Source organism: Streptomyces sp. NPDC017520 (assembly GCF_044329855.1).
Classification (GTDB): domain Bacteria; phylum Actinomycetota; class Actinomycetes; order Streptomycetales; family Streptomycetaceae; genus Streptomyces.
Genome location: NZ_JBIRKB010000003.1, coordinates 433394 through 488673, shown reverse-complemented (window position 1 = coordinate 488673; position 55280 = coordinate 433394). Strand labels below are relative to the sequence as shown.

Genomic DNA, 55280 nt, shown 5'->3' with positions numbered 1-55280 from the left:
GTGAAGGAGCTCCAGAGCAAGGGCAAAGTCGACAAGGACGTCAGTCCGGCGGCGATGGCGGGCTCCCTGGTGGCGATGCTGGCCGCGGTCGCCTCGCACCAGAAGGGCTTCACCACCTGGGGTGTGAAGCAGGCTGAACTGCGGCCCAATCTGGCCCTGTTGGTGCACCTCGGCATCACGGGCAAGAAGCCGACGAAGTAAGCGGTCCGGGGCGTGGGAGGCCCACCGGCCCCGGACGCCCCTCACGACCGGGCGGGCACCCGCTCGCCCGGACGCCCCACGTCCTGTCTCACCGACGGCGGACCACCCACGCGCCCCTGCGGGTGGTCCGCCGTCGGCGTTCCCGGAGGAGAGGCCGCGCCGGGGGCCGCCCCGCCCCGTTCCCGGAGGAAGGGCCGCGCCGGAGACCGCCCCGACCCGTTCCCCCAGGCCTGCCGGAGACCGCCCCGCCCGCCGCTACCGCCCCGCCCGCCTCTACCGCCCGCCCGCCTCTACCGCCGCTCCAGCCGGAAGAGCCGGATCTGCCGCTCCAGCCGCCGCTGGTACGCCGCGTACGGCGGCCAGAACGCGAGTGCGGCCTCCCACACCCGCTCCCGCTCCTCGCCCTCCAGCAGGCTCGCGCGCACCGGGATGTCCCGGCCGCGCCAGTTGACGACGGCCTCGCCGCCGCGGGCCAGCAGATTCGCGGTCCAGGCCGGGTGACCCGTACGGCCGAAGTTGCTGCCGACCAGGATCCAGCTGCCCTCCACCTCGCCCTCCGGCATGCAGGCCAGCGGCGTGGTCCTCGGCCGCCCCGTGCGCGCCCCCGGCACCGTGAGGACGAGCCCCGGCAGCATCCGGGCGCTGAGCAGCACCTTTCCCCGGGTGAGCCGGTGCACGGCCCGGTCCAGGGCGGGGACGACGTACGGGGCGATCCGCCCGAAGGCGCGGGTCGAGGAGACCTTCTGGACCAGACGCACACCGCGGGGGGCGGTCATCGGACGCCCGCCCCGGGTGCCGCGGCGAGCGGCACCCGATCGGGCCCGAAGAGTCCGGCCCGCCGCGCCGCGTGGTCGCGCAGCCGGTGGACCGGGCCGAAGAGCAGTTCGTCGCCCGCCGCCCGCTTCAGATACCGGTGCGCCGCGTGCTCCCAGGTGAAGCCGATGCCGCCGTGCAGCTGGACGGCCTCACCGGTGGTGATCCGGGCCGTCTCCAGGGCCTGGGCGAGCGCGAGGGGTCCGGCCTCCGGGTCCCGGGCGGCGTGGTACGCGGCGGAGCGGGCCGCCTCGACGCGTACGTACAGGTCGGCGAGGCGGTGTTTGACGGCCTGGAACGAACCGACGGCCCTGCCGAACTGTTCGCGCGCCTTCACGTACTCCACGGTGCGCTCCAGGGCGCTCGCCGCCGTCCCGACCGCCTCGGCCGCGAGGATCGCGGCGGCCGTGCGTCCGGCGGCGGCGAGCGCGGCGGCCGCGTCGGCGGTGTCGTCCGCGCCGAGGAGCTCGGCCGGGGTGTCGCGCAGCTCGACGCGGGCCAGGGGGCGGGTCTCGTCGAGCGCGGTGAGCCGGGTGCGTGCCAGCCCCGCCGCTCCGGAGTCCACCAGGAACAGGAGCGTACGGCTGCGCGGGTAGCCCCCGGCGTGGGCGGCGACCAGGAGCACCCCCGCACTGTGCCCGTCCAGGACCCGGTCGGCCTCCCCGTAGAGCCGCCGGCCGCCACCCTGCCCGGGCCCGCGGGCCTGGATGCCGCCCGCCCGGCCGCCGCCCGCCCAGGCCCCGTCGGCGTTGTCGCCGGTGAGACCGAGGGCGGTGGCGAGCGAACCGCCGGGGACGGCGAGGGCGGCGGTCAGGGTGCCGCCGGCGATCCGGGGCAGCAGGGCGGCCAGCTGGCCCGGGGTGCCGAGGGCGGCGATCAGGGGTGCGGCGAGGGCGGCGGTGGCGATCAGCGGTGTGGGCAGCAGTGCGCGCCCGGTCTCCTCGCAGGCGAGGGCCAGCTCGGTGGCCGTGCACCCGGCCCCGCCGTACTCCTCCGCGACGGCGAGCCCCGGCAGCCCGAGGTCCCCGGCGAGCCTGCGCCACAGGACCGGGTCGTAGCCCTCGGCGGTGCGCACGGCGGCGGGGATGGCTTCGGGGCCGGCGCTCCGGGCGAGCAGTTCGCGCAGGGTGCGGCGGATCTCGTGCTGTTCCGCGGTGAGGGCGGCGTCCATCTGCGGGCTCCTTCCACCCAGGGGCCGACAACCAGCCCCGAAGCTGACGAGGCGTCATATTAGGTGTGGGGCCCGGGAATTCCCAGGGTCTCGCACGCACCCGGGCGCCGGAAGCCGTCGCGCGCGAACGGTTGCGGCGAAGGTGCGGCGAAGGTGTGGCGAGGTTGCGGCAACCACCGCCATCTGATGTACCGTCAGATTCATGGCCACTGTTTCCTCGCCTCCCGCTCGCCCGCGCAAGGTCGCCGTCGTCGGCGTGGCGCTCGCGGACTGCGGCCGGGTCGACGACGCCACTCCGTACGCCTTGCACGCCCAGGCCGCCCGCCGCGCGCTCGCCGACTCCGGCCTGGACCGCTCGGTCGTCGACGGCTTCGCCTCGGCCGGGCTCGGGACGCTCGCCCCGGTGGAGGTCGCCGAGTACCTGGGGCTGCGGCCCACCTGGGTCGACTCCACGGCGGTGGGCGGCGCCACCTGGGAGGTGATGGCCGCCCACGCGGCAGACGCCATCGCCGCGGGCCGGGCCCGTGCCGTGCTCCTGGTGTACGGGTCGACGGCCCGCGCCGACATCAAGGCGGGCCGCCGCACGTCGAACCTGTCGTTCGGTGCGCGGGGGCCGGCGCAGTTCGAAGTGCCGTACGGGCACTCGCTGATCGCCAAGTACGCGATGGCCGCCCGCCGCCATATGCACGAGTACGGCACGACGCTGGAACAGCTCGCCGAGGTGGCGGTGACGGCACGGGCGAACGCGGCGGCGAACCCGGAGGCGATGTTCCGGGACCCGATCACGGTCGACGACGTCCTCTCCGGCCCGATGATCGCGGACCCGTTCACCAAACTGCACTGCTGCATCCGCAGCGACGGGGGCTGCGCGGTGCTGCTGGCCGCCGAGGAGTACGTACCCGACACGGCGAAAAGGCCCGTCTGGATCCTGGGGGCCGGGGAGCACGTCTCGCACTCCTCGATGTCCGAGTGGGAGGACTTCACGGTCTCGCCCGCCGCAGTCTCCGGCCGCCTGGCCTTCGAACGGGCCGGGGTGCGGCCCGCCGACGTCGACCTGGCCGAGATCTACGACGCGTTCACGTACATGACGCTGGTGACCCTGGAGGACCTGGGCTTCTGCGCGAAGGGCGAGGGCGGCGCGTTCGTCGGGAAGGGCCGCACCGGACTGCGCGGCGAGCTACCGGTGAACACGGACGGCGGCGGCCTGTCCGCCTGCCACCCCGGGATGCGGGGGCTGTTCCTGCTGGTGGAGGCGGTACGGCAACTGCGCGGCGAGGCCGGCGAACGCCAGGTGCGCAAGGGCGGGGGCCGCCTCCCGGAGCTGGCGGTGGCCTCGGGGACGGGCGGCTGGTTCTGCTCGTCGGGGACGGTGGTGCTGGGGCGGGGGTGAGCGGGCGGGCCCGGCCACCCCGCCCGCTTCACAGCCCGACGACAGTGAGCGCGCTCTCCAGCCCTTTGAAGTCATCGGCGTTCCGCGTGTATAGCGGCAGATCCCGGACCGACGCGATGGACGCGATCATCAGGTCGAGGCGTCGCGGCCGAGGATCGCGACCGGCCGCGAGAACGAGCGCGACCAGGGTCCCGTAGCGCGCGGCGGCGTCCGCGTCGAAAGGGAGCGGCTCGAAGTCGGCCACCGCCGCCCCCAACTTCTCCATCCGGGCGGCCCGGACCAACGGCTCCTTGGCCACGGCCACTCCCTGTTGGAGTTCGGCCAGCGAGACTGCGGTGAGGACGGGCAGTACGGGCAGCCGCTCCGGCTCCAGCACGTCGAGATCGATGTACGTACAGGTGTCGAGCACTCCTGTGCGGTGCCGCTCAGCCACCGTTGCGCTCCCGAAGATCATCGTCGCCCACCCGGTCCTCGGCGCCGAAGAACTCGTCCGCCTCGTGACGCAGCAGCGCGCCGTCCACCCGGGGCAGGCGCCGGTGCCGGGCCGTGAGCTCCTCGGCACTGAGCTGCCTCTTGCGGCTGAGGGGGCGCAGTTCGGCGACCTCTATGCCGTTCCGGGTGATGTGGAACGTCTCGCCACCCTCGACCGCGTCCATGACCTCGGCGGACTTGTTACGGAACTCCCGCTGCGTGATGGTCTTCATTCCCCCAATGTAGCCTCACGTGTCTCTTGGTGCTACAGCATGGACGGGTCCGTAGGGTCCAATAGCCCCATGACCGACGACACCACCGCCCTGCACTTCTCCCCCGGCCCCCTCGCCTTCCGCGACCTCCTGCACGCCCAGCGTGTCTGGGACACCGAGCTGCCGTCCTTCGACCCCGAGTCAGCCCCGTCCGCCCCGGCCCCTCTCTTCCACGCCTGGTTCGCCGAGGCCTTCGCGGCGGGGCAGCCGGAGCCGCACGCGATGTCGCTGGCCACCGCCGACGCCGAGGGCCTCCCCGACGTACGCACGCTGCTCCTCCACGACGCCGACGAGCGCGGCTTCCACTTCGCCACCCACGCGACCAGCGCCAAGGGCCACCAGCTCGCCGCCCGCCCGCACGCCGCCCTCGGCTTCTACTGGCCCGCGCAAGGTCGGCAGGTACGGGTCCGGGGCCCGGTGGTCCGCTGCACGCCCGCCGAGAGCCACGCCGACCTGCACGCGCGGTCCACGGGGGCGCTCGCCGCCGCGCTGACCGGGTCGCAGAGCGAGGTCGTGGGCTCCGTGGCGGAGCTGCACCGGGCGGCGGACGCGGCCTGGGACCGGGCGCGGGCGGAACCGGAGACGGAGGCTCCGACCTGGACCCGGTACGTGGTCGAGCCGGCCGAGGTCGAGTTCTTCCAGGGCGACGCCCGGCGCCGTCACATCCGGCTGCGCTACCGGCGCCCGGAGGCCGGCGGCTGGACGCGCGAGCTGCTCTGGCCCTGACCGGTGCGGATCCGGCCCCGACCGGTACGGACAGCGACCGGTACGGACAGCGACCGGCGCGGGCAGCAGCGACCGGTGCGGGCAGCGATCTACGCGGGCAGCGATCTGCGCGGGCACCGCTTTACCCGGTTCTGACCCTAAAGGGGCACTATGGGAGTCAGGTGAGAGGTGAGCCGTTGGGAGGCACCGATGCCACGAGCCCGTTCGCGCTACGCCCCCGACCGGGGCCTGACCGGTCGCATGGTCACCACCATGTTCCTGATCGGTCTGCTCTACGTCGTCTTCGTGGGCGTGCTCCTCGCGGCCCTCCAGGGCTCCTGGCCGATCATCCTGATCATCACGGGCGGCCTGTTCATCGCCCAGTTCTGGTTCAGCGACCGCATCGCCGCGTACGGCATGGGGGCCCGCGAGGTCACCCCCGAGCAGGCCCCCGAACTGCACGGCACCATCGACCGGATCTGCGCGCTGGCGGACATGCCGAAGCCCAAGGTGGCCATCGCCGAGAGCGACGTACCGAACGCGTTCGCCACGGGCCGGAGCGAGCAGACGGCCCTGGTCTGCGCGACGACGGGCCTGCTGCGCAGACTGGAGCCCGAGGAACTGGAGGGCGTCCTCGCCCACGAGATGTCGCACGTCGCGCACCGGGACGTGGCCGTCATGACGATCGCCTCGTTCCTCGGGGTACTGGCGGGCATCATCACCCGTATCGCCCTGTGGGGCGGCTTCGCCCGCAGCAGGCCCGGCAACGACCCGGCGGGCATCCTGCTCCTGCTGATCCCGCTGATCAGCGCCGTCGTCTACGCGATCAGCTTCCTGCTGACCCGGCTGCTCTCCCGCTACCGCGAGCTGTCCGCCGACCGGGCCGCCGCCCTGCTCACCGGCCGGCCCTCCGCGCTCGCCTCCGCCCTGACGAAGGTCAGCGGGCAGATGGCCCGCATCCCGACGGAGGACCTGCGGAAGGCAGAGCCGTACAACGCGTTCTACTTCGTGCCGGCGTTCTCCGCGAAGGAGAGCCTGGGCCGGCTGTTCTCGTCCCACCCGACGCTGGAGCAGCGCCTGGACCAGCTGTCCCGCATCTCCGCCGACCTGTCCCGCTGAACCGTCCAGCGTTGAAGGAGTTACGCCCGTGGGCCTGCTCGACGCGATCCTCGGCCGGAGCAAACCGGTCCGCCCCGACCTCGACCAGCTCTTCGCCGTCCCCTCCGCCGCCCTCACCCTCCAGGCCGCCGTCGGCTTCGCACCGACCGGCCTGGGCTCGGTGTGCTTCGCGGGCGTGGAGGGCGGTGGCTTCGCCCGGCTCCAGGAGGACGTACGCGAACTTCTGGACGCGGACACGGAGCGCGGCGGCATCCCGGTGGAGTTCAGCCGGGACGCGTACGGCTACACCTGGCTGCTCGCCCGCCACCCGGCCGACGACTCGGCCGCTCTGGTCAACGACCTGCACGCGGTGAACACCCTGCTCCAGGACGGCGGATTCGGCCCGCATCTGCTCTGCTCGCTGATCGGTTTCCGGGACGCGGAGGGCGCGGAGAGCGCGGAGAGCCGGTCGCTGGCGCTGGTCTACCTCTACAAACGCGGCACGTTCTACCCGTTCGCCCCGCTCCCCGGCGGTGCCGAGAAGCGGGACAACCAGCTGGAACTCCAGGTGCGGGGCGTCCTCGGGGACGACCTCCGGGTGGAGAAGGACCTGTCCCGGTGGTTCCCGGTGTGGGGCGCACCGGGGCTGTGAGAGCCCGCGTCGGCACTCCGGCGCACCACCCTCACCACCGGACCGGCACCTTCCGTTCTCCGCGCACGAGCAGCCCCGAGATCCGGCCACCGTCGGCCCCGTCCGGGGCGAGCGTCGGGCAGCGGTCGAGCAGGGTGCGGAAGACGATGCGTCCTTCGAGGCGGGCCAGTGGTGCGCCCAGGCAGTGGTGGACGCCGTGGCCGAACGCCAGATGCCCCCGGTCCCCGGTGGCGGTGCGGCGGATGTCGAAGCTGTCCGGGGCGGTGGTCCGGGCGGGGTCCCGGCCGGCGTCGGCCAGGGCGATCAGGACCACGGCACCCGCCGGGACGAGCCGGCCGCCGATCTCCACCGGCTCGACGGCCACCCGGGGCGGCGCGGTCTCCACCGGGGCGTCATAGCGCAGCATCTCTTCCACCGCCCCCTCCACGAGGCCGTCCAGGTCGTCTCGGAGCAGGGCGAACTGCTCGGGGTGAGCAAAGAGGGCGCGGACGCCTTTGCAGAGGAAGTTCACCGTGGACTCGTGCCCTGCCAGGAGCAGCAGGAGAGCCATCGAGAGCAGTTCGTCCTCGCTCATCCGGTCCCCGCCCTCGTCGACCGTATGGATCAGGTCGCTGAGCAGGTCGTCCCCGGGTGCCTCGCGCTTGGCGGCGATCAGCCCGCCGAGATACGGCACCGCCTCCGTCTGCGCGGCCCGCGCCGCCTCCGCACCGGTGGGCGCGGTGATCTCGTCGGACCACCGTCTGAAGGCGTCCCGGTCCAGCTCCGGAATGCCGAGCAGCTCGCAGATGACGGTGATCCGCAGCGGGTAGGCGAGCGCGTCCACCAGGTCGGCCCGACGGTTCTCGGCGGCGAGCATGCCGTCCACCAGCCCGTCGGTGACTTCCTGGATGCGCGGGGCGAGAGCGGCGACGCGGCGCGGGGTGAACGCGCGGGCGGCCAGCCGCCGCAGCCGGGTGTGGTCCGGCGGGTCGCTCAGCAGCATGTGGGCGTTGCCGGGGCCGTCCGTGGCGGGCGGTGCGTCGAGACCGGTGGCCAGATGGCCGTTGCGCCGCCAGTCCCGGCTGAGCCGGGGGTCGATGAGCGCTTCCCGGCAGGCGTCATGGCCGACGACGAGCCAGAACCGCTCATCGCCGCCCCCGCGGATCTCGTGGACGGGCCCTCTGGCCCGCAGCACGGCGTAGGCGGGGTAAGGATCGGTTGCGAAGGCGGGATCGAGGTCGAGCAGATCGACCGCGGACTGGTCCGTCACAGCAGCTCCCCCGATGAGGCGTGGCAGCGAACCGCGGGTCGCCGGGTCGATGGGTTCGTGGGTCCGCGGGTCCCGGCGGTTCGTCCGGTCACCCTAGCCCGCCAAGCTTCCTGCCGTAACGGCGAGTTGCCGGAGTTTCTCCCGTAACTCTGTTTATACGTAACCGCTTTGGGCTAGATCTCTACCGCTGACGACGGTGGCCACACCGTCGATGTTCCCCATGTATGAGGAGGTGTCTGATGGCTAAGCGCATTCTGTACAAGGCTGCGAGCAAGTTCGGCTTCACGACCAAGGGAGCCGCCGGGGCCTACCCCTGGATCCCGTAGCACGTCAGGCCCGATGACGGCCCGGCCCCGCCTGTCGGGGCCGGGCCGTCCTCCGATCCAGGGGTGTCACCGTTGACCGAACAGACCACGCCCCGGCCGCCTGTCCGTACGGGCGCGACGCAGGCCGGGCTGATGGAGCGTTACGAGAAGGACCGCCTCGGCCATCTCCTGGCCTCGGTCGAGCGGCACGGGCCGGTGGTGGAGCTGACCGGGGGCACGGTCCTGGTGAACGACCCGGCCGCCGTCCACGACGTACTCCGCCGCACCAACACCGACTTCCTCGTCACGGGCAACATCCGGCGCGACGAGGTCAGCGGCGAACGCGGCGATCCGGCCACCGACGCGTGGATGCGGGGCCGGCGTGCCACCCAGAAGGGCATGTCACCGCCGGCGCTGGAGGCGCACCGGGCCTGGCTGGAGGAAGAGACCGGCCGGCTGTGCGACCGCTGGGGGACCCGTTCCTCGGTCGTCGATCCCGTCGCCGAGCTGGAGCAGCTGTCCGCCCGCTCGTTCGCCCGGTTCTGCTTCGGCACCCGCGACGCCGGGGCCGCCGCCCGGCGTACCGGCGACCTGCTGAACTCGCTCACCCCGCTGATCAGCAGCCCCTTCCACTTCCCACCTGCCGTGCGCCGCTTCCTGCCCCGCTACCGCCGGTCGGTCAGCGCGCAGAAGAAGCTTGAGGAGGAGCTGCGCCGGGTGCTCGACGGGCCGGGCGAGGGTGGGCTCGTCGCGGCACTGGCCGCCGCCGGGCTGGACGGCGAGGCGACGGTCCGCATGCTCGTCTCCAACGGCCTCGCCTCCTACCGGGTCCCGGCCGCCGCCGTCACCTGGGCGCTGGTGGCGCTGGCCCGTGAGCCGGACGTGGCCGAGGAGTGCGCAGCCGCCGTGGACCCGGGCGGCGGCGACACCACGCCGGACATCCTGCGCTGGACGATCGCCGAGTCACTGCGCCTGTGGCCGCCCAACTGGCTGATCCTGCGCACGGCCAACGGTGAGCAGACCTGCGGCGGCTGGCGCCTCCCGGCGGGCGCGGCGGTCATGATCTCGCCGTACGTCATGCACCGCACCGCGCCCGTCTTCACCGACCCGTCGGCGTTCCGCCCGCACCGCTGGGAGTCGCTCCAGCCGGCCGCCGGGGAGTACCTCCCGTACGGGATCGGCAGCCGCTGGTGCGTCGGCAAGGCGCTGGCGGATCTGGAGCTGGCGACCGTCCTGTCCACGCTCGTGGCCCGGTTCCGCTTCACCGTGAAGCACATGGACCCGCTCCCGGACGTACGGACGACGCTGCTCCCGGCCCGCCTCACCCTGGGGCTGCGGCCCCGCTGAGGCGCGGCGCAAACCGGCCTCAGCCGTCGAGCCTCAGCCGTTGACGGTGGTGGCGTGGTCCAGGAACGTGCTCCAGGCGGCCGGGGCGACGGCGAAGGTGGGCCCGTCGGTGACCTTGGAGTCGCGGACGTGGACGGTGTGGGGGCAGGTGGCGACCTCCACGCAGGCAGCGCCCTCGTTGTTGCTGTAGCTGGACTTGTGCCAGTCGTAGGCGACTTCGATGCACTCGCCGCCTTCGTTGTTGCTGTAACTGGACTTGAACCAGAACAGTTCGGGTCCGGTCATCACAGTTCCGCCACCTTCTTCTCCATGAGCTCCGCAGACTCCCAGGGGTTGAGCGCCTGCGCCCGCAGGGTGCCGAAGAGGTCGAAGAGGTCGCTGACCCGCTCGGGCTTGGAGATCAACATAGTGCCCCCTTGCCCCTCCTGATAGACGAGGTGGCGCCCTTCCTCCGTGGCCATCAACTTCATGGGCCCATTCAGACCGGCATGGGTGTGGCGGCGCGTCGGCATCACCTGAACCGTCAGGTGGTTCATCGTTCGCATGCACTCCAGCAGGTGCCGGAGCTGCTCCTTGAGCACCCCCTCGCCGCCGAGGGGACGTTCCAGGATCGCTTCCTCGATGACGTACCCCACGCGTGGCGGCGTCTTCCGGCTCAACACCGCACCGCGCTCCATCCGGGCTTCGACGTGCCGCACGATCTCCTGCTCCGTGTACGCCGGTACTCGCGCCTCGTACAGTGCCCGGGCGTATGCCTCGGTCTGAAGCAAGCCCGGGATCACCATCGTCTCGTAGGCACTGATGACCCTCGCAAGCCTCTCCAGCCGTACCCAGTCCAGGATCTTCGCGGGGTACTTCTCCTCGTCCACCAGCTCCCCGCACGCCTCCAGCGCCCCGCCCGCCGCGAACGCCCGCTCGGCGTCCGACAGCAGGTCACGCGACGGGATGCGCTCCGCCCGCTCGACCGCGCCCATCAGGGATTCCGAGATCAGCAGCTGGTCCGCCGCCGCCTTCTGCGTGAGCCCGGCCCGTACCCGGTGGATACGGATCAGCTCTCCCACGAGCCGCCGTCCGTGTGTCAGCTCGCCACTCGTCCCCACAGCCATCACCACCCTCCCCACATCACATCGATGTGGACCGTGTCCTGCTGGTCACGCTACGCAGTCGGCGAGATGCTCGGGGCCATGACGAGCAAGAAACACCCCGAATGGGTACCCACCGCCGGGCACCAACTGCACCTCTCCGGTATCTACTTCGACGCCATCCGGCTCCGGGGCGTCCGGGGCGAGGCCGTGCTCCAGCACCTGGTCACGCTGACGGAGGGCGAGCCGGGTCCTGTCGTGCGGGAGCTTGCGGGGGCGCGGTGGACGTACTTCCTGATCCCGCCGGGCGCCAGCGAGGGGTACGACTGGCCGCCCGGCGCGAAGTGCTTCGGACCGGCCGCGCGCGACCAGTGGGTGGGCATTCCCGCCCCGGACGGCAACACGTATCCGCTGAGCTGGCGGTGCGGGGCGCCGGAGGAGGACGAGTTCGTGGACGCGGAGCTGCTGCACGGGTTGGTGCTGGCGCAGTTGGCCCCGGCGGCGGCGGAGCACGGGTGAGCGAGGAGGGCGGGTGAGCACCGTGCATGCGGCTCGGGCCGTGGCCCGGGGGCGCCCAGCCCCGGCGTAGGTGATCCAGCAGGTAGCGCGGGCAGCATCGACGGGATACCAGATACGCCCGCTGCCGGTCACTTCGATCTGCCACTGCTCACAGGTCTGCTCCCTGTGCGTCCCGTGTGCCAACCACCCTGCAATCCAGCCGCACTTCGTGATCAGGTGACGAGCCTGCGCTCGCAGTGGCTGTGGAAAGCCCGTCCCTGGTGCGTCCGGCGCCCTATCGACCAGTGGAGGATCTGGGCGAGTGAGCGTGGCTGGTCAGGGATCAGCGCGTTCATCAGGTGGCGGATCTCGTTGGCGGTCAGGCCGATCGGTACGCGGCCGGGTTCTGCGGGAGCCGTCGTGGCTTCGGCCATCAGAAAGGCCAGGACGCCCAGGGCAGCCATGGCCAGGGCGATGTGGCGGTGCCAGCAAGTGGGAGTGCCGGACCTGGTAGTGGTTGAGTCCTACCTGTCCCTTGGCGGCTTGGAAGCACTCCTCGATTGACCAGCGCACCCCGGCGACGAGCACGAGGGTCAACAGCGGCGTCGGTTGCGGGGTGAAGCACAGACAGAACGCGCGCTCGCCGGTGGCGGTGTCATGGCGGACCAGCAGTTGGCGGCGGGTGCCGTCGCCGTCCAGGGCGTCCGGCCGACTAGGAGACGGCGGGCGCTTCCAGGCACAGGCTGGCCATGGGCGAGCGGGCAGTCCAACCGAGGGTGGAGTAGAGGGCGCGGCCCTCGGAGCTGGCGACGAGGACGCCTGTGGTGGCGCCGGCGGCGTGGGCGGCGTTCTGAAGGGTGCGCATGATCAGGCCGCCAAGGCCGCGGCGGCGGTGGCCGGGGTCGGTCTCGATCTGGTCGGGGACGGCGATGGTCCTGGTGACGGCGATCTGGCCGCGGGCGGCGAAGTGCCCGTCGCGGGTGCGCACCAGGACGCGGGTGACGCCGGCGCGCGTCCAGGAGGTGAGGGTGTATCCAGCGGTGGGGAGAGGATCTTCCGCGGTGAGGGGCGCGGTCATCAGGTGGGACGGGGCGTCGAGCCGCCATTGGGAGTCCAGCCAGGGCCGCACCGTGGCGTCGTCGGCGAACAGCTTCAGCCAGGTGCCGGGCGCGCTGGTGGCATCGGCGATCTTGCGGACGTCGACCTCGGCGGGCACGGGCAGGACGTGCCGGGCCACGTGGCCCACCATGCCGACATCGATGCTCCAGCCCCAGTGCTCGGCGACCGGGTCGGCCGTGCCTCGGGAGAGCGTCCAGCCGTCGAGCCACATCCGGACGAGTTCGTCGATCGCGGCGTCCAACACCGCTCACCCCCGCACGTAATGATCCATGGCGATGATGGAACCTTACATTGGGTGCGCATACACGGCCAGACCAGCCGTATAGTTCTCGCCTGACGTCGGTTCAGGCGCAGGCCTGCACCAAGAGCGAGCCCGCCACAGCCACAGCCACAGCCAGTTCCCGGCGCTCATGACTTTGAAACTGCTTCGAAAGTCCCTTTGTCTCCATTCACCATTCAAGGGACCCGATGCGCGCTCGGAGGTCAGCCCCGGGGCCGGAAAATCACCACCCGGGGCCGGAACACCGCCACAGCCTCCCCGGCCTCTCCTGTTCCCACCTCCGCGCCCCGGAACGTGACCGTCAGCCCCATCCCGATCCGGAGGCCGTCGTGCGCGCACTCCACGATCTCCGTCATCATCCGGGGGCCCTCGGCGAGGTCGACGACGGCCGCGACGTACGGGACGCGGGAGCCGAAGGGCGGCAGGTCGTTGCGGTGGACGACGGACCAGGTGTAGAGGGTGGCCTCCCCGCTCGCGCGCTCCCACCTGACGTCCCCGCTCCAGCAGTACGGGCAGAACTCGCGCGGGTAGTGGTGGGCCCGGCCGCATCCGCCGCAGCGGCGCAGGAGCAGGTGCCCTTCCGCCGCCGCGTCCCAGTAGGGGCGGGTGAAGGCGTCCGGCTCCGGGAGGTCGAAGCGCGGGGCGGCCGACGCACGGCCGTGCGGCGTTCCGTTCTGGCTCACAGGAACAGCCCGAACGCCGCGTCCAGGGACCAGGTCTGCCAGGCCATGGCGAACAGGGCCACCAGGGAGATCAGCGCCATCATCGCGTTCTGTCCCTGCTCGGCCCAGTCGTGGATCATCAGGACCAGGTAGAGCAGGTTGAGGAGAAGACCGGCGACCAGGGCGACCGGGGTCAGGAAGCCCGCCACCAGGCCGAGACCGAGGGCCAGTTCCGCGTGGACGACGATGTACGCCATCGCCTTCGGGCGCGGTTCGACGATCCGTTGGAAGCCCGTGCGCACCACGCCCCAGCGGTGCTTGCCCGCGACGTCCGCCGCCCAGGCGATGCCCGTGCCGCGCTCGAACCAGCCCTTCTTGTCCTTGTGCCGCCAGCTCTCCAGCCACCACAGGCCGAGGCCTATGCGCAGGACGGCGAGCCATTCGGCGCCGCTGAGCCAGATCGTCTGCATCAGGCCTCCGGAGGGTGGTTTCTGACGGTACGTCAGTTCAGCGGATTCGGCGGCCCGGCGCAAGAGGGAGGTGGGGTGTCACGTGCCGGGAGCATGTGGGGGCGCTGCTCGGCGTCGGCTGCGGCCTGCCGCGCGGGAGGCCCGCCGCCGGGATTCCGAGACGTAGTACGGCGTAAATCCGGCCACCGGACCCCCTCGGCGTTTCGCCGCCCGACCGGTTGGAAACTGACCAACCAGCCTGCCGAGGAGGCCCCTTGCTGGTTCTGCTGGATCATCCAGTGCCGACCTCCGTCGAGCCGCTGCTGCGCGGCGACCACGTACTGCACCGCCCCACGCTGGGGGCTCGGCCGGGTGCCCTCCGCGGGCGGGCGCTGGCCCGGGACCGGCCGGACGTCCTGCTCACCCGGTCCATACCCGCGGCCGCCGAGACGGCCGCCTGGGGTGCGGCGGCCGGCGAGCGCCCTCTCCTCGTCGTCCTCCTGGACCGGGCGGCCGGACCGGGCGGGGCACGCAGGAGCGCCGCGCGCGTCCACCGCCCGTCCGCCCGCCGATTACCGGGGCCCGGACCGGTCGGATCCCGGTTGCGCGTGACCGCGTGCCCGTCGGCCGGGGCGGCCGAGCCCCCGGCGGACCTCTACGCACGGGCGCTCGCCACGGCCGAACGCCGCTTTCTGGCCGAGCGGGTCGGCCCGGTGCTCGCCGGGCACCTCGGCGCCGTCCGGCCGGAAGCGGCCTCGGTCGTCCTGGTGGGCGCCGGCGTGGTGAACCTGCTGACCGGACTGCGGCTGCTCCGGGCCGGTCACCGCGTGAGCTTCTACGACAGCGGCCCCGACCCCCGGTCCGACGCGCCGTGGACGTCCTTCGGATGCAGCCGGGGCGGCGGCGACGCCCGGATGTTCACGCTCACCGAGGCCGACGGTTACTTCGCGAGCCCCGGAGGCGGGCCCCCGCCCTTCATCCGGCCGGTGAAGGACCAGGGCTGGGGCCTGGCCGACCTGGCCCGCCTCGGACCGGCGGAGAGGGCCTGGACCGAGGACAACGCCCGGGTGCCCGGCTGGCTGGCCCGGTCCTTCACCGAGGACGTCCTGGGCTACAACCTCGCGTCCGACCGGCTGTGGCGGGAGCTCCGGCACGACTCCCCGGAGCTGTTCCAGGGAGTCGGCCTGCGGGAGGGCATCCTGCGGATCTACAGCGATCAGAACGTGCTGGAAGCCCATGTGGCGCGTCAACGCTCCCTCGCCGACCGGGACTTCGAGGTCCTGTCCGCCGACCGGATCAGCGCCCGCCACCCGGCGCTGGCCGCGGCGCACCGGGCGGGGGCCTTCGTCGGCGGCATCGAGGTGAACGGGTTCACCGTGCAGGTGCACCGGTTCCTCGGCGCCTTGGCCGACGCGGCCGAGCGGGCGGGCGCGGTCTTCCACTGGGGGCGGCCTGTGGACGCCCTCGTCCCGGGCGAGGGCGGCGCGCCGGACGGGATCAGCTGCCGCGACGGCGAGACGGTCCGCGCCGACCACTACGTCGTCTCCCCCGGCGCCTACGGGGAGGCGCTGCTGCGCGGCACCGCCTCCGCCGGGCTGATCCACGGAATGGTCGGCGCCTGGCTCACCCTCCCCGATCCCGGCCGGGGGCTGAGGAACTCCCTGAAGATCACGAGGAGCGGGCACACGGCGGCCGACGCCAACGTCACCGTCACCCAGGGGCCGGACGGCCGCTCCTTCCTCACCGTCGGATCGGGCTACGGCTGGACCGGCGCCGACCCGGACAACCTCGATCCGACGCAACTCGACGCGCTCTACGCGGCGGTCGACGACACGGCCTCCTCCTTCTTCCCCGACGCGTTCGACGCGGCCCGGCGATCCGGCCTGCTGGAGCGGAGCAGAAGGTACTGCGTGCGGCCCTGGACCGCTTCGAGCCTTCCGGTCTTCGAGACCGTGAGGACCGCCGGAGGCGGGCTTCTCCTCATCACCGGCGGTCACAACACGGGCGGATTCGCCCAGGCCCCCGTGACCGCCGAGGCGGTGGCGGCGGCACTGCGCGGGGAAAGCCACCCGATGCACTTCGACTATCACCCGAATCGACTCCGTATGTTCTACGGACAAAAGGATGCGAGGCTCCCGGAATGACGGACGCTCCCCGAATGACGGACGAAGAAACCGTGGACGGCACGTCGGCATGGCAGCAGCGAGGCAGTTCCTTCGGTGACGGGGTCGACGCCTACGAAACCACCCGGCCGGGATATCCCGTCGAGAGCGTCCGGTGGATCCTGGGGACCGAACCGCGGGACGTGCTGGACCTCGGCGCGGGCACCGGACTGCTCACCCGGGTCCTGGCAGCCGAGGGCCACCGGACCCGGGCGGTCGAGCCGGACGAGGCGATGCGCGCCCGCATCACCGCCACCGCCCCGGGGGCCGAGGCCCTGGCCGGCAGCGCCGAGAGCATCCCGCTGCCCGACGCCAGCCTGGACGCGGTGCTGGTCAGCCACGCCTACCACTGGTTCGACCCCGCCCCCGCCCACGCCGAGATGGCGCGCGTACTGCGCCCCGGCGGAGTCCTGGCGACCCTCTGGAACCTCCGCGACGAAGAGGTCCCCTGGTCGGCGGCGCTGTCCGGGATCCTCGCCGACGAGGACACCGGGACCGACCCGCGCACCCCCGCGGCGATCATGCTGCACGGCGCGCTGAAGGCGCTGCGCACCCAGGACACCGAGTGGCTCACCGGCTGGCTGCGCGATCCCACGTTCGGGCCGGAGTTCGGGGCCGTCGAACAGGGCTTCTTCCCGCACTCCGAGCCGAAGACGATCGATTCCCTCGTCACGCTCATAAAATCACGGTCGTACTACCTGACGTCCTCTCCGGAACGCCGCCGGGAAATCGAGGAACGCATACGTGAACTCGCCGCCGTGCACCCGGAACTGAAAAGCGGCAACACCTTCGAGCTACCCTACGTAACGGTGGTATTCACCACGGTCCGCAACTGACGGACCGCTCCGAAAACCGGGAAAACCGGGAATCCGGAACCCTCGAACGTCCCGGAACGCAAAGGAAACCGGAACGCAAAGGAAACCGGGAAACCGGAGCACGGGACAACCGGAAACGTCATCGCCGAAAGGGAACACGGTGCTCTCACCCGTCGCCGCGTCCGTCTGCTCCGCACGAGACGGCGGAAAGGCACGCTGGGAAGGCTTCTTCACCGGACACCGGGTCTGGGACGGGACACGCGTCGCGGAGAGCGCCAAACGGCTTCTCGGCATGGACACCGCGGCCGTGGCGAGGGCCGCCGGCGAGGTGGTGCGCCCCTACCGGGCCCAGCCGGGCAGCACCGCCCCCTCGCTCCTGCTGCACACGACCACCCCCCTGCTCAAGGCGTTCGACGGGGACCTGGCCGCTCTGCTGAGCGGCCAGGAACCCCACGACGTGACCACGTACGTCGAAGCCAGGTCGGTGTATCTGGGGACCCCCGACGACCTCACTCTGGGCCGTACCGCGCCCTGGGCCGAGGCCGCGGCGCTCCGGGGCGTCCCCGCCGTCGACATCGGCGACCTGGACCACTACTACCTGACCCACGCCCTGCTGCTGATGGCGGAGGCCCACGAGGAGGGGGCCGACACCCCCCTGCGCCACGTCATCGACTGGCTGCGCGACCGGCCCGACGCGGTGGTCCGGCTGTACGCGCTGGACGTGGAGACCCAGATCTTCCTGCTCTGGCTGCTCCGCAGGACCGGGCTGGCCGAGCTGGCCACGGACGCCAACAGCCCGGCGGTCGCCACCGAATGGAACCGGAAGAACCACATCCACCCCACAGTGGCCGCCGCCCGCGCGATGCCCGCGGCCGCGCTGGAACTGCCCCCCGAGGAGCTGCTCGCCGCCGAGCAGCGGCTCGGCCGGGCCCACCAGCGGCTGGGGCTGGCCGTCCCGGTACTCCCGGGCTACACGATCGCCCGGACCGGCGTCGACCGGGACGCCTTCGTGGCCGGCGTGCTCGACGCGGCCTCGCTGCTCCGCACCCGTTACGGCCTGGACCGGGCCGCGCTCAAGCCCGCCGACGCGGGCGACGGGGCGCGCATCGTGGGCAACCTGGACCTCGCCGACACCGACCGGCTGGCCGCGGAGGCCCGGACCGCGCACGCGGTCGGCGACGATCACCTCCTGGAGGCCTGGGTCACCTTCCTCACCGTCTCCCTGGGCGACGGGGAGGCCGAGCCAGGCTCCTCGCGGACCGGCTCCCCCGAGCCCGGCTCCCCGGCAACGGGCTCCCCGCACCCCGGCTCACCGGCGGCCCGCCGCGTCCCGGTCGTGCCGTCCGGGCACATCCGCCACGGGCAGGTCGCCGAAGGGCTGACCCTCCAGATGCTGGACGGCTACTCCTGGCGGGGCAACGACTACGTCGACGAGGCCGGCTGGACCGCTCTCGGGCTGCCCCGGGACGCGTACCGGACCATCCGCGCCGCACTGGAGGCCGTCCGCGCGGCCTTCCAGGGCCCGGAGAGCGTCGCGGACGGGAGCCACGGCGGGCTGGTCACCGGCGGCATCGACTTCGCCGTGGGCCGACTCGGCGGCGCGTTCGGCGACCGACTCCTCGTCGGAGCGATCGACTTCAACCTCTCCGCACACGGCGCCGAGAGCCTGCGCACCTTCCGGGACCGCGCCCGGGAGCAGGGGATCGACGAGCCGTACGCGGCGACCCGTGTCTTCCTGCCGCCGGCGGACCGGACGCTCCATCAGATGACCGCGACCGCCAGGTCCAGGGCGGTGCCCGGCGCGCTGCTGGAGGCGGTGGCCTGCGTACCGCGACGGTGGGCCATGGTCGCCGCGACCGGCACCGGACCGGCCGTCGCCGCCGCCCGGGCCGAGGCGCTGGCAGCGGCTCTGACCGCCCCCGGCCCCCGGCCGTGACCGACCGGCCCCCGCCCGTGATCGATTCGCAATCGATTTCGCTCATGACCGAGACCCATCAACGGAACGGACGATTACGCTCCGAACCATGCCCAACAGCCCGTCCCCCACAGGCAGTGACGCCGCCGCCCTCACCGACCGTACGGACGACCGTCCCGTCTACGTGATCGGCGGCGGCCCCGGAGGCCTCGCCGCCGCCGCCGCGCTGCGCGCCCGGGGCGTACGGACCGTGGTGCTGGAGAAGTCGGACCGGGTCGCCGCGTCCTGGCGCGGCCACTACGACCGGCTGCGCCTGCACACGACCCGCCGCTGGTCGGCGCTGCCGGGGCTGCGCATGCCCCGCGGGTTCGGGCGCTGGGTGGGCCGGGACGACGTGGTGCGGTATCTGGAGAAGTACACCGAGCACCACGGGCTGGAAGTGGTCACGGGCGTCGAGGTGACGAGGATCGACCGGGCCCCCGACGGCTCCGGCGACTGGCAGCTCACGGCGACGGGCGGACGGGTTCTGCGGGGCCGTGCGGTGGTCGTCGCCACCGGCTTCAACCACACCCCGCGCATCCCCGACTGGCCGGGCCGCGACACGTTCACGGGCGAACTGCTGCACGCGGCGGCGTACCGCGCCCCGGCCCCGTACGCCGGCCGGGACGTCCTGGTCGTCGGCATCGGCAACACGGGCGCGGAGATCGCAGCGGACCTCGCGGAGGGCGGCGCTTCCCGGGTGCGCGTCGCGGTCCGGACGGTCCCGCACATCGTCCGCCGCTCCACCGCGGGCTGGCCGGCCCAGGCCACCGGCATCCTGGTCCGCCGGCTCCCGGTACGGCTCGTCGACGGCGCGGGGGCCGTGATGTGCCGGATAGCCGTGCCCGACCTGGCCGCCCAGGGCCTCCCCCGCCCCGCCACCGGCCTGTACTCCCGGGTCCGCCAGGGCGCGATCCCGGTCCAGGACGTCGGGTTGATCGACGCGGTCAGGTCCGGCGCGGTCACCCCGGTGGCGACGGTCGCCTCCTTCGACAGGGACACCGTGGTCCTGGCCGACGGCACCCGCCTCACTCCGGACGCCGTCATCGCCGCCACCGGCTACGACCGCGCGCTGGAGCCGCTGCTCGGCCACCTGGACGTCCTGGACGGGCGGGGCCGCCCGGTCGCCCACGGCGGACGCTCACCGAAGGGCGCCCCGGGGCTCTACTTCACCGGCTTCACCAACCCGATCAGCGGGATGCTCCGCGAAATGGCCCTGGACGCCGAGAAGATCGCGAAGAGAGTGGCCCGGGCGTCGCGCTGAGGACCGGACGCCCCGCGTGGCCGAGCCACGTGGCCGACCCGCGTGGCCGAGGTCCCGAAGCCCCGCGTGACGTACGCCGAGCTGAGGTCCCCAAGCCCCGCGTGGCCGACCCGCGTGACCGAGCCACGTGGCCGACCCGCGTGGCCGAGGTCCCGAAGCCCCGCGTGACGTACGCCGTGGGGCGAGGGTGGCCCCGGGCGAAGGCTGGCCCCGCCCCGGTCAGACCTCCGACAGGGCCGATGCCGCCGGGCCGTCCCCGCCGGTCCCCGGGCCGTCCCCGCCGGTCCCCGGGCCGTCCCCGCCGGTCCCCGGGCCGTCCTCGCCGGTCTCCGGCACGTCGTCGCCGCCGATGACGCCGACGCGCCGCAGCACGACGGCGGACAGGAACGAGAGCAGCAGGGTGCACGCCGCGGCGACGACCATCGCGGTGTTCATCCCGGAGGTAGCCGCTTCCTTGGCGTGGTCGAGCCAGCCGGCGGGCATCCGCTGTGCCGAGGAGACCGCGCCGGCGAGGCTGTCGCCCGCGACGTCGGCCACCTCGGACGGGACACCGGCGGGCATCGCGTCGTCGATCCGGTCGCGGTAGACCGCGGTGGCCAGGCTGCCCAGGACCGCCACCCCCAGCGCGAGTCCCAGCTCCTGCACGGTCTCCGACATCGCCGAGGCCGAGCCCGCCTTCTCCGTCGGCGCGGCGCCGACCACCAGGTCCGTGCCCAGGGCCGCGATCGCCCCGAGCCCGAGGTAGACGAGGCCGAAACCGGTCACCATCAGGGCGACGCCGTCCGAGGCGTCCACCAGGGCGAGCAGCACGTAACCGACCGTGGACAGCGCCAGGGTGGCCGCCACCACGATTCCCGGCGGCACCCGGCGGGCCACCAGGGGCGACCCGATCGCCGCCAGGAACATCAGCAGGGCCGGCGGCCCCATCCACAGGCCCGCCTCGACGGGGGGCAGCCCCTCCACGAACTGGAGCTGCTGGGTGATCAGCAGCATCGAGCCGCCGACGCCGACGAGACCCACGAGCAGCACGCTCAGCGCGGCGCTGAACGTCCGGTCGGCGAACAGGCCCACGTCCAGCAGCGGGTTCGCCAGCCCCGCCTGGCGGCGGACGAACAGCACCGCGAAGACCGCGCCGATCAGCGCGGCGGCGATCGTGGGCACGTCGAAGCCGTCCTCGGCGAACCGCTTCACCGCGTAGACCACCGGCAGGATCGCGGTCAGCGACAGCGCGACGCCGAGCAGATCGAACGGGCCGGTCCGCGGCGCCCGGTACTCCGGGATCAGGACCGGAGCGGCCACGAGCAGCACGATCGCGACCGGGACCGCGAGGAGGAACACCGAACCCCACCAGAAGTGGTCCAGCATCACGCCGCCGACCACCGGCCCGAGCGCCATGCCGAGCGCGAAGCTCGTCGCCCAGACCCCGATGGCCAGGGAGCGCTGCCGCTGATCGGCGAACATGTTGCTGATCAGGGCCAGCGTGGACGGCATCAGGGTGGCCCCGGCGATCCCCAGGGCGGCACGCGCGACGATCAGCAGCTCGGCGCTGGTGGACCAGGCCGCCAGCACCGAGACGGCCCCGAAGGCCGCGGCTCCGATCATCAGCAGCTTGCGGCGGCCGATCCGGTCTCCCAGCGTGCCCATGGTGAGCAGGAATCCGGCGATCAGGAAGCCGTAGGCGTCCATGATCCACAGCTCCTGGGTGCCGGACGGCCGCAGGTCCTCCGCCAGCGAGGGGAGAGCCAGGTACAGCACGGTGACGTCGAGGCCCAGCAGCACGGTGGGCAAGGAGAGGACGGCCAGTCCTCCCCACTCCCGGGCACCCGCTCCGCGTACGGTCGTCATGGTCATGGAACTCCCCTGCGTTTCGCGTCTCGGCAACGTGCACGCGCCACACTGCCGACCCCCGCGCACGGTTTCCTGACGGTCGTCGGGACAGCCCTTAGACTCCGGTCATGCGTTACGGGGTGCTCGGCCCGCTGGCCGTCTGGGACGCCGGGGGGCGGCCGGTCAGGGTTCCCGAAGCCAAGGTCCGCGCCCTGCTGGCGAGCCTGCTCGTCCACGGCGGCGGGCCGGTGCCGGCTGACCGCCTGATCGAGGACCTGTGGCCGAGCTGCCCACCGGGCGGGGCGGCCAACACGCTCCAGACCAAGGTCTCCCAGCTGCGCCGGGTGCTGGGCCGGGAGCGGGTGGTCCGTGAGCCCGCCGGCTACCGGCTGCTGCTCACGGACGCCGGGGCCGACAGGAACGACAGGAACGACAGGAACGACAGGAACAACGGGAACAACGGGAACAACGGGAACAACGTGGTCGGCACGGTCGACGCCCTGGAGTTCGAGGAGCTGGCCGAGCGCGCCCGCGCCCACCGGGAACCGGCGGTGCAGGCCGACCTGTTCGCCGAAGCGCTCGCGCTGTGGCGGGGCCCGGCCTACGCCGATGTGGCCGAGTTCCTGTTCGCCCGCGGCGAGATCACGCGGCTGGAGGAGCTGCGCCTCAACGTCGTCGAGGACCACGCCGAGGCGCGCCTCGCCCGGGGCGAGCACACGGCGCTGGCGGCGGAGCTGGGGACACTCGTGGGACGCCACCCGCTGCGCGAGCGGCTACGCATGGCCCATATGCGCGCCCTGTACCGGGCCGGGCGACAGGGCGACGCCCTGCGGAGCTTCCAGGACCTGCGGCGGCAACTCGCCGAGGAGCTGGGGGCGTCGCCCGGTCCGGAAGCCTCCGCGCTGCACGAGGCGATCCTGCGCCAGGAGACGCGACTGGCCACGCCCGCGGTCGGATCGCTGTCGTGCCGTACCAACCTGCCCGCCCCGCTCACCCCGCTGATCGGCCGGCGCGAGGCAGCCGCTCGGGTCCTGGCCCGGCTGGACCCCGGTGCGGACGCCCGTCTCGTCACCCTCACCGGTCTCGGCGGAGTGGGCAAGACCCGGCTCGCGGTCGCCGCGGCGCACGAGGCCTCCGGCCGGTTCGCCGACGGGGTGTGGCTGGTCGAACTGGCCGGCCTGGGCGCGACCTCGGCCCCGGACGACATCGCCGAACGGGTCATCACGACCCTGGGGTTGTGCGACACCGCGGCGACGGAGCCGGATCTGGACGATCTGGTGGGCTGGCTGTGCCGGGCGGTGGCCGACAGGAAGTTGCTGATCCTGCTGGACAACTGCGAGCACCTCGTCGAGCCGGTCGCCGTGCTCGCGGGCGCCGTGCTGTCGGCCGTGCCGTCGGCACACCTCCTGCTCACCAGCCAGGAACCCCTCGACATCCCCGGCGAGGTGGTGCACCCGGTACCGCCGCTGACACTGCCGGAACACACCGATCCACCGGCGATCGCCCGGGCCGGCGCCGTCGAGCTGTTCGTGCGGCGGGCCGCGGCGGCCGCGCCCGGCTTCGTCCTCGACACGGACAACGCGGAGGCCGTCACCACCATCTGCCGTCGCCTCGACGGCATTCCGCTCGCCCTGGAACTCGTGGCGTCCCGGCTGCGGACACTGAGCCCGCACGAACTGGCCGCCCGGCTGGACGACCGGTTCGCCCGGCCCGACGCCCGGGTACGCGGACTCCCCGACCGCCAGCGGACGTTGCGGGGCATGCTCGACTGGAGCTGGCAGCTGCTGACCGAGGACGAGCGCACCGTGCTGCGACGCCTGGTCGTGCACGCCGACGGCTGCGTCATGGCGTCCGCCCAGGCGGTCTGCGCCGACGCCGGCCTGGACGCCGGGCGGGTCCCCGACCTGTTGTCCCGGCTGGTGGACCGCTCGCTGGTGGTCCGTGAGGGAGACCGGTTCCGGCTGCTCGAATCCGTGGCCGCCTACTGCGCCGAACGACTGGCGGAGGCCGGCGAGGAGACCGCCGTACGCGCCCGGTTCGTCACCCACTGCGCCGAGCTGGCCGAGCGGGAGAGCGAACGGCTGCGCGGCCCGGACCAGCGGCGCTGCCTGGAGCGCCTCGACGCGGAGACCGTCAACCTGCGCCGCGCCCTGGACCTCGCGGTCGCCCGGGACGCCGCCGGGTACGCGGTACGGCTGGTGAACGCGCAGGCGTGGTACTGGTTCCTGCGCGGCCGTCTCACCGAGGCCCGCAGGTCGTTCCGGGCGGCGCTGGCCGCCGGGGGCGAGGCCGCCCCTGCCGCGCGCGTGGCGGCGCGGGCCTGGCTGGCCGGTATGGAGCTGCGCATCTCGGGGGCCGGTACGGAGCCGCGCACCTCGGAGGCCGGTACGGAGCCGCGCACCTCGGAGGCCGGTACGGAGCCGCGCACCTCGGAGGCCGGTACGGAACTGCGCACCTCGGAGGCCGGTACGGCAGCGGCCCCGGCGGGCGAGGACCCCACCGCCGGCGTCGAGGACCCGGTGCTGAGAGCCCGGTTGCAGTGGTTCGTCGGCACCGGGCTGACCGGCGGCGGCCACCACCGCGAGGGGCGGCGGCTGGTGGAGGCGGGCCTGGCCGGCGCACGCGCCGCCGGGGACCACTGGGGCGAGGCCGCGGCGCTGGTCGAGCTGGCGAGCCACGCCCCGGGCCGGGAGGCGTCCGCGGAGCTGGGCGCGGCGCTGTTCGTGGAGGCCGGCGACCGCTGGGGCAGGCTGCGGGCCGCCCGGGCCCTGGCGCTCGCGGCCGAACGCCGGGGCGACGGCGTACGGGCGGAACGACTGCACCGGGAAGGTCTCCTGATGGCCGAGGAGCTCGGCCTGTGGACCGAGGTCGTCGAGGCACTGACCTGGCTCGGCAGGGCCGCGCTGGCGGGCGGCAGCGCCGAGCGGGCGACGGAGCTGTACGGGCGCGCGCGGTCCGTGTCGGCCGAGCGCGCCTACAGCGCGGGCGAGATCCGTGCCGAGATCGGCCTGGGACACGCGGCACGGCTCCGCGGCGACCGGGACGCCGCCAGGCACCACCTGAACCGGGCACGGGCCAAGAGCCACGCCTCGGGCCATGCCGTCCGCGCCGAGGCCGCCCTGGCGGAGCTGAACCCCCTGCCCCGGGCGTGAGGGCCTCCCACCCCCTCCGGGTGACGCCCGTCACTCTCCTCCCCCGGATGTCACATCCTCGGGGCTTGTTCCGTCCTGTGTGTGTAGCCAGTGACGACAGCAGAGGGAGCACACCATGAACCCCCGACTCAACGCCTTCGCCAGCCCGGTCACGGGCAAGCTCGTGAAGCACCTGGTCTCGGCGAGCAAGATCGTCGAGGACACGACGCTGCCCGCCGTGACGCAGGAGCTGGTGAAGATCCGCGCGAGCCAGATCAACGGCTGCGGCGGCTGCCTGGACATGCACACCAAGGAAGCCGCCGCGGCCGGGGAGACCTCGCTGCGCCTGAACCTGATCGCCGCGTGGCGGGAGGCCACCGTCTTCACCGACGCCGAGCGCGCCGCGCTGGAGCTGACGGAGCAGGGCACCCGCATCGCGGACGCGGCGGGCGGGGTCCCGGACGACGTCTGGGCGAACGCCGCCAAGCACTACGACGAGGAGCAGCTCCTCGCTCTCGTCTCGCTGATCGCGCTGATCAACACCTTCAACCGGCTGAACGTCATGCTCCAGTACCCGGCCGGCGGCTACCAGGTGGGGCAGTCCGCGTAACGGACCCACGGACCGGGTGGGCCGGGCCTGCGGGCCGGGCCTACGCCCACACCCCCGTGGCCGCGATGCGCCGCGCCCACGGTTCCAGGTCGGCGGCCTCCCGTGCCCCAGCGGCTCCTCCAGGCGCTCCCGCCCGCCCTCGGGGTGCCCGACGAGCAGGACTGCGGGCCGCTGCGCGACTTCCTGGAGGGGCAGAGGGCGGCGGGCGGCCGGGCGAACAGATCGTGCTCGACCGGCTGCTGGACTGGTTGCTGGTGTGCACGCTGCGCGACTGGTTCGACCGGCCGGAGGCGGATCGGCCGGGGTGTACGGGGCGCTCGGCGACCAGGTGACGGGGCCGGCCCTCCGGGCGATGCACGCGGACCCGGCGCATCCCTGGACGACGGCGGAGCCGGCGGTCCGGGCCGGGGTCTCCCGGACGACCCTGGCGAAGCGGTTCACCGAGCTGGTCGGGGAGGGCCCGGTGGCCTGTCTGACCGCCTGGCGGATGACGCTCGCGGCCGACCTGCTGCCCCGCCCGGAGCTGACGGTGGCGGCCGTGGCCCGGCGGGTCGGCTACGCGGACGCGTTCGGCTTCAGCGCGGCGTTCAAGCGGCTGCGCGGCGAGAGCCCGACCGCGTTCCGGCGCGCGGCGGCGCCCGCCGACCCGGTGGGGACGGCCGCCCCGGCGGGGTGCGCCGCCCCCGGGACCTCTCCGGGGGACGGCCGCCCTGGCGGGGTGCGCCGCCCCCGGGACCGCTCCGGCGGGGTGAGTCGCCCCGACGGGGTGAGCCGCCCCACGGGGTGAGCCGCCCCACGGGGTGGGCCGCCCCGGCGGGGTGAGCCGCCCCACGGGGTGGGCAGCCCCGACGGGGTGAGCCGCCCCACGGGGTGGGCAGCCCCGACGGGGTGAGCCGCTCCCGGGACCGCTCCGGCCGGGTAGCCCAGGGGGCGTCGCCAGTCGTTTCGGTAGAACCCCGCCTTGACCATGAAGCCCAGCGGCCAGGGCGCGGCCATGAACGCGGCGAAGTACGTACCGCCCCCGTCCGGGACACGGCAGCCCCTGGCGTCCCCGTCGCACCCCACGGCCATCAGTCCTGCCAGGCCCCAGCCGAACCACAGCGCCAGCCCGGCCGTCAGAACGGCTCCACCCAGCACGCATGTGCGAAGGATACGAACCGCCGGTCACCGTCATGCCCGAACGGGGATCGGCCCGGGCACCGCAGGGCTCAGCCCCAGACGCCCCGCGCCGCCGCGTCCCGGACGAATTCGGTGAAGTCGCGCGGCTCCCGGCCGAGCGCCCGGCGCACCCCGTCCAGCACGGGCGCCTCCCCGCTCGTGATGATCGGGTACAGCGCGTCGGTCCAGAGGCCGGCCTCCACCTCCGGGAAGCCCCGGGCGACGAGCCCGGTCCGGAAGGCGTCCGTGTCGACGCGGACGTACGCGGCGCGCTTCCCGGTCTCCTTCGCGATCTCGTCCAGGACGTCCTCGATGTCGAGAGCGCGGGGGCCCGAGAGCCCGTACACCTGGCCCGCGTGACCGTCCTCGGTGAGCGCGGCGACGGCGACGTCCGCGATGTCGTCGGCATCCACGAACGCGGCCCTTCCGTCCCCGGTCGGCAGGGCCAGTTCGCCGCCGCGCACGCCGTCGAGGAAGACGCCCTCGCTGAAGTTCTGGGCGAACCAGCCGGGCCGCAGGATCGTCCAGGTCACCCCGGAGGCGCGTACGGCCCGCTCGCCCTCGCCGTGCGGGCCGCCGTTCTCGTACCCGGGGCCGAAGAAGCCGGGCACGTCCACGCCCCGGGCCGAAAGCAGCACCAGCCGCCGCACCCCGCTCGCGACGGCCTGTTCGACGAAGGCGGGTGTCGGGGAGGGGGAGGCGTCGAGCGGGGTGATGTAGACGGCGGCGGCCCCGTCCAGGGCGGCCGCCCAGGTGGCGGGGTCCGCCCAGTCGAACGGGGTGTCGCCGGACCGCGAGGCCGCACGGGTCTCCACTCCCAGACCACGGAGGCGGGCCACCACCCGGCGGCCGGTCTTGCCGGTGCCGCCGATCACGAGTACGGGTTCCTGCGCGGAGGTCGTGTCTTTCCGAATCATGGCACCAGCCTCGCCCGGCGGGGCGGCCCACGCCCATGGCTCAGTGACCGGTAAGGATGTTCGAGCGTACGGCCGAGGGGGTGCTCCGGCGTTCCGCCGGGGAACACGACCGAGGCCCGGATCCACAGGGATCCGGGCCTCGGTCGTGTTCTTCAGTAGCGGGGACAGGATTTGAACCTGCGACCTCTGGGTTATGAGCCCAGCGAGCTACCGAGCTGCTCCACCCCGCGTCGGTAAACACCACTCTACGCCACGGAATGCCTCTCCGTGACCACGAGAGGCTCCGCCCGCACAGCGGTCCGGTGCTCGCACGAGCCTTTGCCTGCACACCCATTCCTGACGAAGCGTCAGTTCAGTAACCTGACAATGTGTCAGCTAACCGGCCGGTCCCGCCTGTTCAGCGGTGGGCCATCGAGCAGGAGTGGGCGGAACGATGCTTGGATCGACTCACGGCACCCTCACCACCGACTTCCGTGCCCGGGTGGTGGCCTGCGGCGAGGAGCCGCACGCCGCCGTCGTCAGCCTTCCGACGGCCTCGGCCCGGGGCGGCCTCGACGTCAGCGGGCGACCACTGCACCTGACCGTGCCCGACCTGGACCGCTTCTTCCGGCCCCGGTCCGTGGCCGTCGTCGGCGCCTCGGACGCCGAGGGCCGCCCCAACACCGGCATCACCCGGCAGCTCATCGCCTGGGCCGACCGGGTCGGGGCCCGGCTGCACCCGGTGCACCCGACCCGTCCGGCCGTGTTCGGCCGGGACTGCTTCCCCTCGGTCGCCGACGTGCCCGGGCCGGTCGACCTCGCGGTCCTGCTGGTCGCTGACCCGCTCCCGGTGATCGAGGAGCTGGGCGAGGCCAAGGTGCCCTTCGCCGTCGCCTTCGCCTCCGGGTTCGCCGAGACCGGGGAGGCGGGCGCGGAGGCCCAGACCCGGCTGGCGGCGGCCGTGGAGCGCTCCGGGCTGCGCCTGCTCGGGCCGAACACCAACCTGAACGCCTTCGAGAGGTTCCGGGATGACCTGGAAGGTCCCGCCATCGCCCTGATCACCCAGTCCGGGCACCAGGGCCGCCCGCTCCACGCCCTCCAGGAGCTGGGTATCCGGCTCTCCCACTGGGCCCCCACGGGCAACGAGGCCGATCTGGAGACCGCCGACTTCCTCGCGTACTTCGCCCAGCTCCCCGAGGTCGGGGCCATCGCCTGTTACGTCGAGGGGCTCAGGGACGGCCGTTCCTTCCTGCTCGCCGCCGACCGGGCCGCCCGTGCCAAGGTCCCCGTCGTCGCCGTCAAGGTGGGCCGCACGGAGGCCGGGGCCAGAACCGCCGCCTCGCACACCGGCAAGCTGACCGGGGCGGACGACGTGGTGGACGCGGCGATGCGGCAGTTCGGGGTGATCCGGGTGGACGGCCTGGACGAACTCCAGGACACCGCAGCCCTGTTGGCCCGCGCCCGGCCACCGCGGGCCGAGGGGGTCGCCGTGTACTCGATCTCCGGCGGCACCGGCGCGCACTTCGCGGACCTGGCGACGGCGGCGGGGCTCTCGCTGCCCACCCTGTCGCCGGAGAAGCAGGACGAGCTGCACACCTGGATACCCGGCTACCTGAACGTCGCCAACCCCATCGACAACGGCGGCCATCCGGTCGGCGACCGGCGCGGCCGGAAGATCATCGACGCGATTCTCGCGGACCCGTCGGTCGGGGTGCTGATCTGCCCCATCACCGGCCCCTTCCCCCCGATGAGCGACCGGCTCGCCCAGGACCTGGCGGACGCGGCGGAGGCCACGGAGAAGCTGGTCTGCGTGGTCTGGGGCTCCCCCGTCGGGACCGAGGACGCCTACCGCACCACCCTGCTGGGCTCCTCCCGGCTCGCCACTTTCCGTACGTCTCGCAACTGCGTCACCGCTGTGAAGGCCTATCTGGACCACCACCGCTTCACCGACCGCTACCGCTCCCCCTTCGATGACGCCCCGCGCACCCCGTCGCCCTCCTTCCGCAAGGCGCAGGGGCTGCTGCGGCCGGGGCAGCAGCTCAGCGAGCACGCGGCGAAGCAGCTGCTGCGCGCGTACGGGATCCGGGTGCCGCGCGAGCAGTTGGTGACCAGCGCGGCGGCGGCGGTCCGGGCGGCCGGCCCGGTCGGCTACCCGGTGGTGATGAAGGCCTCGGGGCCCCGGCTCGCCCACAAGACGGAGCTGGGCCTGGTGAAGGTCGGCCTCACATCGGCCAGCCAGGTCCGCGACGCCTACCGCGAGCTGACCGACATCGCCCGTTACGAGTCCGTGGACCTGGACGGCATCCTGGTCTGCCAGCTGATCGACCGGGGCGTCGAGATGATGGTCGGGGTGACCCACGACGCGCTCTTCGGCCCGACCGTCACGGTGGGGCTCGGCGGGGTCCTGGTGGAGGTGCTGCACGACGCGGCGGTCCGGGTGCCGCCGTTCGGCGAGCAGGAGGCCCGGGACATGCTCGGCGAGCTGCGCGGCCGGGCCCTGCTGGAGGGGGTGCGCGGCGGGCCCCCCGTCGATGTGGACGCCCTCGTCGAGGTGGTGCTGCGGGTCCAGCGCATGGCCCTGGAGCTGGGCGACGACCTGACCGAGCTGGACATCAACCCGCTGGTGGTGCTGGGTCACGGGCAGGGCGCGGTGGCCCTGGACGCACTGGCGGTGTGCCGGTGAGCGGGGAGGCGGCGGAGGCCGCCCCCAAGGAGACCGCCCCCAAGGAGACCGCCCCCCAGGACGTCGCTGGCCCGGAGGCCGCCGGCCCGGGCGGGACGGGGGCCGATTCCCAGAAGCCCGCTCCCCCGGACCGCGCGGAGGCCGCCCCCCAGGACGCGACCGTCCTGCACTCCCTCGACGGCGGCGTCTCCTGGATCACCCTCAACCGGCCCGAGGCCATGAACGCCGTCACCTGGGACCAGCGGGAGCGGATCATCGCCCTGCTGGCCGAGGCCTCCGCCGATCCCGCCGTACGGGCCGTCGTACTCACCGCCACCGGCCGCGGCTTCTGCGCCGGTGCCGACCTGCGCGGCGTCCCGGCCCCGACCCGCGAACGCGTTCCCGGGGACGTCGCCCGGACGATCCGGCTCGGTGCGCAGCGGCTGATCGCCGCCGTGCTGGACTGCGAGAAGCCGGTGATCGCCGCCGTCAACGGGACGGCGGCCGGGATCGGCGCGCATCTGGCGTTCGCCTGCGATCTGGTCCTGGCGGCCGACACGGCGAAGTTCGTCGAGGTCTTCGTACGCCGGGGGCTCGTCCCGGACGGCGGCGGCGCGTATCTGCTGCCCCGGCTGGTGGGCCCGCAGCGAGCCAAGGAGCTGATGTTCTTCGGGGACGCGCTGCCGGCGGCGGACGCGGAGCGGCTGGGGCTCGTCAACCGCACGGTTCCGGGCGGGGAGTTGGAGGCCCTGGCCAAGGAGTGGGCGGGCCGGCTGGCGGCCGGCCCCACCCGGGCCCTCGCCCTGACCAAGCAGCTGGTGAACGCCTCGCTGGACGGCGACCGGGCCGCGGCGTTCGCGGCGGAGGCCGCCGCCCAGGAGATCAACATGACCACGCGCGACGCCAACGAGGGCGTGGCGTCCTTCGTCGAGCGCCGGTCACCGGAGTACCGGGGTCGCTGAGGGGCGCCCGGCCTGGTGCCCCTCGGCGGGCGCCCCGGCCGGGCGGGTGTCCCTCGGCGGGCGCCCCGGCCGGGCGGATCGGTTCAGTCGGCCACCGGCGGGTTGAAGCGGTGGAACTCGGGGTCCGACCAGCGCAGCGGGGAGGCGGCGGCGATCTCCCGTACGGCGGTGACCTCGAATTCCACGAGGCGCTCCGCCCCCGGGACCCGCGCCACCGCGTCCCCGTCCCAGACGGTGCGGGCGGTGCCGGTGAGGTGGAGGGAGGCCCCGGTGTCCCAGTCGGGCACGAGAAGGCCGGCGGCCGGGTTGAGTTCGAGGTTGCCCAGGGTCAGGAACATGCCGTTGCCCGCGTAGTCGGGCCAGCGCAGCAGCCGGGGGGTGAGCACCTGGACGAAGCCCGGGTTGCCACCCCGGTGTGAGGCGTCGGCGTCGCCCCGGTCGGAGGCGGTGGCGACGAAGAAGGTGTCGGCGGCCCGCAGCGCCTCCTGCTGCGCGGGGGTCAGGGCGTCGCCGTCCGTGACCGCGAGCCGCTGACCGGCCTCCTCGCCCGGCGCGATCCGGCGGTGCCGGCGCACCTGGATGTACTTGGGGCAGTTGGCGACGGCCTGGTCGAGGTCGACGCGGAGCCCGTCCCCGTCACGGACCGCCCGGCCGTTCATCCGCATCCGGCGCCTGGTCGCCGGTTCGATGCCGAGCATGCCGACGCGGGCGGGGGCGGCCCCGTCCGTGCCGGCTCCGGACAGCAGACCGGCCAGCGGGTCGCCGGGCGGCGGCAGGGCCCCGATGACCAGGGTGTCCGGCGCGGGAACGCGCAGGAATCCCGGTTCTCCGGTGAGCTGGGTCGCCCAGATGCGCCCCCGCTCGTCCGCGCCGCCCACCACCAGGAAGGACTGCCGGACGAGGAAGTCCGCCGCCACCTCGGGGACGTCGGAACGGATGGCCCGCCCCGCGCTCGCCGCCCGGCGGGCGAGACCCGCGCGCTCCTGCACGGCGACCTCGCCCCGGTGATATCCGCTCATGGCCCCGCCCTCCTGCCGTTCCGCCGATGCCTGGATGTCTGGATGCCCGGATGCCCGGAGCCCTGAAGTTCCGGGGTGCCCGGAGCCCTGAAGTTCCGGGAGGCCCGGAGGCCTTAGAAGAAGCCGCAGGTGGGAGCACCGGAGGTAGGGGCGTCTGCGGGGTCGGCCCCGGTCGGCGCGTAGATCTCCAGGCGGATGCCGTCGGGGTCGGTGAAGAAGATGCCGCCCGAGGTTCCGCTCTCGCCGTGCGGCACGACGCCCTCGTACGTGAACTCCGTGCCCAGCCCGCGCAGGACCTCTTCGGTGGCCCGGACCTCCTCGACGGAGTCCACCTGGAACGAGAGGTGGTGGAGACCGGGACGGGCCGTCGCGAACGTTCCTTCGCTCTGCTGCCACAGGGTCACCAGGAGCTGGGAGCCGCGCCCCAGGAAGATCCAGCGGCGATCGGCGTCCTTGCCTTCGGCCAGCACCTCGAAGTCGAAGACCTCGCGGTAGAAGGCGGCCGAGCGTTCCAGGTCGGTGACGTTGAGCCCGACGTGGCCGGTCTGAAGATTCTTCGCCTTGCCCATGGTCGATCCCACTCCTTCGGTCGAGGTCGCGAGATGATCCCGTAACCACTGAAGTTGAGTTTGGGGGTTAGATTCGATCAGGTCAACCGGTGATCTTCATTTGGCTGGTTACGATTGGCGGATCAGTCACCCCCTCCCGTGTGGCAGAAGGAGCCCAGCCGTGTCGCATCCCCCCGGTGCGGACCCCCGGCCGCTGACCGGCGAGCCGCTCGCCCTCGACCTGCTCAACACCCGCTGGATCGACGGGGACGGCCCGCACGATCTGCTGGACTCCGTGGCCGGCCTCGCCGTCTGGCTGACCAGCCCTCCGGTACGCGACCACCTCGGGCCCGCCCCCTTCGCCGACCGCGCCACGCTGGACCGGCTACTCCTCGCCCGGACGGCGCTCGACGCCCTGGCCGCCTCGGCCGCCCGTCAGGATCCGGCCACCTCGGACAGCGCCGACCGGCTGAACGAGGTGCTCTCCCACGGGCGCATCCGGCGCACACTGGGGCCCGGCGGGGCGCCGGCGTCGGCGGTGGAGGTGGACGACCCGTCCTGGGCTCCGGCGTGGTACGCGGCGGAGAACTGGCTGCACCTGGTCGCGGAGCGGCCCGACCGCATCCGCCCCTGCGCGAACCACGCCTGCGTCCTGCACTTCTACGACGTCTCCAAGAACGGGACGCGCCGCTGGTGCTCCATGGCAGGCTGCGGCAACCGCGCGAAGGCGCAGCGCCACTACGCCCGGCGCTCCGGGGCCTGAAATCGCCCCTCCGCACCGCCGCCCCCACGCCTCCCGCGCCACCGCCCCTGAGGCCCGTCCCGCGCCGCCACCCCGACGCCTCCCGCGCCGCCGCCGCCCCTAAGGCGTGTCCCGCGCCGTCCCGCCGTCCCGTGCGCGCCTGCTGTGGCGGGCGACCCGCACGCGGTTGCCGCAGCCCACCGTGCACCACTCCCGGCGGGCGTGCGTCCGGACGAAGTAGAGGATGCAACCCGGTGCGGGGCAGGCTCGCAGGCGCTCCGCGGCCGGGCCCGCGAACAGGTCCACGGCAGCCGCGGCGATCTCCCCGAGAACCTCCCCGCCGACGTCGTCCGCAGCGGTGCGCACCACGCGGCGGAAGTCCGGCCCGGGCGCCAACTCCGGCCAGCGCGCGGCCGATCGCGCGAGGGCGTTCACCACGGCGAGCGGGTCCGCGCCGGGGGCCGCCCCGGACGTACGCGCCGCGGCCAGCGACCGCAGCGCCCCGCGCAGCTCCAGGAACTCCTGATACCGCTCGGGCGTGACGGATCCCACCCCGTCCAGCCGTTCCGCCAGCGCGTCCGAGAAGCGGTCGCGCCGCGCGGCCAGCCAGCCGCCCACGGCCTGCGGTCCGGCAGCGAGCGCGTCCATCCGACGCCCCCGCACCCCGCCCCTCACATACGTGGTGTTGACCAGGTCCAGGGGCAACGGCTCGCCCGTGAGCGGCAGTTCACCGGTCACCGGTCACCCCCGTTCATCCGCGACGCCCTTGTCCACGCCCCCATCCTGCCCCGAGCCCCCGGCCGGGGAGAACCCGCCTTCCGCCGCGCACCCGCGCACGCCCACGCACGCCCACGCACACCCGCGGAGCACTTCAGGGCCGAGCTAATGCAAGAATACACCTGCATGCGTTAGTTGACCGTCGAGGAAGGCACCCGTGTCCGAGATCCCCGCCCCTGAGCTCGTCGCCCCTCGCCCCTCCGCATCCCGCCCGGTCGCGGCGCGCCGTCTCGCCTCCGCCGTACGCCGGGCCGCGCCCCTGCCGGCGAGCAGGGCGCCCGCGCGCCCAGCCCTCGCGGTCGTCGCCAGGGCGACGCTCGGCGGCTCGGTCTCCCTGGTGCTGCTCGTGGCCGTCGGCACCCTGCTCGGCCACCCCGTCCTCATACCGCCGCTCGCGGCCAGCGCCGCGCTGGTCTTCGCCGCGCCCACGCTGCCGCTGGCCCAGCCCCGCAGCGTCATCGGCGGGCAGCTCGTCTCGGCCGTCGTGGGATTCCTGACGCTCGCCGTCGCGGGCGGATCGGCCTGGGCCGCCGCGGTCGCGGGCGGCCTCGCGATCGGGGCGATGGCGCTCACCCGCACCGCGCACTCCCCCGCCGCGGCCACCGCGGTCATCGTCGTGATGACCCAGCCCGCGGCCACGACGTTCCTCCTCCTGCTGCTCCTGGCCACCGTCCTGATCACGGGCACCGGCTTCCTGGCCGCGCGCGCGGGCGGCCGCTCCGGCAAGGGCGGCCCGGGCGCCGCCCCCTACCCGGCCTACTGGTGGTAGGTGTCGCCCCCACGGAGGAGCCCTTCACATCTGACGAGTCGTCAGCTCTAATGGACGGCGTGATGGGACACGCAGGCATGGCCGCCACCGCCGTCCGGTACCTCAGGTCCGTCGGCGCCGCCACGACAGCCGCGCCGGGGGCGCCGGGCGGGACGCCTCCCGAGGCGCTGCCCCGGCCGGACCTGAGAGCCGTCCGGGACGACGAGCGGCTGCCCGTCGACCCGGACGAGTTCCGGCGCGTACTGGGCCACTTCGCCAGCGGCGTCACCGTGATCACCGCGCGCGACGCGGACGGCCCCGCGGGCTTCGCCTGCCAGTCCTTCGCCTCGCTGTCGCTGGACCCGCCGCTGGTGTCCTTCATGGTCGCCCGTACGTCGACGACCTGGCCGCGCATCGCCCGCGCCGGGGCGTTCTGCGTGAACGTCCTCGGGGCGGAACAGGGCGCGCTGTGCCGGGGGTTCGCGGTGAGCGGCGCCGACAAGTTCGCCGGGGTGGCCCACGAGGACGCCCCGGCGACCGGGTCTCCGCTGCTGGACTCCGTGCCCGCCTGGATCGACTGCCGCGTCCACGCCGTCCACACCGGCGGCGACCACCTCATCGTGGTCGGCCGGGTGGAGGCACTGGGGGCGACGGACGAGGGTGAACCCCTCCTGTTCCACCGGGGGACGTTCGGCAGGTTCAGCCGCTGAGCCGACGTACGGCCGGTTCAGCCACTGAGCCCGGGCCTTCGGCGGGTCCGGTCGGAACGGCACACAACCGCCCGCCTCGGCCGTCGGGTCAGGTGGCGGGCGCGTCGACGAAGGCGGCGCCGATCTCCGCCAACCGCTCGGCCGCGCAGTCCGGGTTGATCAGGGTCTCAGGTGTGCGGATGCCCGGCGGGGCGGCTTCGCCACGCAGGCCGAGCTGCCGCTCGACACCGAGGGCGATGCCGAGTGCGGTCAGGGGACGCTGCCCCGCCGGGTGGACGAGGTAGCGGCTCGTCCTGAGCGGCGCACCCGTCGGACCTGTTCCTTCGAGGTCGATCCGGATCTCGATGGAAGCGCGGTCGCCGCGGCGCCGGGCCGCGGATTCACCGACGGCCATGTCGAAACGGACGTTCGGCGCACCCGTCGCGAGGGCGAGGCTCGGTACGTCGAGGACGGCGATGCTCCGGCCGGGCAGGACGACACCGTCGACGCCGGCCACATCCGCCTGGACGTCTGGGTCGTCGAGCCAGGCGAAGACGCCGTCACGGCGCACCATCCCCGCCGTGGTGGCGGTGGACCACCGCTCCAGATCCGCGGCTCCCGCGGGTCCGCCGGTGTCCAGCTCGTCCAGCACGGCGCCGATCCGGACGGTGTCGACCCGGCGGAACTCGCGGGCCAGTCCCAACGTCGCGAGAACGACGACACCGGCGCAGAAGTGACTGGCCACCAGGATCGACGAGGCACTGGCCCGCCGCGCACCCGCGACGACCTCCGGCGCGATCTCCACCAGGCCGCTGGAGATGCTGAGGTAGGGCAACCCGTGGTCCTGTGCGTAATGCAGCCCGTTCAGGCGGTCGTCCCACAGTGCGGCGACCACCGCCGAGAAGCGGTGGCCGTGCCCGGCCGGAAGGCCGAGATCGCCGCGCCGCAGGTCGATGACGACCGCCGTGGCGGCGCCGAGCCCGTCGGCCACCCCCCGCGCGCGGTCGATATCGCGCCCCGCGATCGTCAGCGGCAGCTCCGGGTGCCACCGGCGCAGGAGCGCGGCGGCCCCCGAGCCCGCCTGCCCCGAACCACCCAGGATCAGTACCGGTTCCAGCTGTTCCATCGCGGGTCCCCATTCCCCTCAAGCTACATTTTGTAGCCTACATTTTGTAACATACCCTGGAGGGCGACACGACGGAGGACCATGACCACCACCTCGACCCGCCTGTCCAAGCAGGCCAGGCGGGAGCAGCTGCTGAACACCGCCGTGGCGATCGTGCGCGCCCAGGGCGCCGACGGTCTGACGCTGGTCACCCTCGCGGAGGCGGCCGGGGTGAGCAGGCCGATCGTGTACGACCACTTCGGCACGCGCCCAGGCCTGTTGCTCGCGCTCTACCGACGCCTCGACGAACGTCACCGAGCCGCGATCACCCAGGCGTTGCGGGAGGCCGGACCCACCGCGGGCGAGGTCGCCCGCCTCATCAGCACCGCGTATTTCGCCTGCGCCACGGACATGCCGGAACTCGCCGCCGTCTCCGCCGCGCTGAAAGGAAATCCGGAGATGGAGGCGGTCCAGCGCGAGATGCTCGACCGGTACACGGACCTGGTGGCCGCCGCGCTGCTCCAGCACTCCGGCCTCACTCCCGACGCCCTCCGGCTACGGTGCGTCGGCGTGCTGGGCGCGGCCGAGGCGATAGCCGCCGAGCTGAACCAAGGACGGGCATCCGCCGACGACGCGGTCGCCACCCTGGCCGACCTGATCGTGGGCGGCCTCGACACCCGGGCCGGCCGTTGACCTCACCCGGGCCCGAGCCGGGCCGCGCCCCGACCGACCCCGCCGTGATGCTCGCCGGCGGGCGAGGCCGTCGCGGCCCCGGCCGTGCCGCGTGACCGTCTCGGCGGAGGAAGAGGCAGCGGCCGGATCACGGCTCGCGCCGGACACCGGCTTCCGCATCGGCCGTCAGCCTGCGGATCACCAGCGACATCAGCGCCGCCATCGCGCACAGCGCCCCCGCCGCGTACCAGACCACGTCGTAGCTGCCGAAGACGTCCCGCGCGACCCCGCCGAGGAACGCCACCACCGCCGCGCCCACCTGGTGCGAGGCCAGCACCCAGCCGAAGACGATCGCGCTGTCCTCGCCGTACTGCTCGCGGCAGAGCGCCAGCGTCGGCGGGACCGTGGCGACCCAGTCCAGCCCGTAGAACACGATGAAGAAGATCATCGGGGGCTGTACGTCGGGGCCGATCAGCATCGGCAGGAACAGCAGGGAGATCCCGCGCAGCGCGTAGTAGACGGCGAGCAGCCTGCGGGCGTCGAAGCGGTCGGTGAGCCAGCCGGAGAAGATCGTGCCGATGACGTCGAAGACGCCGATCACCGCGAGCAGCGAGGCCGCCACGGTGATGGGCATGTGGTTGTCGTGGGCGAAGGGCACGAAGTGGGTGCGGATCAGGCCGTTGGTGGAGGCCCCGCAGATCGCGAAGGCGCCCGCCAGCAGCCAGAACGGGCCGGTGCGGGCCGCGTCGAACAGCACCCGCACCGCCCGGCGCGCGGCGCCCCGGGCCGGCGCGGGCTTGGGCACGAAGTCCCCGCCGTACGGGGCGAGCCCCACGTCGGCCGGGTGGTCGCGCATCAGGAGCCAGACGAACGGGACGACGACGAGGGCGGCCAGGGCGACGGTGACCGAGGCGGGCCGCCAGCCGTGTTCGTCGACGATCCAGGCGCAGAGCGGGAGGAAGACGAGCTGCCCGGAGGCCCCCGCCGCGGTGAGGATGCCGGTGACCAGCCCCCGGCGGGCCACGAACCAGCGATGGGTGACGGTCGCGGCGAACGCCATCGCCATGGACCCGGTGCCGAGGCCGACCAGCAGGCCCCAATAGATCATCAGCTGCCAGGAGGCGGTCATCCAGACACTGGCGGCCGCCCCGGCCGCCACCATGGTCAGCGCGATCGCCACGACCCGCCGGATGCCGAAGCGGTCCATAAGTGCGGCGGCGAACGGGGCGGTCAGCCCGTACAGCGCCATGTCGATGGAGACCGCGAGCCCGATCTCGCCCCGGGTCCAGCCGAACTCGGTGTGGAGCGGGTTGATGAGCAGCCCGGGCAGGGAGTTGAACGCCGCACCGCCGATGATCGTCACGAAGGTGACGGCGGCGACGAGCCACGCCCGGTGGACGGAGAAGGGAAACCGGCGGCCGGGCCGCCCCGGAGCGGCCCCGGAGCCGGCGGTCTTGGTCAGGTAGGTCACGCCAGCCAGCATCCGGGGCCGGGCGCGTGCGGACGAGTGGCCGGGACGACACGCTTCGCAGGGATCGGGCCACCCCCGGGCCCCGTCCCGCCATCCGGACCACCCGCGGCCGCCCGCCACCCCCGGACCGGGCCCCGCGCGGGCCCTGCGCAGGATCTCGGCCCGTACGGCGCATCAGCGCCCATGCCTTCGAGGTGCTGGACGCACAGGCGGGCCAGGAGCGGGCCCACGCCAGGAAGTGAGCCGAGGACCGGACCCACGACAGGGAGTGCTCCGGGCCGGGCGCCCTTCGGGCGACGACGGCAGGCGGCAGTGTGGCGACAGGCCCTGGCGGTCAGCGGCGCTGTACGGCCGCCGCCCGGAGCACCGCCCACGCGCAGGCCGCACCCACCGCGTACCAGAGCAGGTCCGGTGCGTTGAAGGTCGAGCCGAGCACCAGCCGGGCCGCCGCGCTGTGCGCCGACCACTCCGCCGGTACGCCGGTGAGCTGGAGGAACTCCACCGCCCAGCTCAGGCCGAGCGCCGTGGAGGCCACCGCCAACGGCCGTGCGCGGGGCGCGCAGAAGGCGACGAGGGTGCAGAGCAGCACCGTGTAGAGCGCGCTCCCCGCGTACTTGGCGAAGGCGCCGTCCGCCCCGGCGCGCACGGCGAGGCCCGCGGCGACGGTGACCACGGCCGCCACCGCCGCCACCACGCGGACCGTGGACGCGCGGAACGTGTGCGGACGGGCCCCGGACCCACGGGCCCTGGACGCACGGACCCCGGACCCACGGACCCCGGACCCACGGACCCCGGAAGCACGGGGCGTGGAGTCGCCGGTGGGCTGCGAGGGCCGGGACGAGATCCTCATACGAGCCCGATCCTCTTGAGCTGCCGGATCGGCCGGGCCACCAGCAACACCGCCACCACCCCCATGTTGATCACGGCCGCCGCCACCAGCAGCTCCGGCGCCCCGACCGCCTCGGCCACCGGGCCCGCCAGGGCGCGGCCCGCCGCGACCATCAGGAGCGAGCCGGCCACATCGTAGGCGTGCAGCCGGTTCAGGGCCTCCGGCGGGACGTGCGTCTGGACCGTCGTGGACCACATCACCAGCCAGAACGCGGCCGACCCACCCGCCAGCAACTGCCCCGCCGCCAGCACCGGCACCGGCATCCCGAGCGCCAGCACCAGCAGGCTCACCGCCACCAGCGGCAGCGCCACCGCCCCCGCCGCCAGCGGGTGCGACGGGCGCAGCCGCAGGGCGAGGAGACCGCCGACGACGCTGCCCGCCCCGTTGACCGCCATCAGCATGCCGTACGCCCCCGAGCCGTGCGCCTCGGTGACCAGGACGGCGGTCAGCGGGAGCATCGGGCCGAGGACCGCGAAGCCGTACACCGTCCAGACCGCGATCACTCCCCACAGCCAGGACCGGGCCCGGAACTCCCGCCACCCGTCGGCCAGTTCCGCGGCGAACGTGCCGCGCGCCGCGTCGTCGTGCGGGGCCGGGGCCAGTCGCATCAGGAAGAGGCAGACCCCCGAGACCGCGAAGGTCGCCGCGTTCGCCGCGTAGACGGCGCCGGCGCTGGCGAGGCCGACGAGCACTCCGGCGAAGGCGGGCCCGGCCATGGTCATCAGCGCCTCGGCGACCCGCAGGACGGCGTTGGCGCGCTGGACGTCGGTGGAGACGCGCGGCACGGTCGAGGCGACCCCGGGCTGGAAGAGCGCCGCGCCGACGCCGGCCACCGAGCTGAGGACGTACACCGCCCACAGCGGCGGGTTGCCCGTCGCGAAGGTCACGGCCAGGACGGAGGCGCCGATCAGCCGCAGGGCGTCGGCGATGATCATCATGCGGCGCGGGGTGAACCGGTCGGCGAGCACCCCGCCGAACAGGACGAACACCGCCAGCGGCCCCATCCAGGCGGCGAGCGCGAAGCCGACCGAGGAGGCGGGCCGCCCCGCGCCCAGCAGTCCGGCGGTCAGGGCCACCGGGATCATGCCGTCGCCGAAGAGCGCGACCGTACGGGCCACGAAGAAGTAGCGGAAGTTGCGGTTCCAGAGCCGTGCGGGGCCGGGGGCGGAACCGAAGGAGGACCCGGCGCCAAGGCCCGCCCCGGCGGGGCCGCCCGGCCCGCCGGGTTCGAGCGGGGGCAGCGTCGCGAGCGGGTTCGGGTCCGGGAGAGGGTTCGGGGTCGTTCGGGTGTCGCACGCGGCGTCGGGAATGGACGCGCGCTCTGTCGGCTTCTCCATCACGTCGCTAACCTGTACCAGCTCGTGGTCTATACCACTACGGCAATTTCCTGTGATCTTCGAGGAGGTCTTCGTGGAGCACCGCGTCGTCGTTCTGGCCCTCGACGGGCTGCTCCCCTTCGAACTGGGCATTCCGCAGCGGATCTTCGGCCGCAGTCTCGGCACGGAGACGGGCGGGAAGGGCAGGAGGCTGTACGACGTGGTGACCTGCTCCGTCCGCCCGCCGGGCCCGGTCCGGACCGACGCGGACTTCTCCATCCTCGTGGAGCACGGCCCCCAGGCGCTCGCCACCGCCGACACGGTGGTCATCCCCGCCTCCTACGAGCTGGGCCCGGTCTTCGAGGAGGGCCGCCTCACCGAGGAGCTGGCCGCCGCGCTCGCCCTGGTCAGGCCCGGCACCCGGATGGTGTCCATCTGCACCGGCAGCTACGTCCTGGCGGCGGCCGGGTACCTCGACGGCCGCCCCGCCACCACGCACTGGGCATCGGCCGACCACTTCCAGCGGACCTTCCCGCAGGTCCGCGTCGACCCGGACGTCCTGTTCATCGACGACGGCGACGTCCTCACCTCCGCCGGGGTCGCCGCCGGGATCGACCTCTGCCTCCACCTGGTGCGGCGCGACCACGGGACGGCCGTCGCGAACGAGATCGCGCGCCGCACGGTCGTGCCCCCGCACCGCGACGGCGGGCAGGCCCAGTACATCCACCGCCCCGTCCCCGAGCCGCAGTTCGCGACCACCACCGGCGCCCGGGCCTGGGCGCTGGCCCGTCTCGACCGGCCGATCCTGCTGCGGGACATGGCGGAGCAGGAGGCGATGAGCGTACGGACGTTCACGCGCCGCTTCCGCGAGGAGGTCGGGATCAGCCCCGGCCAGTGGCTCACCCAGCAGCGGGTGGAACGGGTCCGGCACCTGCTGGAGTCGACGGACCTCTCCATCGACCAGGTGGCCCGGGACGCGGGCTTCGGCACGCCGACCTCGCTGCGCCAGCACTTCCAGGCGGCGCTGGGCGTGCCGCCGACGGCCTACCGGCGTACGTTCCGGTCCTCGGCGGACACCAGGTCCTGAGGCCTTCCCGCCCGAGCCGAGCCGATGGCTCAGAAGACCAGGACCCCCCGGGCCACCCTCCCGTGGTGCGCGTCGTCGGCCGCCCTGGCGAAGTCCTCCACCGGGTACGTCTCGGTGACCAGTTCGTCCAGCAGCAGCCGGCCCTCCCGGTAGAGGTCCGCGTACAGGGCGATGTCGCGCTGCGGCCGTGCGGAGCCGTAGCGGCAGCCGAGGATCGACTTGTCCAGGTACATCGAGGAGACCAGGAACGACGCCTCGGCGCTCGCCGCCGGTACGCCCAGCAGCACGGCCTGTCCGCGCCGGTCGAGGAGGTCGATCGCCTGGCGGATCAGCTCGGTGCGGCCGACGCACTCGAAGGCGTGGTCGGCCCCGTCGGGCAGGATGTCGCGCACGCCCTCCGCACGCGTCAGGAAGTGCGTGGCGCCGAACTGCCGGGCCACCGCCTCCTTCGCCGGGTTGCTGTCGACGGCGACGACGGTGAGCGCGCCGGCCAGCCGGGCTCCCTGGAGCACGTTGAGCCCGATGCCGCCGGTCCCGATGACCACGACGGTGTCGCCCAGGCCGACCTTCGCCCGGTTGAGGACGGCCCCGACGCCGGTCAGGACCCCGCAGCCGATCAGGGCGGCCGAGGTGAGGGGCAGGTCGTCCGGGATCTTCACGGCCTGGACGGCCCGCACCACCGTGCGCTCCGCGAACGCGGAGTTGGAGGCGAACTGGAACAGCGGCTTCCCGGCGCGCGAGAACGGCCGTCCCGGCCGCCCGATGGCCTTCCGGCACATGGTCGGCCTCCCCCGGTCGCACGGGGCGCAGGCACCGCAGTTGGCGAGGGTGGAGAGCGCCACGTGGTCACCGGGCCGCACGTGGACGACGCCGGGCCCGACCGCTTCCACCACGCCCGCGCCCTCGTGGCCGAGGACGACGGGGACCGGGAAGGGGATCGTGCCGTCGATCACCGACAGATCGCTGTGGCAGAGCCCGGCGGCGGCGACCGCCACCAGCACCTCCCCGGGGCCCGGGTCCCGTATCTCCAGGTCGTCCACGACCTCGGTCCGTGTGCCGTCGAAGACGACGCCTCTCATCTGGGCTCCCTCGGTAGGCCGAGCACCCGCTCGGCGATGATGTTCCGCTGGATCTCGTCGGAGCCGCCGTAGACGGTGTCGGCCCGGCTGAAGAGGAACAGGTGCTGTGCGCCGTCGAGTTCGTACGGTCGCCCCTGTGACCAGGGTTCGGGCCCGACGGCCCCCGCCTCGCCCGCGACCTGCACCGCCAGTTCGCCGAGCCGCTGGTGCCAGCCGCCCCACAGCAGCTTCGCCACGCTGGGCGCGCCCGGGTCGCCGGTGGAGCCCAGGGTGCGCAGGGCGTGCCGGCGCATCGTGTCCAGCTCCGCCCACTGCCGGACGAGCCGGGCCCTGATGACCGGGTCCTCGGCGGCCCCGCTCGCCACGGCGGCGGCGACCACCCGGTCCAGCTCCTCGGCGAACCCGATCTGCTGGGCGAGGGTGGAGACCCCGCGTTCCAGGGCGAGGAGGCCCATGGCGACCTGCCAGCCGTTGCCCTCGCCCCCGACGACCTCGGCGGCCCGCGCCCCGTCGAGGAACACCTCGTTGAACTCGCTGGTCCCGGTCAGCTGCCGGATCGGCCGCACCTCGATCCGGCCCGGCTGGTCCATCTCCACCAGCAGGAACGACAGCCCGTGGTGGCGGGTGGAGCCGGGGTCGGTACGGGCGAGGACGAAGCACCAGTCGGCGTCCAGGGCCAGCGAGGTCCAGATCTTCTGCCCGGTCACGGCGTAACCGCCCGCCCCGTCCGGCACGGCGGCGGTCCGCACCCCGGCGAGGTCGGAGCCCGCACCCGGTTCGCTGTACCCCTGGCACCACAGCGTCTCGCCCCGGGCGACGGGTGGCAGATGTCGCCGCTTCTGCTCCTCGGTGCCGTACGTGATCAGCGTCGGGGCGAGGAGGTTCTCCCCGATGTGGCCGATCCGGGCGGGGGCCGCGGAGCGGGCGTACTCCTCGGCCCAGACGACCTGTTCGGCGAGGGTGGCCCTGCGGTTGCCGTACGTCTCGCCGTCCCCGCCGGGCCATCCGATGCCGATCCACCCGGCCTTGCCCAACTCACGTTCCCACGTGCGGGGGTCGGGGGCGTCTGTGAGGTGGCTTCGCAGCCAGGTGCGGGCGAGCGTCCGGAAGTCCATGCGTGCCTCCTGTTCCCGGGGGCTCCGCCCCCGGACCCCCGCTCCGCAATCGCCGGAGGGGCTGAGTGAGCGGACCGGTCCGCGTCTTCAGCCCGTCCGGCGATCGAGGAGCCGGGGAGCGGGGGCGGAGCCCCGAATCAAGCCCGTCCGGCGATTGAGGACCGGGGCCCGGGGCCGCGCCCCGCGGGGGCCGCCCCCCGCCCCCCCCCCCCCCAAAACCCCGGGCCGCGGCGGCCCCGCGCCCCGCCCCCCCCCCCCCCCCCCCCCGCCCCCCCCCCCCCCCCCCCCCCCCCCCCCCCCCCCCCCCCCGGGCTCCGCCCCCGGACCCACCGCTCCTCAATCGCCGGAGGGGCTGGGCGCGTTCGGCCGGTCGCCCGACCTCGCCGCCGCCGCCATCTCCTCCAGCCGCGCCAGCATCGGCATCGGGTCCACCCCCACCGTTCCCGGCAGGAAGTCCGCGATCCTCTCCGGGGTCCAGGGCCCCTCCCCGTACGCCGCCCGCAGCTCCCTCGGCTGGGCCCAGACCGCGATCTTCGGGCCCGCGACCGTGTACACCTGCCCGGTGATCCGCTCGGCCCGCGCCCGCTCGCTGAGCAGGTAGACCACCAGGGCCGCCACGTCCTCCGGCTCCCCGATCTCCTTCAGCTCCATCGGCACCCCGGCCGACATCCGGGTCCGGGCGACGGGCGCGACCGCGTTCGCCGTGACCCCGTACCTGTGCAGGCCCAGCGCCGCGCTGCGCACCAGCGAGATGATCCCGCCCTTCGCCGCGCTGTAGTTGGCCTGGGAGACGCTGCCCTGGTGGTTGCCGCTGGTGAAGCCGATCAGCGCGCCCCCGCCCTCCTGCTTCCGCATCACCGCCGAGGCGGCCCGGAAGACCGTGAACGTACCCTTGAGGTGCGTGGCGAGGACCGGGTCCCACTCCTCCTCGGACATGTTGAACAGCATCCGCTCACGGAGGATCCCGGCCACGCAGACCACCCCGTCGAGCCGGCCGTACTCCGCCAGCGCGGTGTCCACGATCCGCTGCCCGCCCGCCATCGTGGAGATGTCGTCGGCGACCGCGACCGCCTCGCCGCCCGCCGCCTCGATCTCCTTGACGACGGACCGGGCGATCTCGCTGGTCGGTTCGGAGCCCTCGACGGAGACTCCGTAGTCGTTGACGACGACCCGCGCCCCCTCCCCCGCCGCGGCGAGCGCGACCGCCCGCCCGATGCCCCGGCCGGCCCCTGTCACGGCGACCACCCTGCCTGCCAAGAAGTTCCCCATGCCCGGCCCCTTCCCGCGGTTTCTGACGGTCCGTTAGATTTTACGGGCAGTCAGCTGCTCCGGCACAAGACCCAGGAGGCCCCCATGTCCCTGCCGGCCGAGTTCCACGAGATCGCGAAGTGCGTGAACAACTGGGGCCGCTGGGGCGGGGCCGACGAGATCGGGACGCTCAACCTGATCACCGACGCCGTCGTGCGCGAGGCCGTCGCCACCGCCCGCACCGGCCGCCGGATACCGCTCGCGCTGCCGCTCCGGCAGGACGGGGTGCAGAGCGGACTCATCCCGGGCCGGATCAATCCGCTGCACACGATGGTCCAGATCAACCAGGAGATCTTCGGCCCCGGCACGGTCGCCACCAGCGACGACGCTGTCACGATGGGGCTCCAGGCCTCGACGCACTGGGACGCTCTGCCCCACGTCTCGCACGGCGGGAAGATCTACAACGGCCGCCCGGCGGACACGATCACCGCCCACGGCGGGGCCCGGTTCTCCTCGATCGCCACCGTGGAGCACCTCGTCTCGCGCGGGGTGCTGCTGGACGTGGCCCGCGCCCGGGGGGTGGACCGGCTGCCCGGCGACCACGCCGTGACGCCGGACGACCTGACGGCGGCGGAGGACTTCGGGGACGTACGCGTACGGGCCGGGGACATCGTGCTCGTACGGACCGGGCAGGTGCGCCTCGCACTGGCCGGGGACCGGCAGGCGTACGGCTACCCGTCGCCGGGCCTCTCCTTGCACACGCCCGAGTGGTTCCACGCCCGGGATGTCGCGGCCGTCGCCAACGACACCCTGACCTTCGAGATCTTCCCGCCGGAGATCGAGGACCTGTGGATGCCGGTGCACGCGCTGCACCTGGTCGAGATGGGCATGCCGCAGGGCCAGAACTGGAACCTGGAGGCGCTGTCCGAGGCCTGCGCGGAGGAGGGCCGGCACGCCTTCCTGCTCACCGCGACACCGGAGCCGTTCACCGGGGCCACCGGCTCGCCGGTCGCCCCGGTGGCGATCCTGTGAACGGCCTCCGCGAAAGGAAAGGGGGAAGGGAAGGGAAGGGGGAGAGTGAGGGGTGGGGGCAGGGGTAGGTGCAGGGGGGCAGCGGCCTGGGAAGGCAGCGGAAACCGGGGCGGGAAACGGCCGGTCTCAGGCCAGGTTGGTGAAGAGGCAGGAAGTCGGTTCGCACGGCTCGCCGCCCTGGCCGACGCCCGAGGGCGCCTCCGGGAGCCGCACCGGTCCGCTCCGGTCGACCTCGCACCAGATCTGCTTCCCGGCGCCCTCCGGCAGCCAGCCCCAGCGGTCCGCGAGGCCGTCCACCAGCTCCAGGCCCCGGCCGCCCGTGTCGTCGCCCTCCGCGTGCCGCTGGAGCGGCGGGCGGTCGCTGGCGTCCGCGACCTCGACCCGGACGGTCCCGGCCGCGCCGGACGCCCCGGTCCCGCCGAAGAGCATCCGCAGCACCGCGGGGCAGCCCGTGTGGACGACGGCGTTGGTGACCAGCTCCGAGATCAGCAGGATGAGCGTCTCGGCGAGAGGCTCGTCATCCCCTATCCCGGAACCGACCAGACGCGACCGCGCCCACCTACGGGCCCGCCCCACTTCCGCGGGATCCGGACCGACCTCCAGCTGAACCTGAAGCACCTGCACCGCTCACACCATCCGAACCGGCGGACACATCGCCTCGCGCCTCCTCAGGGTCACGGAACGTGATTCCCTTACGCGACAGCATGGTTGACGTACAGTCACCGCAACAAGCGCTTCGGGCATATTCCAGCGCGAAGGAGTACGCGTGGTGCATACTGTGCGACGCTCGCTGCGGGGAGTCGAACAGGAGCGCGCAGAGACCGCGAGAAACGCTCTTCGGGCAGGCCCGGCACATCTCCGACGAGAGCCCTCGCCCCGGGCCGGGGCCGCCGCACAGGCCGCCCCCGGATCTCCCGGTTCCAGAACCACTCGCATCCCACGGAGCGTACCCGAGCCGGACACCGACTCCACCCGGTGACGAATCGCGCAAAGGACACAAGCCGGTCTCGACGCCGCACGGCTGCGCTGCGTCACCCTCCACCCCCTGCTTCCGGGGCGCCTCCGCCGGACGCCGCCGAGCTGCCGGAACGCGCCCGCGCGGCCCCCAGACCGGCGGCCAGGAGCTCCTCCGCCGCGGCCCCGCCGAGCCGTGCCGCGGCCCGGAGCCAGGCCCGTTTCAGGTGGAGGTGAACATCTGCCTCCCAGGTGAAGCCCATCCCGCCGTGGATCTGGAGGCAGTCGCGCGCGTTGCGTACGGCCGCCTCGTCGGCGAGCAGTTTGGCCGCCGCGATCTCCACCGGGTCGCCGGTCACGGCCGCCGCGTACACGGCGGCGCGGGCGGGTTCGGTGCGGGCGAGCATGTCGGCGCAGAGGTGCTTGACCGCTTGGAACGATCCGATGGGCGATCCGAACTGCTGTCGGTCCCCGGCGTGTTGAACGGCTGTCTCGGTGGTCCGGGCAGCGCTGCCGAGTTGTTCGGCAGCAGTGAGAAGCGCCCCCTCGTAGTGGAGTGCGCCGGAGTACGCCTCCGTGGCCGCCGTACGCCCCGCCACCCGGTGCAGCGGGGTGAGCGGGTCCACCGACCGTACGGGCCGGGCGGCGGCGACGAAGGCGTGCAGCGGCTCCCCGACGAGGGCGTCGGCGCCCACCAGCACCGCGTCCGCCTCCGCCAGGTGGGCCACCGGCAGGTCCCCGTCCACGGCCGTCACCACCGCCTCGCCCTCGGCGGCCCCCTTCACCAGGCCCGCCGCCAGGTGGGTGGCGACGAGCGGGCCCGGGAGCAGCGCCCGGCCCGCCTCCTCGAAGAGCAGCACCGCCTCGGGCAGCCCGAGGCCCACCCCGCCCGCCTCCTGGGGCAGCCGGAGCGCGAAGAAGCCGGCCGCGCCCAGCTCCCGCCAGAGCGAACGGTCCAGGGTGCCGCCCCGCTCCACCGCCGCCCGCAGCCGGTCCCGGTCGAACACCGCGTCGAGCAGGTCGCGCATACCGGACCGCAGGGCCCGCTGGTCGTCCGAGAGCTGGAAGTGCACGGTGGCCTCAGCGCCCCTTCGGCAGGCCGAGGATGCGCTCGGCGACGATGTTCCGCTGGATCTGGGAGGTGCCCGCGGCGATCGTGTACGAGAGGGAGGAGAGCCGGTCCAGCACCCATTCCTGGTCCAGGTCGAACGCGTCGCCGCCTCCCAGCACCTCCGCCGCCGCCTCGTACAGCTCCTGGCGGGCCCCGGAGTAGCGCAGCTTGAAGACGGAGCCGCCGGTGCCGGGGACGCCGCCCGTACGCTCCGACTCCGCCACGTTCCACTGGGTGAGCCGCCACAGGGCCCGGAACTCGGCGTTGAGCCTGCCGAGGCGCCGGCGCAGCACCGCGTCGTCCCAGCGCCCGTTGCGCCGGGCCTCGTCGGCGAGGGCGTCCAGGGTGCGGCGGCAGGCGACGACCTCGCCGACGAAGGCCGTGCCGCGTTCGAAGGAGAGGGTGACCATGGTGACGCGCCAGCCGTCGTTCTCGGCCCCGACCCGGTTGCGCACCGGCACCCGGACCTCGTCGAGGAACATCTCCGCGAACTCCGTGGACCCGGCGAGCGTCCGCAGCGGCCGGACCGTGATGCCGGGGGCGTCCATCGGCATCGCCAGCCAGCTGATCCCCCGGTGCTTCGGCGCGTCCGGGTCGGTGCGCACCAGCAGTTCGCACCAGTCGGCGACCTCGGCGTGTGAGGTCCAGGTCTTGGCTCCGCTGATGACGTAGGAGTCGCCGTCGCGCACGGCCCGGGTGCGCAGGGCGGCCAGGTCGGAGCCCGCGTCCGGCTCGCTGAACCCCTGGCACCAGATCTCGTCGCCGCGCAGCACCGGGGGCAGCCAGCGGGCCCGCTGCCCGGCCGTGCCCTCGGCGGCGATCGTCGGCCCGGCGTGCAGCAGTCCGACGAAGTTGGCCCCGACGTAGGGGGCGCCGGCCTTCTCCGTCTCCTCCAGGTAGATGAGGTGCTGGGTTGGGGTGGCGCCCCGCCCGCCCGCGTCCGCCGGCCAGTGCAGGCCTGCGTACCCGGCGTCGTACAGCATCCGCTGCCAGGTGGTGTCGTACGCGCGGCGCGCGGGCCAGTCGTCGGGCGAGGGCTTCGGGGGCAGGCCGGGGAGGGCGCCGGCCAGCCACTCCCGCAGCCGCCGCCGGAACACCTCCTCGGCCTCCGTGTACGCGAGATCCACCGCCGTCCCCGCCTACTTGTCCAGGTCCAGGCCGAGCATCCGGATCGCGTTTCCGCGCATCAGTTTGTGGACGGTCTCCTCGTCCAGTCCCTTGACGTGGTCGAGGGCGACCTCCTTGGTGTGCGGGAAGGTCGAGTCCACGTGCGGGTAGTCGGTCTCGAAGGTGGCGTTGTCGCGGCCGACGACGTCCAGCGACGCGATGCCGTGCTTGTCGCGGAAGAAGCAGCAGAACATCTGACGGTAGTAGTACGAGGACGGCGGCTCGGGGATCAGATCGCGCACCCCGCCCCAGGCCCGGTGCTCCTCCCAGACGTCGTCGGCGCGCTCCAGGGCGTACGGGATCCACCCCATCTGGCCCTCGCTGTACGCCAGTTTCAGCGTCGGGAACCTCACCAGGACCCCGCTGAAGAGGAAGTCCATCATCGAGGCCATCGCGTTGTTGAAGGAGAGCGAGGCCTGCACGGCGGGGGGCGCGTCCGGGGAGGCGGCGGGCATCTGGGAGCTGGAGCCGATGTGCATGTTGACGACCGTGCCGGTCTCCTGGCAGACGGCGAAGAACGGGTCCCAGTAGCCGGTGTGGATGGACGGCAGCCCGAGGTGGGTGGGGATCTCGGAGAAGGTGACCGCGCGGACGCCGCGGGCCGCGTTCCGCCGGATCTCCGCGACGGCGAGGCCGATGTCCCAGAGCGGGATGATGCAGAGCGGGATCAGCCGGCCGCCGCTGTCGCCGCACCACTCCTCGACCATCCAGTCGTTGTAGGCGCGCACACAGGCGAGGGCGACCTCCTTGTCGTGCGCCTCGGCGAAGGTCTGTCCGCAGAAGCGCGGGAAGGTCGGGAAGCAGAGGGAGGCCTCGACGTGGTTGAGGTCCATGTCCTTGAGGCGTTCGGCCGGGTCCCAGCAGCCGGGCCGCATCTCGGCGCGGGTGATGCCCTCCAGGGTCATGTCGTCGCGGTCGAAGCCGACGGCGGCGATGTTCCGCTTGTACGGGAACTTCAGGTCCTCGTAGATCCACCAGTCGGTGGGCGGCCCGTCCGGGTCCATCGTGATGACGTACTTCCCGCCCGTGTAGGCCAGCTCCCCGATGCCCGCGGTGAGCGGCTGCGGCCCGCGCTCGCGGTACTTCGCGGGCAGCCAGGTGGAGAAGAGGTGCGCGGGCTCGATCACATGGTCGTCGACGCTGACGATCCGAGGCAGTTCCGTCATGGTGTCGTCCCCTCCGGCGCCCCGGCTAGGTCCCGGGTGCTGGCAAATTCCGATGGCTTCTGATGGATTACCGATGGATTTCTGATGGTCCGTCAGATTGGCTGGCGGCATTCAGGCTAGCCCCGCACCCCTGGACCGACAAGGCGCGGAGCCCTACGCTCTCCGCACTATCTGACTCATCGTCAGTTCGGAGGGACCGCTGTGACCGCCGTGAACGACGTGACCGCGTCCGCGCACGCCCTGGGCGCCTCCCGCACCTTCTGGGAGCTGATCGAACGCCGCGCCGCCCTCACCCCCGGCCGCCCGGTCCTGCTCCAGGAGGACCGGCGCCTGACCTTCGGCGAGCTGAGGGACCGCGCCGAGCGGGTCGCCGCCGGGCTGTACGGGATGGGCGTGCGGGCGGGCAGCGTGGTGGCCTGGCAGCTGCCGACCCGGCTGGAGACGGCCCTGCTCTCCTTCGCCCTGACCCGGCTCGGGGCCGTGCAGACGCCGGTCATCCCGTTCTACCGGGACCGCGAGGTGCGGTTCGCGCTGCGCGCGTCGGGGGCCGCGTTCTTCGCCGTGCCCGGCGCCTGGCGCGGCTTCGACCACACGGCGATGGCCGAGCGGATCGCCGGGGAACTCGACCACCCGCCGCGGGTCTTCGAGGCGTACGACACCCTCCCCGACGGCGACCCGGCCGTGCTGCCTCCGCCGCCCGCCCCCTCGTCGGGCGATGAGGTCCGCTGGATCTACTGGACCTCGGGCACCACCTCCGACCCGAAGGGTGTCCTGCACACCGACCGCTCCCTGATCGCGGGCGGCTCCTGCCTCGCCCACGCCCTGAAGCTCTCCGCCGACGACGTGGGCTCGATGGCGTTCCCGTACGCCCATGTCGCCGGGCCGGACTACACCGTGATGCTGCTGCTGTACGGGTTCCCCGCAGTGCTGTTCGAGCAGTTCGCGCTGCCGGACGCGCTGGCGGAGTACCGGCGGCACGGGGTGACGGTGGCCGGCGGCTCGACCGCCTTCTACGCGATGTTCCTGGCCGAACAGCGCAAGGCCCCCGGCCGGCCGCTCATCCCGACCCTCCGGCTGCTGGCGGGCGGCGGAGCGCCGAAGCCGCCGGAGGTCTACCACGCGGTGGTGCGGGAGATGGGGGTCCAGCTCACCCACGGCTACGGCATGACCGAGGTCCCGATGATCACCATGGGCGCCCCGGACGACACGGCGGAGAACCTGGCCCTGACCGAGGGACGGCCCCCGGAGGGCATGGAGATCCGGATCGCCGACGAACACGGCAAGCCCCTCCCGTACGGCGCCGAGGGCGAGGTACGGCTGCGCGGGGAGGCGGTCTGCCGGGGCTATCTGGACGCGGGGGCCTCCGCCGCGGCCTTCGACGCCGAGGGGTTCCTGATCACCGGGGACCTGGGGCGGCTCCGGGAGAGCGGGCACCTCACGCTCACCGGCCGGCTGAAGGACATCATCATCCGCAAGGGCGAGAACATCTCCGCCAAGGAGATCGAGGACCTGCTCCACACCCACCCCGCCGTCGCGGACGCGGCCGTCATCGGGCTGCCCGACCCGCAGCGCGGCGAACGCGTCTGCGCGGTGGTCGAACAGCCGCCGGGCGCACCGCCCCTGACCCTGACCGAGCTCTCCGCCCATCTGCGGGAAGCGGGCCTGTCCGTCCACAAGGTGCCCGAACAGCTGGAGGTCCTGGACGCGCTGCCGCGCAACGAGACGCTGCGCAAGGTGCTCAAGTACCGGCTGCGGGAACGATTCGGCGGGTGAGGCGGGAGCAGCCGGGGCCAGAGGCGTCGCGGGGGCGGCGGGCGTTACGGGAGCGGCGCGGGAGTCGCTACGGAAGCGGGGCGCGAGGCGTTACGGAAGCGGCAGGCGTTACGGGAGCGGCGCGCCGTCCCCGTAACGCCCGGGATCGCTACGCGTCCGGCTCGATCACCGTGAAGTACACGGCGAACGCCGCCACCACATCGCTCTCCGCGATCAGGCCGTCCCGGTCCGTGTCCAGGCTCTGGGCGGCCATGCCCGCGATCTCGGCGCTGGCCCCGAGGACCCGGAGCGCCCGCTCCACGTCCGCCACCGACGCCCTGCCGTCGTTCCCGCCGTCCGCGACCGCGATGGTCGCCCGCAGGAACGGCCGGGCGATCTCGGCGAACCGCCCGGGGTTGTCCCGGAGCCGCTTCACCGCCCCGCCCACGAACTCCTCACGGGTGACCCGCTGGTCCCCGTCCACATCGGCGATCCCCGCCATGCCCTGCCAGAAGGCCTCGGCACCGGTGTAGAGCGCCTGCCCCTTGTCGCAGCGGGCCGTCGTACCGAACTCGGTGAGCAGACGGGCCGCCGCGGCGTTGAAATCGGCACGGTCGATGTAGCCGTTGCCGTCCTGGTCGAAGGCTGCGAAGCGGTGCGCGATCTTTCGCTCGTACTCTGCGCTGTCCATGCGGGGAGCGTACGACGCCCGGGGCGCTCACGTGTCACCGAGCAGCGCTTCCTGTGTGACAACCTCGCATCGGAGGCACCCGTTTCAGGCGCTCAGCGGCCTGCACTCCTCGTCGGTGGCGGACCGCGCGTCCGGGTAGACGTCGAACAGCCGGCGCACCCCGAGCGCCCCGAGCACCTTGTTGACGTGCGAACCGTCCTCCGCGCCCCGGGCCGGGAGAATGAGCCGCAGTCGGCCGCCGCAGGACTTCATCAGCCGGCGCGAGGCGATCAGCACACCGACGCCGCTGGAGTCGCAGAAGAACACCTCGGACAGGTCGAGCACCACGTCGTGCTGCCCCTCCGCCACCGCCTCGTGGACGGACTGGCGCACGACGGGTGAGGTCACCAGGTCGAGTTCGCCGCTCATGCGCAACACGGTCCAGGAGCCCTGCTCCGCCTCGTCCACCTTCAGCGTCACGCGACTGGACCTCTCGTTCCGGGGCTCCCGGCAATCCGGAAGTTTCCGTTCCTCCTCGCGGCTGCCCAACCGCACCCCCATGAAACACCGACGCGCCGACCGACGCCCAGGAGGTTTCCGGCGGAAAGGAGCACTTCGGGCCGTTTCCGCAGCTCGGAGCAGGCGGGGAGGCATTCGGGCTGAAAATCGACTACCGTCGTCGGCCACGCGCCACGGGAGGGGCCCGGGAAGAGAGTTGCCGCAAAGGCGCGTGCACCGCCCGCCCGGCGGACTACATTCGGTCCTCACGGGCACAGGGTGGATCACGGAGTCGGGTGGACAGGGCCGGGGGCTGGGGGGTTCATGGCAAAGGAGACCGCACCCCGCTGGGACCACAGGATGCAGCAGAGGCTGGCCTGCGGTGAGGCGGCGGCGCTCGGCGAGCTCTACGACCGGTTCGCGGCCCTCGTCCACAGCCAGGCGCACCGGATGCTCGACGACGAGGACGCCGCCGACCTGGTGACCCGCGAGGTCTTCGCCCAGGTCTGGGAGAACCCCGAGGCGTACGACCCGAAGCAGGGCTCGATGCGCTCCTGGGTGGCCCGCCTCACCCACCGCCAGTCCGTCCAGCGGCTGCGCCGCGCGGCGGTCTCCTCGTACGCGGCGGAGCACGGCGAGGGCGCGGCGCCCGACCCGGAGGAGCTGGAGCGGCGGGTGCGCAGCGCCACGGCCGCCGCCCGCGCCGACTACATCGTCTCCTCGATGCCCGCGCCGCTGCGGCAGGCCCTGGAGCTGGCGTACATCCATCGCCGGGACTACCGGCAGACCGCCGCAGACCTCGGGGTGACCGAGGACGAGGCGCGCCGCCGGCTCCGGCTGGGGCTCCAGCTGCTCTCCACGGCGAACGCCCGCCCGCTCGAAGGGGCCGCGCCACCCGGTTACGGACGGGTCCGGTGAGCGGCGACGGACGCGCTAGCGGGGGAGGCGAGGAGGAGGTGCGCGGCGCCGGCCGGATACCGGGCCCGCGCGGGGCGGCGGACGACCTCGACCTGGAGTCCGTGCCGCGGCCTCCCTTGCCGCCGCCCGGATCGGCGGCCCCGGACGAGGGCGTGCCGGAACAGTCCGCACCCGAGCCGCCCGAGCCGGCCGGGCACGGGTCCGAACACGGGTACGAGCCTGCGGCCGCCCCAGAACAGGCCGAACCGGAAGGGGCCGGACCGGAAGGGGCCGGACCGGAAGGGGCCGAACCAGAAGGGGCC

General features: G+C 73.5%; 53 protein-coding genes, 1 tRNA gene and 1 pseudogene (1 of these 55 cut by a window edge). 24 read left to right on the top strand and 31 right to left on the bottom strand.

All coding sequences use genetic code 11. From position 1 onward, the window contains the following. Positions 1-201: the final stretch of a TetR/AcrR family transcriptional regulator gene (locus ACH4KB_RS10085; protein WP_026290968.1), read on the top strand. The gene continues 447 nt to the left of window position 1, outside the view; only the last 201 of its 648 coding nucleotides appear in the window; its start codon lies off the left edge, out of view; the stop codon is at positions 199-201. Between the two features lie 290 nt (positions 202-491). On the opposite strand, the gene ACH4KB_RS10080 is transcribed toward ACH4KB_RS10085, so the two are convergent. Both ACH4KB_RS10080 and ACH4KB_RS10075 read right to left on the bottom strand, forming a co-directional pair. Continuing rightward, a complete protein-coding gene (locus tag ACH4KB_RS10080; RefSeq protein WP_398065442.1) occupies positions 492-977 on the bottom strand; it encodes a nitroreductase family deazaflavin-dependent oxidoreductase in 486 nt (161 codons plus the stop codon). Continuing rightward, positions 974-2185: an acyl-CoA dehydrogenase family protein gene (locus tag ACH4KB_RS10075; RefSeq protein ID WP_398065440.1), complete on the bottom strand. Its 1212-nt coding sequence runs from the start codon at positions 2183-2185 to the stop codon at positions 974-976. The genes ACH4KB_RS10080 and ACH4KB_RS10075 overlap by 4 nt, the downstream gene beginning before the upstream one ends. Before the next feature lie 202 nt (positions 2186-2387). Between ACH4KB_RS10075 and ACH4KB_RS10070 the strand changes: the two genes are divergently transcribed. After that, entirely contained in the window at positions 2388-3575 is a 1188-nt protein-coding gene (locus ACH4KB_RS10070; protein ID WP_398065438.1) for a thiolase C-terminal domain-containing protein, read from the top strand. A gap of 28 nt (positions 3576-3603) precedes the next feature. Here the strand turns inward: ACH4KB_RS10070 and ACH4KB_RS10065 are convergent, their stop codons facing one another. Together ACH4KB_RS10065 and ACH4KB_RS10060 are read right to left on the bottom strand one after the other, a co-directional pair. Further along, positions 3604-4008: a type II toxin-antitoxin system VapC family toxin gene (locus ACH4KB_RS10065; protein WP_398065436.1), complete on the bottom strand. Its 405-nt coding sequence runs from the start codon at positions 4006-4008 to the stop codon at positions 3604-3606. After that, positions 4001-4279, bottom strand: a complete 279-nt coding sequence (locus ACH4KB_RS10060) for a type II toxin-antitoxin system Phd/YefM family antitoxin (RefSeq protein WP_398065434.1) — start codon at positions 4277-4279, stop codon at positions 4001-4003. The genes ACH4KB_RS10065 and ACH4KB_RS10060 overlap by 8 nt, the downstream gene beginning before the upstream one ends. A 69-nt stretch (positions 4280-4348) precedes the next feature. Between ACH4KB_RS10060 and ACH4KB_RS10055 the strand changes: the two genes are divergently transcribed. The 3 genes from ACH4KB_RS10055 to ACH4KB_RS10045 all read left to right on the top strand — a co-directional run bounded on the left by ACH4KB_RS10055 (position 4349) and on the right by ACH4KB_RS10045 (position 6773). Then, positions 4349-5044, top strand: coding sequence for a pyridoxal 5'-phosphate synthase (locus tag ACH4KB_RS10055; RefSeq protein ID WP_398065432.1), 696 nt, complete (start codon positions 4349-4351; stop codon positions 5042-5044). 189 nt (positions 5045-5233) lie between these two features. Beyond that, positions 5234-6142: a zinc metalloprotease HtpX gene (htpX, locus tag ACH4KB_RS10050; protein WP_398065431.1), complete on the top strand. Its 909-nt coding sequence runs from the start codon at positions 5234-5236 to the stop codon at positions 6140-6142. Positions 6143-6170: 28 nt separating this feature from the next. Continuing rightward, positions 6171-6773 carry a hypothetical protein gene (locus tag ACH4KB_RS10045; RefSeq protein ID WP_398065429.1) on the top strand — a complete coding sequence of 201 codons (603 nt, stop codon included), beginning with the start codon at positions 6171-6173 and terminating at the stop codon, positions 6771-6773. A 31-nt stretch (positions 6774-6804) separates the two neighbouring features. Here ACH4KB_RS10045 and ACH4KB_RS10040 read toward each other — a convergent pair whose 3' ends face one another. Further along, complete coding sequence (locus ACH4KB_RS10040) at positions 6805-8022, bottom strand: cytochrome P450 (protein ID WP_398065427.1); 1218 nt, start codon at positions 8020-8022, stop codon at positions 6805-6807. A 398-nt stretch (positions 8023-8420) separates the two neighbouring features. Here ACH4KB_RS10040 and ACH4KB_RS10035 point away from each other — a divergent pair, with 398 nt between their 5' ends. After that, positions 8421-9674 (top strand): cytochrome P450, encoded by a 1254-nt coding sequence (locus tag ACH4KB_RS10035; RefSeq protein WP_398065425.1) that lies wholly within the window; start codon positions 8421-8423, stop codon positions 9672-9674. Positions 9675-9707: 33 nt separating this feature from the next. Here ACH4KB_RS10035 and ACH4KB_RS10030 read toward each other — a convergent pair whose 3' ends face one another. Continuing rightward, positions 9708-9959, bottom strand: a complete 252-nt coding sequence (locus ACH4KB_RS10030; protein WP_398065423.1) for a DUF397 domain-containing protein — start codon at positions 9957-9959, stop codon at positions 9708-9710. Then, a complete protein-coding gene (locus ACH4KB_RS10025) occupies positions 9959-10780 on the bottom strand; it encodes a Scr1 family TA system antitoxin-like transcriptional regulator (RefSeq protein ID WP_398065421.1) in 822 nt (273 codons plus the stop codon). Before ACH4KB_RS10025 ends, ACH4KB_RS10030 begins: the two co-directional genes overlap by 1 nt. 78 nt (positions 10781-10858) lie before the next feature. Between ACH4KB_RS10025 and ACH4KB_RS10020 the strand changes: the two genes are divergently transcribed. After that, positions 10859-11275: a hypothetical protein gene (locus tag ACH4KB_RS10020; RefSeq protein WP_398065419.1), complete on the top strand. Its 417-nt coding sequence runs from the start codon at positions 10859-10861 to the stop codon at positions 11273-11275. 212 nt (positions 11276-11487) lie between these two features. Here ACH4KB_RS10020 and ACH4KB_RS10015 read toward each other — a convergent pair whose 3' ends face one another. From ACH4KB_RS10015 to ACH4KB_RS10000, 4 genes are all read right to left on the bottom strand, one after another. After that, complete coding sequence (locus ACH4KB_RS10015; RefSeq protein WP_398065417.1) at positions 11488-11718, bottom strand: hypothetical protein; 231 nt, start codon at positions 11716-11718, stop codon at positions 11488-11490. 248 nt (positions 11719-11966) lie between these two features. Next, complete coding sequence (locus ACH4KB_RS10010; RefSeq protein WP_398065415.1) at positions 11967-12614, bottom strand: GNAT family N-acetyltransferase; 648 nt, start codon at positions 12612-12614, stop codon at positions 11967-11969. Between the two features lie 242 nt (positions 12615-12856). Further along, positions 12857-13336, bottom strand: a complete 480-nt coding sequence (locus tag ACH4KB_RS10005; RefSeq protein ID WP_398065413.1) for a Zn-ribbon domain-containing OB-fold protein — start codon at positions 13334-13336, stop codon at positions 12857-12859. Beyond that, positions 13333-13785, bottom strand: a complete 453-nt coding sequence (locus tag ACH4KB_RS10000) for a DoxX family protein (protein WP_398065411.1) — start codon at positions 13783-13785, stop codon at positions 13333-13335. Before ACH4KB_RS10000 ends, ACH4KB_RS10005 begins: the two co-directional genes overlap by 4 nt. A 254-nt stretch (positions 13786-14039) precedes the next feature. Here ACH4KB_RS10000 and ACH4KB_RS09995 point away from each other — a divergent pair, with 254 nt between their 5' ends. The 4 genes from ACH4KB_RS09995 (at position 14040) to ACH4KB_RS09980 (ending at position 19959) form a co-directional block, all read left to right on the top strand. After that, positions 14040-15908, top strand: a complete 1869-nt coding sequence (locus tag ACH4KB_RS09995) for an NAD(P)/FAD-dependent oxidoreductase (RefSeq protein WP_398065409.1) — start codon at positions 14040-14042, stop codon at positions 15906-15908. A gap of 14 nt (positions 15909-15922) precedes the next feature. Next, the gene (locus ACH4KB_RS09990) at positions 15923-16762 is read left to right on the top strand and encodes a class I SAM-dependent methyltransferase (RefSeq protein WP_398065407.1); all 840 of its coding nucleotides are present in this window, start codon (positions 15923-15925) and stop codon (positions 16760-16762) included. A gap of 139 nt (positions 16763-16901) precedes the next feature. After that, complete coding sequence (locus tag ACH4KB_RS09985) at positions 16902-18677, top strand: hypothetical protein (RefSeq protein ID WP_398065405.1); 1776 nt, start codon at positions 16902-16904, stop codon at positions 18675-18677. Positions 18678-18765: 88 nt separating this feature from the next. Next, complete coding sequence (locus ACH4KB_RS09980) at positions 18766-19959, top strand: flavin-containing monooxygenase (protein ID WP_398065403.1); 1194 nt, start codon at positions 18766-18768, stop codon at positions 19957-19959. A 219-nt stretch (positions 19960-20178) separates the two neighbouring features. On the opposite strand, the gene ACH4KB_RS09975 is transcribed toward ACH4KB_RS09980, so the two are convergent. Next, positions 20179-21810, bottom strand: coding sequence for an MFS transporter (locus ACH4KB_RS09975; RefSeq protein ID WP_398065401.1), 1632 nt, complete (start codon positions 21808-21810; stop codon positions 20179-20181). Between the two features lie 104 nt (positions 21811-21914). Between ACH4KB_RS09975 and ACH4KB_RS09970 the strand changes: the two genes are divergently transcribed. The 3 genes and pseudogenes from ACH4KB_RS09970 to ACH4KB_RS09960 all read left to right on the top strand — a co-directional run. Next, on the top strand, positions 21915-24938 hold the full coding sequence (locus ACH4KB_RS09970; protein ID WP_398065399.1) for a BTAD domain-containing putative transcriptional regulator: 3024 nt from the start codon (positions 21915-21917) through the stop codon (positions 24936-24938). A 115-nt stretch (positions 24939-25053) separates the two neighbouring features. After that, a complete protein-coding gene (locus ACH4KB_RS09965) occupies positions 25054-25527 on the top strand; it encodes a carboxymuconolactone decarboxylase family protein (RefSeq protein WP_398065397.1) in 474 nt (157 codons plus the stop codon). A 93-nt stretch (positions 25528-25620) separates the two neighbouring features. Continuing rightward, positions 25621-26200: pseudogene (locus ACH4KB_RS09960) on the top strand (AraC family transcriptional regulator); the annotation flags it as partial. 535 nt (positions 26201-26735) lie between these two features. Here ACH4KB_RS09960 and ACH4KB_RS09955 read toward each other — a convergent pair. After that, positions 26736-27602 (bottom strand): NAD(P)H-binding protein, encoded by an 867-nt coding sequence (locus ACH4KB_RS09955; RefSeq protein ID WP_398065395.1) that lies wholly within the window; start codon positions 27600-27602, stop codon positions 26736-26738. Positions 27603-27758: 156 nt separating this feature from the next. Then, positions 27759-27832 (bottom strand) — tRNA-Met (locus ACH4KB_RS09950). 203 nt (positions 27833-28035) lie between these two features. On the opposite strand from ACH4KB_RS09950, the gene ACH4KB_RS09945 reads away from it, so the two are divergent. Both ACH4KB_RS09945 and ACH4KB_RS09940 read left to right on the top strand, forming a co-directional pair. Further along, positions 28036-30264 carry an acetate--CoA ligase family protein gene (locus ACH4KB_RS09945; protein ID WP_398065393.1) on the top strand — a complete coding sequence of 743 codons (2229 nt, stop codon included), beginning with the start codon at positions 28036-28038 and terminating at the stop codon, positions 30262-30264. A 164-nt stretch (positions 30265-30428) separates the two neighbouring features. After that, positions 30429-31205, top strand: coding sequence for an enoyl-CoA hydratase/isomerase family protein (locus ACH4KB_RS09940; protein WP_398065631.1), 777 nt, complete (start codon positions 30429-30431; stop codon positions 31203-31205). Positions 31206-31288: 83 nt separating this feature from the next. On the opposite strand, the gene ACH4KB_RS09935 is transcribed toward ACH4KB_RS09940, so the two are convergent. Beyond that, complete coding sequence (locus ACH4KB_RS09935; protein ID WP_398065391.1) at positions 31289-32224, bottom strand: pyridoxamine 5'-phosphate oxidase family protein; 936 nt, start codon at positions 32222-32224, stop codon at positions 31289-31291. Positions 32225-32337: 113 nt separating this feature from the next. Then, on the bottom strand, positions 32338-32793 hold the full coding sequence (locus ACH4KB_RS09930; RefSeq protein ID WP_398065389.1) for a VOC family protein: 456 nt from the start codon (positions 32791-32793) through the stop codon (positions 32338-32340). Between the two features lie 160 nt (positions 32794-32953). Between ACH4KB_RS09930 and ACH4KB_RS09925 the strand changes: the two genes are divergently transcribed. Further along, the gene (locus ACH4KB_RS09925) at positions 32954-33535 is read left to right on the top strand and encodes a CGNR zinc finger domain-containing protein (RefSeq protein ID WP_398065387.1); all 582 of its coding nucleotides are present in this window, start codon (positions 32954-32956) and stop codon (positions 33533-33535) included. A gap of 99 nt (positions 33536-33634) precedes the next feature. On the opposite strand, the gene ACH4KB_RS09920 is transcribed toward ACH4KB_RS09925, so the two are convergent. Continuing rightward, a complete protein-coding gene (locus ACH4KB_RS09920; protein ID WP_398065385.1) occupies positions 33635-34252 on the bottom strand; it encodes a CGNR zinc finger domain-containing protein in 618 nt (205 codons plus the stop codon). 205 nt (positions 34253-34457) lie between these two features. On the opposite strand from ACH4KB_RS09920, the gene ACH4KB_RS09915 reads away from it, so the two are divergent. Then, the gene (locus tag ACH4KB_RS09915; protein ID WP_398065630.1) at positions 34458-35060 is read left to right on the top strand and encodes an HPP family protein; all 603 of its coding nucleotides are present in this window, start codon (positions 34458-34460) and stop codon (positions 35058-35060) included. 77 nt (positions 35061-35137) lie between these two features. Next, entirely contained in the window at positions 35138-35749 is a 612-nt protein-coding gene (locus ACH4KB_RS09910; protein WP_398065629.1) for a flavin reductase family protein, read from the top strand. An 88-nt stretch (positions 35750-35837) separates the two neighbouring features. On the opposite strand, the gene ACH4KB_RS09905 is transcribed toward ACH4KB_RS09910, so the two are convergent. Further along, positions 35838-36854, bottom strand: a complete 1017-nt coding sequence (locus ACH4KB_RS09905; RefSeq protein WP_398065384.1) for a saccharopine dehydrogenase — start codon at positions 36852-36854, stop codon at positions 35838-35840. 81 nt (positions 36855-36935) lie between these two features. On the opposite strand from ACH4KB_RS09905, the gene ACH4KB_RS09900 reads away from it, so the two are divergent. Next, positions 36936-37526 (top strand): TetR/AcrR family transcriptional regulator, encoded by a 591-nt coding sequence (locus ACH4KB_RS09900; RefSeq protein ID WP_398065382.1) that lies wholly within the window; start codon positions 36936-36938, stop codon positions 37524-37526. A 127-nt stretch (positions 37527-37653) separates the two neighbouring features. On the opposite strand, the gene ACH4KB_RS09895 is transcribed toward ACH4KB_RS09900, so the two are convergent. The 3 genes from ACH4KB_RS09895 to ACH4KB_RS09885 all read right to left on the bottom strand — a co-directional run bounded on the left by ACH4KB_RS09895 (position 37654) and on the right by ACH4KB_RS09885 (position 41202). Beyond that, the gene (locus ACH4KB_RS09895) at positions 37654-38988 is read right to left on the bottom strand and encodes an MFS transporter (RefSeq protein WP_398065380.1); all 1335 of its coding nucleotides are present in this window, start codon (positions 38986-38988) and stop codon (positions 37654-37656) included. A gap of 322 nt (positions 38989-39310) precedes the next feature. Next, positions 39311-39670 carry a DUF2809 domain-containing protein gene (locus tag ACH4KB_RS09890; RefSeq protein WP_398065628.1) on the bottom strand — a complete coding sequence of 120 codons (360 nt, stop codon included), beginning with the start codon at positions 39668-39670 and terminating at the stop codon, positions 39311-39313. A gap of 152 nt (positions 39671-39822) precedes the next feature. Next, positions 39823-41202: an MFS transporter gene (locus ACH4KB_RS09885; RefSeq protein ID WP_398065378.1), complete on the bottom strand. Its 1380-nt coding sequence runs from the start codon at positions 41200-41202 to the stop codon at positions 39823-39825. Between the two features lie 73 nt (positions 41203-41275). Between ACH4KB_RS09885 and ACH4KB_RS09880 the strand changes: the two genes are divergently transcribed. Further along, complete coding sequence (locus tag ACH4KB_RS09880; protein ID WP_398065627.1) at positions 41276-42268, top strand: GlxA family transcriptional regulator; 993 nt, start codon at positions 41276-41278, stop codon at positions 42266-42268. Positions 42269-42297: 29 nt separating this feature from the next. Here ACH4KB_RS09880 and ACH4KB_RS09875 read toward each other — a convergent pair whose 3' ends face one another. The 3 genes from ACH4KB_RS09875 to ACH4KB_RS09865 all read right to left on the bottom strand — a co-directional run bounded on the left by ACH4KB_RS09875 (position 42298) and on the right by ACH4KB_RS09865 (position 45731). After that, positions 42298-43347, bottom strand: coding sequence for a Zn-dependent alcohol dehydrogenase (locus ACH4KB_RS09875; RefSeq protein ID WP_398065376.1), 1050 nt, complete (start codon positions 43345-43347; stop codon positions 42298-42300). Further along, entirely contained in the window at positions 43344-44462 is a 1119-nt protein-coding gene (locus ACH4KB_RS09870) for an acyl-CoA dehydrogenase family protein (protein WP_398065374.1), read from the bottom strand. The genes ACH4KB_RS09875 and ACH4KB_RS09870 overlap by 4 nt, the downstream gene beginning before the upstream one ends. Positions 44463-44798: 336 nt before the next feature. Next, positions 44799-45731, bottom strand: coding sequence for an SDR family oxidoreductase (locus ACH4KB_RS09865; protein ID WP_398065372.1), 933 nt, complete (start codon positions 45729-45731; stop codon positions 44799-44801). A gap of 84 nt (positions 45732-45815) precedes the next feature. Here ACH4KB_RS09865 and ACH4KB_RS09860 point away from each other — a divergent pair, with 84 nt between their 5' ends. After that, positions 45816-46742, top strand: coding sequence for a cyclase family protein (locus ACH4KB_RS09860; protein ID WP_398065370.1), 927 nt, complete (start codon positions 45816-45818; stop codon positions 46740-46742). Positions 46743-46868: 126 nt separating this feature from the next. On the opposite strand, the gene ACH4KB_RS09855 is transcribed toward ACH4KB_RS09860, so the two are convergent. The 4 genes from ACH4KB_RS09855 to ACH4KB_RS09840 all read right to left on the bottom strand — a co-directional run bounded on the left by ACH4KB_RS09855 (position 46869) and on the right by ACH4KB_RS09840 (position 51140). Continuing rightward, entirely contained in the window at positions 46869-47366 is a 498-nt protein-coding gene (locus ACH4KB_RS09855; protein WP_398065368.1) for an ATP-binding protein, read from the bottom strand. Between the two features lie 407 nt (positions 47367-47773). Next, positions 47774-48769 carry an acyl-CoA dehydrogenase family protein gene (locus ACH4KB_RS09850; RefSeq protein ID WP_398065366.1) on the bottom strand — a complete coding sequence of 332 codons (996 nt, stop codon included), beginning with the start codon at positions 48767-48769 and terminating at the stop codon, positions 47774-47776. Between the two features lie 7 nt (positions 48770-48776). Next, positions 48777-49934 (bottom strand): acyl-CoA dehydrogenase family protein, encoded by a 1158-nt coding sequence (locus ACH4KB_RS09845; RefSeq protein ID WP_398065364.1) that lies wholly within the window; start codon positions 49932-49934, stop codon positions 48777-48779. 12 nt (positions 49935-49946) lie between these two features. Beyond that, positions 49947-51140 carry an amidohydrolase family protein gene (locus tag ACH4KB_RS09840; RefSeq protein WP_398065362.1) on the bottom strand — a complete coding sequence of 398 codons (1194 nt, stop codon included), beginning with the start codon at positions 51138-51140 and terminating at the stop codon, positions 49947-49949. Between the two features lie 201 nt (positions 51141-51341). Here ACH4KB_RS09840 and ACH4KB_RS09835 point away from each other — a divergent pair, with 201 nt between their 5' ends. Continuing rightward, a complete protein-coding gene (locus ACH4KB_RS09835) occupies positions 51342-52913 on the top strand; it encodes a class I adenylate-forming enzyme family protein (RefSeq protein ID WP_398065360.1) in 1572 nt (523 codons plus the stop codon). A 148-nt stretch (positions 52914-53061) separates the two neighbouring features. On the opposite strand, the gene ACH4KB_RS09830 is transcribed toward ACH4KB_RS09835, so the two are convergent. Together ACH4KB_RS09830 and ACH4KB_RS09825 are read right to left on the bottom strand one after the other, a co-directional pair. Beyond that, positions 53062-53583, bottom strand: a complete 522-nt coding sequence (locus tag ACH4KB_RS09830) for an EF-hand domain-containing protein (RefSeq protein ID WP_398065358.1) — start codon at positions 53581-53583, stop codon at positions 53062-53064. An 84-nt stretch (positions 53584-53667) separates the two neighbouring features. Beyond that, positions 53668-54042 (bottom strand): STAS domain-containing protein, encoded by a 375-nt coding sequence (locus tag ACH4KB_RS09825; protein WP_007454150.1) that lies wholly within the window; start codon positions 54040-54042, stop codon positions 53668-53670. Between the two features lie 342 nt (positions 54043-54384). On the opposite strand from ACH4KB_RS09825, the gene ACH4KB_RS09820 reads away from it, so the two are divergent. After that, a complete protein-coding gene (locus ACH4KB_RS09820) occupies positions 54385-54978 on the top strand; it encodes an RNA polymerase sigma factor (RefSeq protein ID WP_398065356.1) in 594 nt (197 codons plus the stop codon). Here ACH4KB_RS09820 and ACH4KB_RS09815 read toward each other — a convergent pair. Continuing rightward, on the bottom strand, positions 54960-55280 hold a 321-nt coding region (locus ACH4KB_RS09815; RefSeq protein ID WP_398065354.1), incomplete at its 5' end, for a hypothetical protein. The genes ACH4KB_RS09820 and ACH4KB_RS09815 overlap by 19 nt on opposite strands.

Excerpts from the sequence above, each read along its gene's own strand:
- ACH4KB_RS10080 (WP_398065442.1), bottom strand. The coding sequence starts at position 977 with ATGACCGCCCCCCGCGGTGTGCGTCTGGTCCAGAAGGTCTCCTCGACC.
- ACH4KB_RS10075 (WP_398065440.1), bottom strand. The coding sequence starts at position 2,185 with ATGGACGCCGCCCTCACCGCGGAACAGCACGAGATCCGCCGCACCCTG.
- ACH4KB_RS10070 (WP_398065438.1), top strand. The coding sequence starts at position 2,388 with ATGGCCACTGTTTCCTCGCCTCCCGCTCGCCCGCGCAAGGTCGCCGTC.
- ACH4KB_RS10060 (WP_398065434.1), bottom strand. The coding sequence starts at position 4,279 with ATGAAGACCATCACGCAGCGGGAGTTCCGTAACAAGTCCGCCGAGGTC.
- ACH4KB_RS10055 (WP_398065432.1), top strand. The coding sequence starts at position 4,349 with ATGACCGACGACACCACCGCCCTGCACTTCTCCCCCGGCCCCCTCGCC.
- htpX (WP_398065431.1), top strand. The coding sequence starts at position 5,234 with ATGCCACGAGCCCGTTCGCGCTACGCCCCCGACCGGGGCCTGACCGGT.
- ACH4KB_RS10030 (WP_398065423.1), bottom strand. The coding sequence starts at position 9,959 with ATGACCGGACCCGAACTGTTCTGGTTCAAGTCCAGTTACAGCAACAAC.
- ACH4KB_RS10025 (WP_398065421.1), bottom strand. The coding sequence starts at position 10,780 with ATGGCTGTGGGGACGAGTGGCGAGCTGACACACGGACGGCGGCTCGTG.
- ACH4KB_RS10020 (WP_398065419.1), top strand. The coding sequence starts at position 10,859 with ATGACGAGCAAGAAACACCCCGAATGGGTACCCACCGCCGGGCACCAA.
- ACH4KB_RS10015 (WP_398065417.1), bottom strand. The coding sequence starts at position 11,718 with ATGGCTGCCCTGGGCGTCCTGGCCTTTCTGATGGCCGAAGCCACGACG.
- ACH4KB_RS10000 (WP_398065411.1), bottom strand. The coding sequence starts at position 13,785 with ATGCAGACGATCTGGCTCAGCGGCGCCGAATGGCTCGCCGTCCTGCGC.
- ACH4KB_RS09990 (WP_398065407.1), top strand. The coding sequence starts at position 15,923 with ATGACGGACGAAGAAACCGTGGACGGCACGTCGGCATGGCAGCAGCGA.
- ACH4KB_RS09980 (WP_398065403.1), top strand. The coding sequence starts at position 18,766 with ATGCCCAACAGCCCGTCCCCCACAGGCAGTGACGCCGCCGCCCTCACC.
- ACH4KB_RS09975 (WP_398065401.1), bottom strand. The coding sequence starts at position 21,810 with ATGACCATGACGACCGTACGCGGAGCGGGTGCCCGGGAGTGGGGAGGA.
- ACH4KB_RS09970 (WP_398065399.1), top strand. The coding sequence starts at position 21,915 with ATGCGTTACGGGGTGCTCGGCCCGCTGGCCGTCTGGGACGCCGGGGGG.
- ACH4KB_RS09965 (WP_398065397.1), top strand. The coding sequence starts at position 25,054 with ATGAACCCCCGACTCAACGCCTTCGCCAGCCCGGTCACGGGCAAGCTC.
- ACH4KB_RS09955 (WP_398065395.1), bottom strand. The coding sequence starts at position 27,602 with ATGATTCGGAAAGACACGACCTCCGCGCAGGAACCCGTACTCGTGATC.
- ACH4KB_RS09945 (WP_398065393.1), top strand. The coding sequence starts at position 28,036 with ATGCTTGGATCGACTCACGGCACCCTCACCACCGACTTCCGTGCCCGG.
- ACH4KB_RS09935 (WP_398065391.1), bottom strand. The coding sequence starts at position 32,224 with ATGAGCGGATATCACCGGGGCGAGGTCGCCGTGCAGGAGCGCGCGGGT.
- ACH4KB_RS09930 (WP_398065389.1), bottom strand. The coding sequence starts at position 32,793 with ATGGGCAAGGCGAAGAATCTTCAGACCGGCCACGTCGGGCTCAACGTC.
- ACH4KB_RS09910 (WP_398065629.1), top strand. The coding sequence starts at position 35,138 with ATGGCCGCCACCGCCGTCCGGTACCTCAGGTCCGTCGGCGCCGCCACG.
- ACH4KB_RS09905 (WP_398065384.1), bottom strand. The coding sequence starts at position 36,854 with ATGGAACAGCTGGAACCGGTACTGATCCTGGGTGGTTCGGGGCAGGCG.
- ACH4KB_RS09900 (WP_398065382.1), top strand. The coding sequence starts at position 36,936 with ATGACCACCACCTCGACCCGCCTGTCCAAGCAGGCCAGGCGGGAGCAG.
- ACH4KB_RS09895 (WP_398065380.1), bottom strand. The coding sequence starts at position 38,988 with ATGCTGGCTGGCGTGACCTACCTGACCAAGACCGCCGGCTCCGGGGCC.
- ACH4KB_RS09885 (WP_398065378.1), bottom strand. The coding sequence starts at position 41,202 with ATGGAGAAGCCGACAGAGCGCGCGTCCATTCCCGACGCCGCGTGCGAC.
- ACH4KB_RS09875 (WP_398065376.1), bottom strand. The coding sequence starts at position 43,347 with ATGAGAGGCGTCGTCTTCGACGGCACACGGACCGAGGTCGTGGACGAC.
- ACH4KB_RS09870 (WP_398065374.1), bottom strand. The coding sequence starts at position 44,462 with ATGGACTTCCGGACGCTCGCCCGCACCTGGCTGCGAAGCCACCTCACA.
- ACH4KB_RS09865 (WP_398065372.1), bottom strand. The coding sequence starts at position 45,731 with ATGGGGAACTTCTTGGCAGGCAGGGTGGTCGCCGTGACAGGGGCCGGC.
- ACH4KB_RS09860 (WP_398065370.1), top strand. The coding sequence starts at position 45,816 with ATGTCCCTGCCGGCCGAGTTCCACGAGATCGCGAAGTGCGTGAACAAC.
- ACH4KB_RS09840 (WP_398065362.1), bottom strand. The coding sequence starts at position 51,140 with ATGACGGAACTGCCTCGGATCGTCAGCGTCGACGACCATGTGATCGAG.
- ACH4KB_RS09830 (WP_398065358.1), bottom strand. The coding sequence starts at position 53,583 with ATGGACAGCGCAGAGTACGAGCGAAAGATCGCGCACCGCTTCGCAGCC.
- ACH4KB_RS09820 (WP_398065356.1), top strand. The coding sequence starts at position 54,385 with ATGGCAAAGGAGACCGCACCCCGCTGGGACCACAGGATGCAGCAGAGG.